This window comes from Pseudomonas sp. F007 (assembly GCF_057814275.1).
On record NZ_JBVATA010000004.1, the window covers coordinates 1 to 57,671 of the forward strand.

General features: G+C 61.9%; 48 protein-coding genes and 2 pseudogenes (1 of these 50 running past the window's edge). 16 read left to right on the forward strand and 34 right to left on the reverse strand.

Translation table 11 applies throughout. The annotated features are described in order from the left end of the window. The 6 genes and pseudogenes from ACZYR5_RS10230 to ACZYR5_RS10255 all read left to right on the forward strand — a co-directional run. Positions 1-1,148, forward strand: a pseudogene (locus ACZYR5_RS10230) (hypothetical protein); the annotation flags it as partial. Then, complete coding sequence (locus ACZYR5_RS10235) at positions 1,129-1,935, forward strand: hypothetical protein (RefSeq protein WP_489089959.1); 807 nt, start codon at positions 1,129-1,131, stop codon at positions 1,933-1,935. The pseudogene ACZYR5_RS10230 and the gene ACZYR5_RS10235, both read left to right, overlap by 20 nt. A 294-nt stretch (positions 1,936-2,229) precedes the next feature. Then, positions 2,230-3,264, forward strand: a complete 1,035-nt coding sequence (locus ACZYR5_RS10240; RefSeq protein ID WP_489107619.1) for a DUF2345 domain-containing protein — start codon at positions 2,230-2,232, stop codon at positions 3,262-3,264. Then, a complete protein-coding gene (locus tag ACZYR5_RS10245; RefSeq protein WP_489089958.1) occupies positions 3,261-5,165 on the forward strand; it encodes a phospholipase D-like domain-containing protein in 1,905 nt (634 codons plus the stop codon). The genes ACZYR5_RS10240 and ACZYR5_RS10245 overlap by 4 nt, the downstream gene beginning before the upstream one ends. Next, positions 5,165-6,451 carry an SEL1-like repeat protein gene (locus ACZYR5_RS10250; protein ID WP_489089957.1) on the forward strand — a complete coding sequence of 429 codons (1,287 nt, stop codon included), beginning with the start codon at positions 5,165-5,167 and terminating at the stop codon, positions 6,449-6,451. The genes ACZYR5_RS10245 and ACZYR5_RS10250 overlap by 1 nt, the downstream gene beginning before the upstream one ends. 60 nt (positions 6,452-6,511) lie before the next feature. Continuing rightward, on the forward strand, positions 6,512-7,438 hold the full coding sequence (locus ACZYR5_RS10255; protein WP_489089956.1) for a hypothetical protein: 927 nt from the start codon (positions 6,512-6,514) through the stop codon (positions 7,436-7,438). Between the two features lie 53 nt (positions 7,439-7,491). Here ACZYR5_RS10255 and ACZYR5_RS10260 read toward each other — a convergent pair whose 3' ends face one another. The 7 genes from ACZYR5_RS10260 to ACZYR5_RS10290 all read right to left on the reverse strand — a co-directional run bounded on the left by ACZYR5_RS10260 (position 7,492) and on the right by ACZYR5_RS10290 (position 13,829). Continuing rightward, positions 7,492-8,403, reverse strand: a complete 912-nt coding sequence (locus ACZYR5_RS10260) for a LysR family transcriptional regulator (protein WP_489089955.1) — start codon at positions 8,401-8,403, stop codon at positions 7,492-7,494. A 36-nt stretch (positions 8,404-8,439) separates the two neighbouring features. Further along, positions 8,440-9,165 (reverse strand): SDR family NAD(P)-dependent oxidoreductase, encoded by a 726-nt coding sequence (locus tag ACZYR5_RS10265; protein ID WP_489089954.1) that lies wholly within the window; start codon positions 9,163-9,165, stop codon positions 8,440-8,442. Positions 9,166-9,188: 23 nt separating this feature from the next. Then, positions 9,189-10,112, reverse strand: coding sequence for an NAD-dependent epimerase/dehydratase family protein (locus ACZYR5_RS10270; RefSeq protein ID WP_489089953.1), 924 nt, complete (start codon positions 10,110-10,112; stop codon positions 9,189-9,191). Between the two features lie 9 nt (positions 10,113-10,121). Next, positions 10,122-10,952, reverse strand: a complete 831-nt coding sequence (locus tag ACZYR5_RS10275) for a polysaccharide deacetylase family protein (protein WP_489089952.1) — start codon at positions 10,950-10,952, stop codon at positions 10,122-10,124. Between the two features lie 13 nt (positions 10,953-10,965). After that, positions 10,966-11,922, reverse strand: coding sequence for an agmatinase (speB, locus tag ACZYR5_RS10280; protein ID WP_489089951.1), 957 nt, complete (start codon positions 11,920-11,922; stop codon positions 10,966-10,968). A gap of 49 nt (positions 11,923-11,971) precedes the next feature. Further along, positions 11,972-13,396, reverse strand: coding sequence for an APC family permease (locus ACZYR5_RS10285; protein ID WP_489089950.1), 1,425 nt, complete (start codon positions 13,394-13,396; stop codon positions 11,972-11,974). A 211-nt stretch (positions 13,397-13,607) separates the two neighbouring features. After that, positions 13,608-13,829: a DUF3079 domain-containing protein gene (locus tag ACZYR5_RS10290; RefSeq protein WP_489089949.1), complete on the reverse strand. Its 222-nt coding sequence runs from the start codon at positions 13,827-13,829 to the stop codon at positions 13,608-13,610. A gap of 306 nt (positions 13,830-14,135) precedes the next feature. Between ACZYR5_RS10290 and ACZYR5_RS10295 the strand changes: the two genes are divergently transcribed. Genes ACZYR5_RS10295 through ACZYR5_RS10310 form a run of 4 tightly spaced genes read left to right on the forward strand, consistent with a single transcriptional unit; the run spans position 14,136 to position 17,237 of the window. Beyond that, positions 14,136-14,666, forward strand: a complete 531-nt coding sequence (locus ACZYR5_RS10295) for an iron transporter (RefSeq protein ID WP_489089948.1) — start codon at positions 14,136-14,138, stop codon at positions 14,664-14,666. Beyond that, positions 14,667-14,993, forward strand: coding sequence for a cupredoxin domain-containing protein (locus tag ACZYR5_RS10300; protein ID WP_489089947.1), 327 nt, complete (start codon positions 14,667-14,669; stop codon positions 14,991-14,993). Positions 14,994-15,015: 22 nt separating this feature from the next. Further along, positions 15,016-15,870, forward strand: coding sequence for an FTR1 family iron permease (locus tag ACZYR5_RS10305; protein WP_489089946.1), 855 nt, complete (start codon positions 15,016-15,018; stop codon positions 15,868-15,870). After that, entirely contained in the window at positions 15,858-17,237 is a 1,380-nt protein-coding gene (locus ACZYR5_RS10310; protein ID WP_489089945.1) for a 4Fe-4S binding protein, read from the forward strand. The genes ACZYR5_RS10305 and ACZYR5_RS10310 overlap by 13 nt, the downstream gene beginning before the upstream one ends. A gap of 14 nt (positions 17,238-17,251) precedes the next feature. On the opposite strand, the gene ACZYR5_RS10315 is transcribed toward ACZYR5_RS10310, so the two are convergent. From ACZYR5_RS10315 to ACZYR5_RS10365, 11 genes are all read right to left on the reverse strand, one after another. Beyond that, positions 17,252-17,950 (reverse strand): anaerobic ribonucleoside-triphosphate reductase activating protein, encoded by a 699-nt coding sequence (locus ACZYR5_RS10315; RefSeq protein WP_489089944.1) that lies wholly within the window; start codon positions 17,948-17,950, stop codon positions 17,252-17,254. Next, on the reverse strand, positions 17,947-18,114 hold the full coding sequence (gene nrdD, locus ACZYR5_RS10320; protein ID WP_027620414.1) for an anaerobic ribonucleoside-triphosphate reductase: 168 nt from the start codon (positions 18,112-18,114) through the stop codon (positions 17,947-17,949). The genes ACZYR5_RS10315 and nrdD overlap by 4 nt, the downstream gene beginning before the upstream one ends. 32 nt (positions 18,115-18,146) lie before the next feature. Then, positions 18,147-20,162 carry a ribonucleoside triphosphate reductase gene (locus ACZYR5_RS10325; RefSeq protein ID WP_489089943.1) on the reverse strand — a complete coding sequence of 672 codons (2,016 nt, stop codon included), beginning with the start codon at positions 20,160-20,162 and terminating at the stop codon, positions 18,147-18,149. A 1,506-nt stretch (positions 20,163-21,668) separates the two neighbouring features. Next, positions 21,669-22,661 carry a GTP 3',8-cyclase MoaA gene (moaA, locus tag ACZYR5_RS10330; RefSeq protein WP_489089942.1) on the reverse strand — a complete coding sequence of 331 codons (993 nt, stop codon included), beginning with the start codon at positions 22,659-22,661 and terminating at the stop codon, positions 21,669-21,671. Between the two features lie 17 nt (positions 22,662-22,678). Further along, a complete protein-coding gene (locus ACZYR5_RS10335) occupies positions 22,679-23,629 on the reverse strand; it encodes a peptidylprolyl isomerase (protein WP_489089941.1) in 951 nt (316 codons plus the stop codon). Positions 23,630-23,639: 10 nt separating this feature from the next. Further along, the gene (narI, locus tag ACZYR5_RS10340; protein WP_027620418.1) at positions 23,640-24,320 is read right to left on the reverse strand and encodes a respiratory nitrate reductase subunit gamma; all 681 of its coding nucleotides are present in this window, start codon (positions 24,318-24,320) and stop codon (positions 23,640-23,642) included. After that, entirely contained in the window at positions 24,313-25,068 is a 756-nt protein-coding gene (gene narJ, locus ACZYR5_RS10345) for a nitrate reductase molybdenum cofactor assembly chaperone (protein WP_027620419.1), read from the reverse strand. The genes narI and narJ overlap by 8 nt, the downstream gene beginning before the upstream one ends. Positions 25,069-25,070: 2 nt before the next feature. Then, on the reverse strand, positions 25,071-26,609 hold the full coding sequence (gene narH / locus ACZYR5_RS10350) for a nitrate reductase subunit beta (protein ID WP_027620420.1): 1,539 nt from the start codon (positions 26,607-26,609) through the stop codon (positions 25,071-25,073). 1 nt (position 26,610) lies between these two features. Then, a complete protein-coding gene (locus ACZYR5_RS10355; protein ID WP_489089940.1) occupies positions 26,611-30,372 on the reverse strand; it encodes a nitrate reductase subunit alpha in 3,762 nt (1,253 codons plus the stop codon). A 69-nt stretch (positions 30,373-30,441) separates the two neighbouring features. Beyond that, positions 30,442-31,839 carry a NarK family nitrate/nitrite MFS transporter gene (locus ACZYR5_RS10360; protein WP_489089939.1) on the reverse strand — a complete coding sequence of 466 codons (1,398 nt, stop codon included), beginning with the start codon at positions 31,837-31,839 and terminating at the stop codon, positions 30,442-30,444. Further along, positions 31,817-33,109 carry an MFS transporter gene (locus tag ACZYR5_RS10365; protein WP_489089938.1) on the reverse strand — a complete coding sequence of 431 codons (1,293 nt, stop codon included), beginning with the start codon at positions 33,107-33,109 and terminating at the stop codon, positions 31,817-31,819. The genes ACZYR5_RS10360 and ACZYR5_RS10365 overlap by 23 nt, the downstream gene beginning before the upstream one ends. 302 nt (positions 33,110-33,411) lie before the next feature. On the opposite strand from ACZYR5_RS10365, the gene ACZYR5_RS10370 reads away from it, so the two are divergent. The 3 genes from ACZYR5_RS10370 (at position 33,412) to ACZYR5_RS10380 (ending at position 36,618) form a co-directional block, all read left to right on the forward strand. Further along, on the forward strand, positions 33,412-35,214 hold the full coding sequence (locus ACZYR5_RS10370) for a HAMP domain-containing protein (RefSeq protein ID WP_489089937.1): 1,803 nt from the start codon (positions 33,412-33,414) through the stop codon (positions 35,212-35,214). Next, entirely contained in the window at positions 35,211-35,855 is a 645-nt protein-coding gene (narL, locus tag ACZYR5_RS10375) for a two-component system response regulator NarL (RefSeq protein ID WP_489089936.1), read from the forward strand. Before ACZYR5_RS10370 ends, narL begins: the two co-directional genes overlap by 4 nt. Before the next feature lie 85 nt (positions 35,856-35,940). Then, the gene (locus tag ACZYR5_RS10380; RefSeq protein WP_489089935.1) at positions 35,941-36,618 is read left to right on the forward strand and encodes a Crp/Fnr family transcriptional regulator; all 678 of its coding nucleotides are present in this window, start codon (positions 35,941-35,943) and stop codon (positions 36,616-36,618) included. Between the two features lie 169 nt (positions 36,619-36,787). On the opposite strand, the gene ACZYR5_RS10385 is transcribed toward ACZYR5_RS10380, so the two are convergent. The 16 genes and pseudogenes from ACZYR5_RS10385 to ACZYR5_RS10460 form a co-directional block, all read right to left on the reverse strand. Further along, positions 36,788-38,443 carry a BCCT family transporter gene (locus ACZYR5_RS10385; RefSeq protein WP_489089934.1) on the reverse strand — a complete coding sequence of 552 codons (1,656 nt, stop codon included), beginning with the start codon at positions 38,441-38,443 and terminating at the stop codon, positions 36,788-36,790. Positions 38,444-38,659: 216 nt separating this feature from the next. Next, positions 38,660-39,895 (reverse strand): MFS transporter, encoded by a 1,236-nt coding sequence (locus ACZYR5_RS10390; protein WP_489089933.1) that lies wholly within the window; start codon positions 39,893-39,895, stop codon positions 38,660-38,662. Between the two features lie 77 nt (positions 39,896-39,972). Further along, on the reverse strand, positions 39,973-40,344 hold the full coding sequence (locus ACZYR5_RS10395; RefSeq protein ID WP_489089932.1) for an ethanolamine utilization protein EutQ: 372 nt from the start codon (positions 40,342-40,344) through the stop codon (positions 39,973-39,975). Next, positions 40,341-41,669, reverse strand: a complete 1,329-nt coding sequence (locus ACZYR5_RS10400) for an NAD(P)/FAD-dependent oxidoreductase (protein WP_489089931.1) — start codon at positions 41,667-41,669, stop codon at positions 40,341-40,343. Before ACZYR5_RS10400 ends, ACZYR5_RS10395 begins: the two co-directional genes overlap by 4 nt. Before the next feature lie 10 nt (positions 41,670-41,679). Further along, positions 41,680-42,939, reverse strand: coding sequence for an FAD-dependent oxidoreductase (locus ACZYR5_RS10405; RefSeq protein ID WP_489089977.1), 1,260 nt, complete (start codon positions 42,937-42,939; stop codon positions 41,680-41,682). Continuing rightward, positions 42,928-43,092: pseudogene (locus tag ACZYR5_RS10410) on the reverse strand (rubredoxin); the annotation flags it as partial. The pseudogene ACZYR5_RS10410 and the gene ACZYR5_RS10405, both read right to left, overlap by 12 nt. 5 nt (positions 43,093-43,097) lie before the next feature. Then, complete coding sequence (locus ACZYR5_RS10415) at positions 43,098-44,543, reverse strand: aldehyde dehydrogenase family protein (RefSeq protein WP_489089930.1); 1,446 nt, start codon at positions 44,541-44,543, stop codon at positions 43,098-43,100. Between the two features lie 11 nt (positions 44,544-44,554). Beyond that, a complete protein-coding gene (locus ACZYR5_RS10420; protein WP_489089929.1) occupies positions 44,555-45,742 on the reverse strand; it encodes an aromatic ring-hydroxylating oxygenase subunit alpha in 1,188 nt (395 codons plus the stop codon). Between the two features lie 218 nt (positions 45,743-45,960). Continuing rightward, positions 45,961-46,878, reverse strand: coding sequence for a LysR substrate-binding domain-containing protein (locus ACZYR5_RS10425; RefSeq protein WP_489089928.1), 918 nt, complete (start codon positions 46,876-46,878; stop codon positions 45,961-45,963). A gap of 183 nt (positions 46,879-47,061) precedes the next feature. Further along, positions 47,062-47,532: a ubiquinone anaerobic biosynthesis accessory factor UbiT gene (gene ubiT, locus ACZYR5_RS10430; protein ID WP_489089927.1), complete on the reverse strand. Its 471-nt coding sequence runs from the start codon at positions 47,530-47,532 to the stop codon at positions 47,062-47,064. Next, positions 47,526-48,416, reverse strand: coding sequence for a U32 family peptidase (locus tag ACZYR5_RS10435; protein ID WP_489089926.1), 891 nt, complete (start codon positions 48,414-48,416; stop codon positions 47,526-47,528). The genes ubiT and ACZYR5_RS10435 overlap by 7 nt, the downstream gene beginning before the upstream one ends. Positions 48,417-48,426: 10 nt before the next feature. Next, a complete protein-coding gene (gene ubiU / locus ACZYR5_RS10440) occupies positions 48,427-49,422 on the reverse strand; it encodes a ubiquinone anaerobic biosynthesis protein UbiU (protein ID WP_027620436.1) in 996 nt (331 codons plus the stop codon). Positions 49,423-49,636: 214 nt separating this feature from the next. Then, positions 49,637-50,872: a molybdopterin molybdotransferase MoeA gene (locus ACZYR5_RS10445; RefSeq protein ID WP_489089976.1), complete on the reverse strand. Its 1,236-nt coding sequence runs from the start codon at positions 50,870-50,872 to the stop codon at positions 49,637-49,639. Beyond that, complete coding sequence (gene moaB, locus ACZYR5_RS10450) at positions 50,869-51,423, reverse strand: molybdenum cofactor biosynthesis protein B (protein ID WP_027620438.1); 555 nt, start codon at positions 51,421-51,423, stop codon at positions 50,869-50,871. The genes ACZYR5_RS10445 and moaB overlap by 4 nt, the downstream gene beginning before the upstream one ends. Positions 51,424-51,679: 256 nt before the next feature. Beyond that, complete coding sequence (locus ACZYR5_RS10455) at positions 51,680-52,798, reverse strand: extracellular solute-binding protein (protein WP_489089925.1); 1,119 nt, start codon at positions 52,796-52,798, stop codon at positions 51,680-51,682. Between the two features lie 47 nt (positions 52,799-52,845). Further along, the gene (locus ACZYR5_RS10460; RefSeq protein WP_489089924.1) at positions 52,846-53,763 is read right to left on the reverse strand and encodes a LysR family transcriptional regulator; all 918 of its coding nucleotides are present in this window, start codon (positions 53,761-53,763) and stop codon (positions 52,846-52,848) included. A gap of 103 nt (positions 53,764-53,866) precedes the next feature. On the opposite strand from ACZYR5_RS10460, the gene ACZYR5_RS10465 reads away from it, so the two are divergent. The 3 genes from ACZYR5_RS10465 to pcaK all read left to right on the forward strand — a co-directional run. Continuing rightward, positions 53,867-55,609, forward strand: coding sequence for an amidohydrolase (locus tag ACZYR5_RS10465; RefSeq protein ID WP_489089923.1), 1,743 nt, complete (start codon positions 53,867-53,869; stop codon positions 55,607-55,609). A 104-nt stretch (positions 55,610-55,713) separates the two neighbouring features. After that, the gene (locus tag ACZYR5_RS10470) at positions 55,714-56,466 is read left to right on the forward strand and encodes a TorF family putative porin (RefSeq protein WP_489089922.1); all 753 of its coding nucleotides are present in this window, start codon (positions 55,714-55,716) and stop codon (positions 56,464-56,466) included. A gap of 127 nt (positions 56,467-56,593) precedes the next feature. Beyond that, on the forward strand, positions 56,594-57,671 hold the 5' portion of the coding sequence (gene pcaK, locus ACZYR5_RS10475; RefSeq protein ID WP_489089921.1) for a 4-hydroxybenzoate transporter PcaK. Its footprint extends 272 nt past the window's final position; the window shows 1,078 of its 1,350 coding nt (coding positions 1-1,078); the start codon lies at positions 56,594-56,596; the stop codon falls past the right edge of the window.

Below are 57,671 nucleotides of genomic sequence, written 5' to 3' on the forward strand. Positions count from 1 at the left end.
TCTTCAGCGTCATCGGCGAATTCACCGAAGCCCAATGCCAACGCTTCAAACCCCTGGCCGACACCGACAACGCCGGCCCGATGAAACAACGCCTGTACGACATCATCGACCGCAACCGCGACGGCCACATTACGGGCAATGAACTGCAAGCCGCCCTGCAACTACCGGCCCATGCGCAGGCTATTTCACAGATGGTCCTGCGCAAGGAGAGTGAGTGGTTTTACACCCGGGAGAAGTGGGATGGGGTGGATGAACTGATGGGGCACTGCGGGTCAACGCCGGAGTTGAACTGGGTGGCGGAGAAACAGCGGATCGAGCAGCTTGGGTGGTGGAGTGAGGTGGCGGAGAGGGTGGGGTTGCCGAGTTGGGGGATTCCTTATCACTTTCATCCGATTGGGTTGGTGGGGGCCTTCTTCAAGCGCTCTTGCGCTTGCGAAAGAGATATTACGCTAGACGAACTTCGCGTGGTTTTATCTCAAGAACAAATAAGTAGCGGTCTCTTTCAGAAATCAAACCATTCCAGCATTAAATTTATGGACCCTCGGAAATTTTTGGCCGTGCTAAATCAGGCCATGAATCGATATGGCATCACCGAGTGTTTGGATAAGGCGTTCTTCCTCTCCAACGTTGCTGTCGAGTGCGATCGCTTCAAAACCACTGAAGAATACAAAAACAAAAACGGTTCGATACCGGAGCACTGGCAGAGCTATCGAGGCGGCGCTGACTATCATGGCCGAGGATTGATCCAGTTGACGCACATTGAAAACTATAAATCTTATTTTCAAGAAGAACGCATACCACTTACTACCAACTTAGATGAGATTGCAAGTAGTGCATTGCTTGCGACCCGGTCCGCGGGCTGGTTTTGGAGAAAGGGTTCTGCATGGGGAGATTTGAGTACACACTCAAAATCCAATGATCTGATCAAGGTAATAATAGGAGTGAATGGAGGATTCAACCATGCATGGGAAAGGGAGGCGTACGCGCTGGCACTGATTGACGAATTGAAGATTTCAACATGCTCAACTCATGGAGGAAAAAATTTTGGAAAGTACAAATTCTCAAAAAGCTCGTTATCCAGTAGTAGTACCGCACAAAATATTTGGAAGCGTTATTTTGGCGACAGCGATGAGATATATAAAAAATAAACTGATTTTATTCTGTGCTCTGAGCCTTTTTATGGCCGGAGCCTCAATCAATCTTGAAGCAGAAGAGAGCGTTAAACTCTTCACATCGCCACCCGACAAAACTGGGCATGCGATCGAAATAAAGCTTGATCGGAATAATTATTGGTACCGAAAAAACAATAAAGAATGGAGCTTCCTAAAACCGGGAAACATGGGAAACGGCAATGCCAAAGAAGTTCTATTCTTGGATATCACAGGGAATGCTGTTGAGGATGTATTTGTCAAATTACTTGATGCAGGGGCCAATAGCTCTTACGCCTTATTCATATCTGAATTAAAAGACAGCTCTGTAACACTCACTGAGCGAGCTGAGATATTTTGGTCTCCATACATCAACTCACGCGACGAACTTATAAGCATTCAACATGACGGACCATTCTCCATAATTGAGAAATACAGAGCTGAGCAGCAGACACTCTATCGATATGAATTGAGAGAGCCGATAAATTCCGATTTAGAGCGAGTGACCACCTTTAAAAAATCAGGAGAGTCTAGAAGCATGATCACTTTATTGGGCGGAGATTCTACCGCCGTTGCTTGCATAACTAGCAACAAAGCCTTTCTGTCAAACACACCTTCTTTATCCGGCACTACAGATAATTATCTACCGAAGGGAGAAACAGTATCGCTGATCGATATATCCAACGACAAGAAATGGATTATGGTCCGCACCCGCGGCGATACAGGTAGCGATTCATGGCTACAAATTGGCGCACTGGCATTTGATGAGCCAGAAGGGTGTAGATAAAGAATTTAATGGCGCTGAGCACTAATGATTTAGTAGCACCTAAACAGCATTCAGAGTTTCGATCCATTTGAACACCCTGCTTTAGACACAGCCCTAGCAAAACAATGATAGTAAGACAGTGAACACAAGCTGATACCAATCAACAACAAGGACAAAACCATGCAAAATATCATCCTCATGGAATACAAAAAAACTGGCAGCATTACCGCATTCTCAGGCGCTAATTAATCATGGCGATCGAACTGGAAGAATTGCCTCCCACTGCTTCGCCACCGCCCGCCCCCCGGTTCTTTCATCAGTGCCGATGCGCAGCCCAAAGCACAGGGGCAAGTGCTGGAAATGGACAGCGCCGTGGCACGCCTGCAACAGGCCGGCGAACAGCTGCAAAAACTCTCGGTCGACGCCCAGGCCGCCAGCGCCGATCCGGCGGACGTCGCAGCGCAGTTGAAGCTGCTGCGCGAGGACCTGACACAGCTGCAATCGCAAGTCCTGCTGCTCAGCGCGCCCAAGGGCATCGCCCTCACCAGCGGCCAACACCTGCAACTGGCGGCCCAGCACAACCTCATGCTCAACGCCGGCGGCCAGGCTGATCTGAGCGTGGTCAAGCGCCTGTTCATCGGCGTCGGCGAAGGCCTGAGCCTGTTCGTGCGCAAGCTCGGGATCAAGCTGATCGCCAACCAGGGCGCGGTGCAGATCCAGGCGCAAAACGACCGATTACAACTGATCGCCCGCCACGGCCTGGAGATCAGCAGCAGCGAAGACGAAATCCGCATCACCGCGAAGAAGAAAATCACCCTGAATGCTGGCGGCAGCTACATCACCCTGGATGAGTGCGGTATCGAGTCGGGGACGGTGGGGGATTATCGGGTGAAGTCGGCGAGGCAGTTCTTTTTAGGCCCGGCGAGCATCAAAGCGACCCATCCGGACTACCCGAAAAGCCTGTCCCAACAGCAGCATGTGCGGCTCAGCGTGCCGCGTGTGCCCAACTCGTCCATTCAAAGCTCGGCGGGCATGCCTTACACGCTGTTCGCCGACGGCGCGGAACTGCAACGCGGGGTTCTCGACGACAGCGGCTCGGTGCTGATCGCGCATCAGGTGGTCACCCGCAGCTACCGCATGGTCTTGAGCAATGGCGTGTCCTTCGGCCTGCCGGTGCCCACCGAGTACCGCAATCCCGCGCAAGCGCACCTGGCCAATGCCGGGCTGCAAAACCACCCCGGCCAGGCCAGCGATGACGAATACGCCGAGCCCCCCTCCCACACGGAACACCGCGATCGCTACGAAGCGCTGCTGAACCCCCTCAGCGACAAGGAAGGTAAAACCCCATGAACCAAGCTGACATCATCGTGCCCATCGCCTTGCAGCACACCCTGACCGCGACCTGCACCTTGCCGTGGTACGTGAAACACACTGAATACCACCCGCTGGAAGCCACCTATGAACCGCTGATCAATGGCGAGGAAGCCTTTCGCGCCGTGCACCTGGCCATCGCCCAGGCGAAAAAGTCGGTGGACATCATCTGCTGGGGCTTCCAGCCGTCAATGTTTTTCATCCGCGACGGCAAGGCGCCGTGTATTGGCGACTTGTTGATGGAAAAAGCCAGCAAAGGGGTTGAGGTGCGGCTGCTGGGCTGGGAGATGCCATTCAACAGCGCCGGTTATGCCGGGGAGGCCAATCTGCCCGGTAAGGGCCCTTACCGATTCTACGACCGGAAGCTGCAACCGTCCTCGGATGAGCAATACGCCTTTGACCGCCAGTGGTTTTCCCGATGTGCCCACAGCGGCCACCTGGCACCGGCGATGCTCATGGCGCGTAATGTGCCGGTGTTCGTCAGCCGTGGATTCAACCTCAGCGAAAGGACGGAAATTGCCCACCAGGCGAAGTACAAAAGCCTCGACCCGCAGTTAAGTCCCGCGACGCTGGCGATATTGACCACCACCGCGACCCACCATCAGAAGACGGTGATTGTCGACTATGAGCTGCCCGACAGCGCCATTGGCTTTGTCATGGGCCACAACATGCTCGACGAGTATTGGGACACCAACCAGCACTCGGCCCTGCGACGTTCAGGCAAAGAACAACCCGCGCCCGATGCCGGCCCCCGCGGTGCTACTCCGCGCCAGGACATCTCCTGCCAGATCAGCGGCCCGATCCTCGAACACCTGCACCACAACTTCGCCATTGCCTGGCGCAAGGAAACCGCAGAAGACCTGTTCATCCCGCGCCAGGCCAAACTCATTGGCCCGCAACTGCAGCTAAAGCCCGGCGTGACCCGCCAACTGGCGCAACTGCTGCGCACCCAGCCCCAGGAAGGCAGGCGCGACATCGAGCGGCTCTACCTGCAAACCGCGAACAACGCGACCCAGTTCATCTACATCGAAAACCAGTACTTCCGCTGGCCCCCGCTGGCCGACCTGATCAAACACAACGCCGCCAAACAAACGCTGGACGGGCGCGATCCCGGCCTGCATGGCCCCTTGCACCTGTTCGTGATCACCAACGCCACCGACGACGGAATTGGCAAGGGCACGGTCAACACCCAGCGCATGCTCGAAAGCCTGGGACGTGGCGACACCATGCCCAAGGTCACAAAACTGCGCCGCATCGAACAGTCAAAAGCCCAGGCCGCAGCAGAAGCACCCACTCTGAGTGAGTTGCTGGAGCGCAGGGCACTGATTGCCCTCACCACCTTGACCGATGCCGCCACCGACGGCGAGAGCAGCCTCAAGGCCTGGAAGGCCCGGGAGGAAGCAGCCAATAACAACCGTTGGCGGATGGCCGATCTCGAAGAAAAAATCAAGACGATCGAGAAAGAAACCTTCGAGGAAAAACCCAACATCCCGGGGCTGAAAGTCCATGTGTGCTCGCTGGTGGCGCCCGATTCGCCCGCTGGAAAACCCTGGATGCCGGTGTACATCCACTCCAAATTGATGATCGTCGACGACGTCTTCACCACCCACGGCTCAGCCAACATCAACACCCGCAGCATGCAGGTCGACAGCGAAATGAACATCGCCCATGAGTGGGCGAGTGTGACCCAGGATTTGCGCAGGCGGTTGTGGGATCTGCATACGGATGGGAAGGGGGTGCAGGATGATGCGGGGGCGGCGTTTGATGCTTGGCAGCGAATCATCAATAAGAACAAAGTTCTTCAATCCAGAGAGCAGGCTCCCTATGCCCCACTCGTCGAATTTTATTACGACGAAGCCATCCTGTCGGACCTCGACTAATGCGCTGGTTCTCACTGCTTTCTAGCCTGCTGCTTGTCGCCTGTGACTCCAGCAGTACTTCCTCGACTTCGCCCCAGGAAACGCCTTTGAACTCACTCACCGAAATCAAAGCCAAGCTCGCTTTCACTTGCGCCCATGAAAAGTTTCCAGCCGCCGCTCCCGATGCTGATGTGCTGTTCCAATACGCTCGTTGGCTGCAAAAAAACAACATCCTCAAGCAGGATAAAACTGTTGATACCGAGATTGAGCGTCTGTATCGCATTGCCGCCGAGAACGGCCATTTCAAGGCCAATATCAACCTGCAGAACGAAGCGATACGTGGGCATTTCAGTCTGCGAGGCGAGGAACACCTGCGCCTTAGCCAGCAACTGATCGATAAGAATGTGGCGACGGGTTACTACTTCGTGGGGATTTTCTTGAAACAGGGCTCGGCCGGCCTGCAACAGGATCCGGAGATGGCCTTGCGTTATTTCCGAAAAGCCGCTGATGAGGGCAATGCCCAGGCTCAGTATGACCTAGCCGAGAAGTTGGCTCCGATCAGTATTGCGCCAACAGTAGCCTTATCAATGCGCCAATGTGCCGCCACACAAGGTCACGGCATAGCAGCAAGAGTGTTGGGTGTTCACCTATCGACTGATGGACAATATCAAGAGGCAATGGAAGCCTTTCAGTTAGGAGTTGCGGCCGGTGACAGTACCTCTGCTTCCTTCCTGGGAAAAAGTTTCCGAGGTCCCAAGCCAGATGATCAGCTTCATTACCTCGCGCAAACGGAGGATCTCGAACGTGCAGAGCGTTACGAGAAGATCTGGAAAGTGCTCTATGGCTATTCCTACGCCAATCCCAAAGTCCCGGAACTCAACAACATCGTCCCCCTCCCCCCCGCCAAACTCCCCGCCTGGGACGGCAAGCTGCAATGGCTTGAAGAACGCCTCGCCAACATCCCCCCGGAAAAACCCAGCCCGGCGCTGATCCAGCAATTGGCCAAGGCCATGGTCCTCGACCCGGCCACCGGAAAACCTATGCCCGGCTCTCCGGCGTCGCGCGACGCGAGTTTTCACGGACCGACCTGTAGCGCCGACTCACCCTGCCCGGAAAGCGGTTATTGGACGGTCGATAAGTTCGACTACCAGCGCTACATACTGGATGTGTACCCCGACACTCGCTACTTCAAACAAGGCGAGATCCTGCCGCCCGTGGCCTGCTCTTACTACCGCACGCGCATGTGGCCGCTGTCACCACAGAAAACCCCCACTCTTATCTACCCGGGTTGGAAGTTGCTCGGATAAATGGGGACGAGCGCGCCTGGATTTAACTATGGAAAGACAACTGTCAAATGGAACCATCCAATGAAAATTAATGTTTGCGTGGGCCTCGTGCTTGGTGTGTTGTCAATGTGTTGTGCTGACAGTGCTTTCGCCAGTTCGCAATCACTCGAGGAGCCGATTCCGAGTAAAAATATATGCATCGAGATTACCGATGAGTCGAAAGGCAGGTGCACCAAGAATTTGCGCTATCTTTTCAGCAACTATGTAGTCAAGCGAGGAAAGGTGTATTGGATTGAAAAAACCGAGTTCAAACAGAAGCCCTGCCAATTTGGAATGGCAGCGTTTTTTCACAACTTGACATCTTGGCGTTGTTTAACGGCAGATAGAAGGGGCTATCAAGTTGATCATGTCGAACAGCGTATCCTTCGAAAAGTCGCGAAATTCTCACCAACATTCAAACCTTTAGAATTTCATGGGGGATTAAAATCTGACTGGCAAAAAAGGCATCTATCGAGTTATGCGAAAGACAATGAATTTGTCTATTTTCAAAGATACAAGCTTAATGGGGCAGATCCTAAAGATATTTCGCTTATCTTCCCCTTCGGCGAGGATCCGAGAGGGGAAAATTTCAATATTGCCCATAGCGGGGGATCATTATTTTTCCATGGGACGAAAAGTCCATATGTTGATTTAAGCGGATTCGCAGCTTTAAAACCCATCCGTTGCCCAGGGCACGAACTTACATGTACTCTTGCTAGAAACATCGAAAGATTATCAGAGCGCGATATGGCGTTTGGCGTACTGGGATGGATTGGTCAGGACGTAGTTCTCTTGAGTCCTCATCGCGGCGCGACGGTATTTCGTGGTATGGCATCACCTGACATGTTCTACTTTTCAAATAGAAGTAAAATGTACTTTTTTGCCAACGGGAATTTTTATGAGGTGAATGAGGCAAGAGACAAATTAATTCCTATGGATTTCCGGCATTACGAACAGTTTAATTATTGACGCATCCGGCGCTTGCTCATCAACCAGGCCCCCGCCCTCAGTAACGCACCTCTTCACAAATCACACCGCCCCGCATGATCCACCAACACCTGCAAAAACCGACTGACCGTGCCCTTCTGCTCCAACCCCTGGCGGGTGATGCAGTGGAACGCCGAGCGGTAGGCCAGTTGCTCGGGCATGATCGAGCGCAGGCGGCCGCGTTCGACCCAGTGGGCGGCGTAGTGGGTGGGCAGGTAGCCGATGTAGGTGTCGGAGAAGATCAGCAGCGCGATCGCCTCCATGGAGAAGGCGCTGACGGCGCTGGCGAATCTGAGCTCGCAGGGGCGTTTGTTTTCGGCGACGTAACCGCGATCGACATAGTCGGCCGCGCTCAATTCTTCGAAGGTCAGGTCCTGGTCGGCGCGTTGGAAAAATCGGTGGCCGCTGCCGCAGAACAGGTGTTGTTCTTCTTCAAACAGCGCCTGGTATTGCAGTCCGGACAAGCGATGGTGGAAGGCGCCGATGGCGACCTGGATGCGTTCTTCGAGTACTGCCTGTTCCAGTTCATCGGGACGCATGACATGCAGGTCGATGTGCACCCCGGGCAGTTCGGCGCGCAAGCGGGCGATCGCGGCCGGAATTGGACTGTGGTCGAGGGTCAGCAGGCTGTCGACCGTGCCGACGCGCAGTAATTCGCGATGGCGGCCGCTGAGCACGGCGGTGCGCTGGCGGAAATGGCCGATATTGGAGAACAGTTCCTGGGCGGCGGCGTAGGTTTCCTCGCCTTCTTCAGTCAACTGGAAACCGCTTTTGCCGCGCTTGCACAGCGAGTAGCCGAGCCTGACTTCAAGGTCGCGCACCAGCACACTGAGCCGCGACAGACTGGTGTTCAACGGCACCTGGGCCGCGGTAAAGCCGCCGGCATCCACGATGGCGCAGAATATCCGCAGCATGCGCAGATCCACGTCCGTCAAATTCACCAGCATGTCCACCTCGCCTCAGTAAATTTCATCCGGCTGCCATCAGCCGATCATGACCCCGCCACCGTTGACGCCGAGGATCTGCCCGGTCATGAAGCTGGCCTGCGCCGAGGCCAGGAAGGCCACCGCCGCCGCCACTTCATCGGCGGTCCCCAGGCGCTGCATCGGGTAGCGCAGCGCCTCCTCGCGAATATAGTCCTCGCCCAGGCGTTCGACCATCGGCGTCAGCGTCCCCCCCGGGGCCACGCCATTGACCCGTACCCCCTGCGCCGCCAGTTCGCGGGCCAGGGATTTGGTCAGGGCAATGATCGCGCCCTTGGCTGCCGAGTAATGGCAGAGATTGGCGCAACCCAATTGGCCGAGGTCCGAGGCGATATTGACAATCGCCCCGCTGCCCTGGCGCGCCATCAGTGCCGCCGCTGGTTTGCAGAACAGAAACGCGCCATAAAGATGCACGCGGATCATCCGGTCCCAGGCCTCGAAACTCAGATCCACCAGCGGCGCCTCGTGCAGAAACCCGGCGTTGTTGACCAGTACATCCAGGCGCTGCAGCCCGGCGAAGGCACGTTCTGCGGTGGCAGGATCGGCGACATCGCCGAGGGCCAGACGCACCTGCAGCCCCTGCCCTTGCAATTGCTCGGCCAGGCCCAGCAACGCCGGGCTTTCCTGCAAATCATTGAGCACCGCCAGGGCGCCAGGCTCAGCCAGCGCCAGGGCCACTGCACGGCCAATCCCCTGGGCCGCGCCGGTTACCAGATAGGTTTTCATCGACAATCTCCCGCTTCAGGCCATCAGTAAGGGTGCTGTTCCAGCCATTGCGCATACATGGCAATGCCTTCCTGCAACACGTATTGCGGGCAATAACCCAGTTGCTCGGTGGCGGCGCGGATGTCGAAGCGCGCGTTCTCGTCGAGCACGTTCAAGGTGCCCGGGCCGATGCTGAACTGAGCATCCGGATAGAAGCTGCGCACCTGGGCGGCGACGGCGCGGTAGCTGTCCTGCTCGCCGGCGGTGACGTTGAACACCCGCTGGCGCAAGCGTTCTTCCTCGACCTGGGCGGCCAGCACGCAAGCGTGAGCGACATCAATCACATGCACGTACTGGAAGCAGTAGTCGCCGCCCTCCTCTTCGTGCCACGGCTGCTGGTCGATAGCGCTGCGCAGCAGGCTCTTGAGGTAGCACTGCATGAACTGTCCCGGCCCGTAGATCCAGCCCGGACGCAGGGACACCACGCTGACCTGATACAGATCGCTGTAGACCTGGCCGAGTTTTTCGGTGAACACCTTGGTGCAGCCGTAAGGCGTGGTCGGCGCGAGCGGCGCCTGCTCATCGATCAGTTGCATCTCCCGGTTCGGCCCGTAGGCGCACTCGGAACTGAGGTTGACCACCCGCGTGATCCCGCACAGCCGCGCGCACTCGAACACGTGGGTGGTGCCGAGGGCGTTGGTCAATACGGTTTGCAGGGGGATGCGCCGCGAATCCACCGGATGGGAAATCGCCGCCGTATGGATGATCGCGTCGACCGGCCGGCCCTGGCAGCTTTCGATCAGGCTCGCCAGATCCGCCAGATCGCCCTGCACATAGCGGTAGGCGGCGTGTTCGATGGCGCACACCAGGCTGCGGTCATAACCCACCACCTGATGGCCCTGGCGCAACAGCTGATGCACCACTTCCTGGCCAAGAAATCCGTTGGCCCCGGTTACCAGAATATTCATGAGCGATCCTCAATAGGGCTGCAGCGGCAGGCTCAGATCCCCGGCCTGCCAGCGTTGATAGATATCTTCCGGGGTGCAGATCCACGCGTCGTCATAGGCCAGGATCTGCTGGATCAGTTGCTCCAGCATGGCCAGGCGCGAGGCGCGGCCGATCAATTGCGGGTGCATGGTCAGGATGAAATGACTGCCGTAGCGGCGCATGCCTTCCAGCTCCGCCGACCACAGTCGATAGACCTTGTCCGGGTCCTCGATGACGCTGCCCACCGCCGGCTCCGCCGAGTAGGCGAACTGCTCCCAGTCGTCGAGCAGCCAGCTCACCGGCAACTCCAGCAGGCTGTGGTTGGCGCCACCGATGCGGTACGGGCGGTCATCGCCCATCAGGCTGCTGTCACTGTGAAAACCCAGGGCAAGCAGCGACTCGACCACGTCCGGGGTCAGCTCCCACAGTGGCGCGCGGTAATGCCGGACCGGGCGCTGGATGGTCGCTTCGAGCAGGGCCTTGGAGTCCTTGAGGATTTGCAGATTGTGCTCCGGCGTCTGCTCGTCGACCCGCTCGTGGAAGTAGCCGTGGCAACCGATGTCGTGCCCGGCGTCGGCGATGCTGCGCACCACCTCGGGGTCGATTTCGGCGACCCGCGCCGGCACGTAGAACTGTGCGCGGATGCCGTAGCGAGCGAGCAATTCCAGCAGGCGCGGTACGCCGACCCGACGCCCGTAGGCGCCCATCGACAGCAGCGAGAGTCGGCGCCCGGACAGGCTGACCGGCTCCCAGGCGGTTTCCGCGTCGAGGTCGAAGCTCAGGGTCACGGCAAAACGTTTGTGTTCAGGCCATTGAGTCATCGGGCAGGTCCTTTTACGAGCGGCGCTTGATCGAGTCGGCGAGGATGCACAGCAGCTCGAACATCATGGTCGCGCCCACCAGCGAGGTGGCGCCGCCGACGTCGAACGGTGGCGAGACCTCGACCACATCGGCGCCAATCAGGTTCAGGCCCTGCAGGCCACGGATCAGTTGCTGCGCCTGCAAGGTGGTGATGCCACCGATTTCCGGGGTGCCGGTGCCGGGGGCGAAGGCCGGGTCGAGGACATCGACGTCGAAGGTGACGTAGGTCGGCTGGTCGCCGACGATCCGCCGCGCCTCGGCAATGGTCGCGGCTACGCCAATGTCGGCGAACTCTTCCATGTGGATCACGCGAATCCCGCAGTCCCTGGCAAAGTCTTCGTCTTCGGCCGAATAGATCGAGCCGCGAATGCCGATCTGCACCGTGCGCCTGGGGTCCAGCAGGCCCTCTTCGATGGCCCGGCGAAACGGCGTGCCGTGGGTGTAGGGGTTGTCGCCGAAATAGCGGTCATTGGTGTCGGAGTGGGCATCGAAATGCACCATGCCGATCGGCCGGTCGCGGGCAATGGCGCGAAAGATCGGCAGGGTCACCAGGTGATCGCCTCCGACCGACAGCGGCACGGTGCCGACTTCGTGGACCTGGCGGTAGAACGCTTCGATGCGCTTGAGCGAATCCACCAGGTCAATCGGGTTGACCGGCGCGTCGCCGAGGTCGCCGACCCGCACCAGATCGTACGGGGCGATATGGCTGACGTGGTGCACCTTGCGCATCATGCTCGACTGATTGCGCACCTCCCGCGGCCCATGCCGGGCCCCCGCGCGGTTGGTGGTGCCGCCGTCCCAGGGCACGCCAAGCAAGGCGATCTGCACGTCGGCCGGGTCGGTGAACACCGGCAGGCGCATGAAGCTCGGCAGGCCGGCAAAACGTGGGATCAGCGCGGCATCCAAGGGTTGTGGAAAGTCATTGGCCATTAAAGGGACTCCTAGCGGTACACGAATGAATGAATGGAGGGGAAACGGCTCAAGCCTTGGCCACGATGGCCGCGCCAGCCCGGCGCCGGCGTTTGCCCGAGAGGACGATGAGCGCCCCACTGACCAGCGCGGCGGCGCCGAGGTACCAGGCGGTGTAGAGATCTTCCGGGGACACCGGATTGGCACCGGCGGTGTAGCCGATGTAGCCAAGGACCAGCAGCGCCAGCGCCGCCGGGATCGACATCAGGGTGGCGGTGAACGTCTTGTGCTGCTTCCAGGTCATGACCATGAACGCCACGAGCGCGGAGATGTACGACATGACCAGGGTGATGGTGATCACGTCGTAGTACCAGACGATCTTGCTCAGCGGCTTCCACCACAGCAGGCCAATGCCGGCCAGCGACACCAGGCCCAGGGTCAACCACGGCGCCTTGAACCGGTTGACCGCACGCAGCGCCTGCGGCAGATGGCCCTCCTCGCTCATGCGGTACAGGGTCCGCGCCGAGGAGTTGGACGAAATCTGCAGGCCGGCACAGGCCGAGGTGATCACCACGAACAACGCGAGCCAGGCCATGGCCGGTGGCAGGTAAACATTGGCCACCGCGGCAATCGGCCCACCGTTGCCGTTCTCGACAATCGCCGCCAACTGCTCCACCGGTACCGCGTACTGCCAGCCAATCGCGGCCAGGCTATAGATGACGAACGCCGAACTGAGCACGATCAACAACGAGCGCTGCACGGTGCGCACCGGCACCCGGGCCTCTTCGATGTAATTGATTGCCGAATCGAAATTCGCCAGCATCCACACGCCGAACAGCACCCCCGGGCCAATCGCCGCGAGACCGCTCGCCCCTTGCAGCGAATACATCGAGGTCAGCGACAGCCCCTCGACCTGTGGCGACAGCAAGCCCATGCAACCGAGGCCGGCCACCACCGCGATCTCGAAGACCAGGAAAGTACTGGCGAGCTTCGCCGTGACCCCGACCCCGCGCACCGACACCGCGAAGAAGGTCATGATCAACAGGGTGCCGATGATTTTCGCGTTGAACTCGCCGGCCAGGGACGGAAACAGTGCCTGGATGTATTCGGAGCCGATCAACGCGCACATCGGCGTCACCGCGATGCAGGCAATGGCATAGGTCCAGCCGAGGATGCAGCCGATGTCCGGGTGCAGGAAGCGCGAGCAGAAGGTAAAGATCCCGCCGGCCGACGGTGCGCGGCGGGTCAGTGCGACCATGCACACCGCCAGTACCAGCATCGGGAAGAAGAACGCGATCAGGATCGCCAGGGGCGCCTGATGGCCGGATATCGAATAGAGGATCGACATCGACGAGGCCGCTACCCAGGCCGGTGCGTTGAAGCCCAGCGCGGAAAAACTGACATCCTTGGTGCTGAGCGTTCCTTTGTTTAGCGCAGTGTCGAGTTCACCGACCACGCCATGACGGTCGTAACCGAACAGTTCGTAGAGTTTCATGTGGGTTCCCAGGCTCGTTTTTTATCGGCAGGTAGCAAACGCTTGTTGTAAGAGCACTTGAGCAACACCCGTAAGGCTTCGGGCATTGACGTCGGGTCACGATAGGGGAAGGGTCGGCGGCGACCAATTACCAAAGGCAAAAGCTGACTTGCGCAAAAGCGCATGGATGGGCAGTGGCGGTGTTGGGGGGGACAGACGGGGGCGGCGACGCTCAGGGTTTGACGAACAACGAGTCTGCTGCCGGCTGATCGGCGGTGGTCGCGGCCAAGCCCCAGTCATTCGGTGCATTCCAATCCTCGCCAAAGACTTCCACCGGATGCATGGTCCGGTCAGCACCGTTGCCGCAGGCAAGGGACTTGGCCGGGCAATAGCGGTCACAGCCCCAGCAGATGCGCTCGGGGTGGTTGGGGTTATCGGGGAAGTGCTTGGCCATGCCGGTCTCCGGTGCGTGAGGGGCGCAGGTTTAATCTAATCCTCTCGCTTGCTGCCGGCCTTGATGCAAATCAAGAATCTCTAGGAGCTGGCTTGTCGGGACGCCGCATCGCAGCGAAGAGGCCTCCAGCCACACCGCAACAACTTCTTCGCTGGCAAGCCAGCTCCTACAAAGTTTTCGGTGACCGCAGAGGTGAGAATCGGTCGCAACCGTCGCTGAATTTTTCAAAACTTGATCACAATCATTATTGTTTACAACAAAGCTTCCTAGACTCGGCTTCCCACCCCAACGTCTCAGGAACTCACCATGCGTACCGCGTTTTCGCTGTCTCTCGCCCTGCTCCTGCTCAGCTCGCTGGCGCAGGCCAAGGAATACCCGATCGGGGCGCCGCAGGTGTGCCCGGGGCTGGAAGTCGGGGCGGTGTATTTGCAGCCGATTGAAATGGAACCGGCGGGGATGATGCGTGCCACCGCCGATTCCGATGTCCACCTGGAAGCCGACATCCGCGCCACCGCCGACAATCGCCAGGGCTTTCAGGAAGGCAGTTTCGTGCCTTACCTCAACGTCTCGTTCAGCCTGAAAAAACAGGGCAGCGATGAACAGATCAAGGGCGATTTCCACGCCATGGTCGCCAACGACGGGCCGCACTACGGTGACAACGTCAAGCTGCTCGGCCCGGGTAAATACCAACTGACCTTCACCCTGCTGCCACCTGGCGGCCATGGCTCGCTGGGCCGTCACACCGACAAGGAAACCGGCGTCGCGCCCTGGTTTGAACGCTGCGAACTGCACTACGAATTCGTCTACGCCGGCATCGGTAAAAAAGGCGGCTATTAAATGAAACGCCTGCGGATCGCCTGGCTGCTGGCCGCCGCCCTGCCGCTGCCGGCGTTGGCCGAATTGCCCAGCTATGAACTGAGCCTGAACGACGGCCACTTCTCCCCCGCCGTGCTCGAAGTGCCGGCGGGGCAGCGCTTCAAGATCGTCCTGAAAAACATCGGCCAAGGCCCGGCCGAATTCGAAAGCACGCCGTTGCGGGTGGAAAAAGTTCTCTCGCCCGGAGTCACCACCTTCGTCGTCATCCATCCCCTCAAACCCGGTCACTACCCCTTCTTCGACGAGTTCAACCCGCAGCTGCCCGAGGGCGGCATCCTCGCCCAGTGAGCCGTTGACCTACGGAGCTTGCATGAATCAATCAATGTTCATCGTCTGGCGCGAAAGCGTCGAGGCGCTGCTGGTCATCGGTATTCTCCAGGCCTGGATCAGCCAGCAGAGCCAAAGCCAGCGGCTGAGTAAATTCCTCTGGAGCGGTGTACTGCTGGGGCTGTTGCTCTCGGGCCTGCTGGCGCTGCTGATCATGTTTGCCGGCGACGCCATGAGCGGCGCGCTGAACGAATGGTTCCAGGCCGGCATGGCGCTTATCGCCAGCCTGTTGATGGTGCAGATGGTCGGCTGGATGCACCGTCACGGCCGCAGCCTCAAGCAGGATCTGCAGCGCCACGCCGACCAACATCTGGCCCGCCAGGGTGGCCTGGGCCTGATGCTGCTCGCACTGCTCGCGGTGAGTCGCGAAGGCAGTGAAACCGTGGTCTTCCTGTATGGCGCTGGCGCCCGATTGCGCGGGCCGGAGCTGGGGCTGTTCGCCGTTGGCGGGCTGTTGGGTCTGGTGCTGTCGGCGCTGACCATTGTCTTGCTGCACAGCAGCCGGCGGCTGATTTCCTGGCGGCGCTTCTTCGCCCTCAGCGAAGCCGTGTTGCTGATGCTCGGCGCGGTATTGCTGGTCAGCGCCAGCGAACGCATCGGCGGTCAGCTGCTGGCCATGGACCTGCCGGAATGGGTCTATGCCAGCGTCGGCGACGCGCTGTGGGACAGCAGCCATTGGCTCAGCGACAGCCATGGCCTCGGCGGCTTCCTCGCTGGATTCGCCGGCTACCGGGCGACTCCCAGTGCCATGACCCTGGTGGTGTGGCTGGGTTACTGGCTGCTGATCGCCGGCTGGCTGCGCCAACGCCGCGAGGAGCCGCTGCCATGCCTGGGCTGAGTGCACACAATCGCTGGCTGCAACGCCTGGGCGACGGCATGCGCCGGCACGCGCGAGTGATTCGTGGTTTGCAATGGCTGGTGGTGCTGTTCTACGCCGTGCTGTTGTTGATCCCGGCGATGCTGCCGCTGCCCGACAGCCAGGCGCGGATCCTCGATAACCTGACCCTGCTCGCGCAGTTTCTGTTCTGGGGCATCTGGTGGCCGTTCGTGCTGCTGTCGATTGTGCTGTTCGGCCGGCTCTGGTGCGGGGTGTTGTGCCCCGAAGGCTCACTCAGCGAGTGGGCCAGCCAGCATGGCAAAGGCCTGCGGGTGCCGCGCTGGTTGCGCTGGGGCGGCTGGCCGACGTTGGCGTTCTGCCTGACCACCCTCTATGGCCAACTGATCAGCGTCTACGACTACGCCCAGGCGGCGCTGCTGATTCTCGGCGGATCGACCGTGGCGGCGGTGCTGGTGGGGTTCCTGTTCGCCCGCGGCAAACGCATCTGGTGCCGCTACCTGTGCCCGGTCAGCGGCGTGTTCGGCCTGCTGGCACGGTTGGCGCCGGTGCATTTTCGGGTCGATGAACAGCGCTGGCTGGAAAACTCCGCAGCACACCTGCCGCCACCCAATTGCGCGCCGCTGCTGGATATCCGGCGCATGCGCGGCGCCAGCGATTGCCACGCCTGCGGACGCTGCAGCGGGCAACGCGGGGCGGTGCAATTGATCGCCCGTTCGAGCAATCAGGAAATCGTCCAGGCCACCGCACAGAACCTTTCACCCTGGGACGCGCGCCTGCTGCTGTTCGGGGTGATCGGACTGGCCATGGGCGCCTTCCAGTGGACGGTCAGCCCGTGGTTCATCACCCTCAAACAGACCCTCGCGCAGTGGCTGGTGGAGCACGACCAACTCTGGGCCCTGGCCGATAACGCGCCCTGGTGGCTGCTCACTCACTACCCGCAACTCAACGACAGTTTCAGTTGGCTCGACGGCTTCAGCATCGTCGCCTACCTGGGGCTGAGTTCACTGCTGCTCGGCGGCGCGCTCATGCTGGTGCTGCGTTTGGCGGCACGATTGGCGGGAGATCGAACACTCTATTGGCCGCTGGCCCTGACCCTCACACCCCTGGGCGGTGCCGGACTGTTTCTCGGTCTGTCGGCGACCACGGTGAAGTTGCTGCGCTACGAAGGGTTGATCCTGGACTGGGTGCAGCCCGCCCGAGCGGCGTTGCTGCTGGCGGCAATGGCCTGGAGTCTGCTGCTGGGCTGGCAACGCCTGAACAGCGCGCGTCTGTCTTTGCAACGGCAACTCGCGGCCAGCGCCTGTCTGCTGCTGGCCGTTGGTATGATCGGTGTGGGTTGGTGGCTGCAGTTCTGGGGCTGGGCCTGAATCGCCCTGCCCCATCATCCGCGCAAGACAAACACCGGGAACAACTCACGCAGCGCCTGCCACAGCTCCGGCAGCGCTGCTCCATGGGCCGAAAGGCTTGGCAGCAACGGATCGAACATCTGCTCGGTGCGCACCAGTTGCACCGCGTAGCGCTTGACCCCGCGCTCGCTCAAACGCCGAGCCAGGGTCAGCAGCCGCGGCGGATCGATCAGGTGCCAGTGCACGGTGGTGCGACACTCATAGTCGACCCCGCTGGCCAGCAGATAATCGAGGCTGCACCAGTTGGCCGCGCCGCTGCCGCCGACCCGGGTGATCAGCCGGGTATCTTCGGGCAACGCCTTGACGTCGAAGCCCACCCAATCCGCCCCCTCCACCGCCTTGGCAAACGCCTGCGGCTTGATCCCGGCGCTGTGCAGGCCGATGCGAAAACCCATCTCCCGCACTTCATCCATGGCGCCCCGCAGGCCGTGCTGCAAGGTCGGCTCGCCACCACTGAACACCACCGCATCGAGCAGATCCTGACGGCGCTGCAGAAACGCCAGAACCCGCAGCCAATCCACTTCCTCGGTACCCCGAGGCGGGATCAGTTGCGGGTTATGGCAGTACCGGCAACGCCAGGCGCACCCCTGGCAAAACAGCACACAGGCGAGCAGCCCCGGATAGTCGATGGTGGTCAGGGGCAGCATGCCCCCGACCCTGAGCATTCGGCTCATTGGCGCCCGGCCAGCGCCGCGCTTTCAGTGAAATGTACGCGCTCGCGGTGTTCCGATTGCTTGCCCGGGTTGAAGGCCGAGACCGGACGGTGATAGCCCATCACCCGGGTCCAGACTTCACAGCGTTGACGTTGCGCCTGGGGCAGTGTGGTCGATGCAGTCATGGTGTAGCTCCTTGCGTTTGAGTGAATTGAAATCAGTGAACGCTGGCGGTTTTCTGCGCCTGCAACAGCAGGGCTTCGTCGCATTTCGGGCAGAACTCGTGCTCGCCGGCGAGGTAGCCGTGGACCGGGCAGATAGAGAAGGTCGGGGTCACCGTCAGGTACGGCAGACGGAAGCGCCCGAGGGCCTTGCGCACCAGTTGCTTGCAGGCCTGGGTCGAGGAAATCCGCTCGGCCATGTACAGGTGCAGGACGGTGCCGCCGGTGTATTTGCACTGCAGTTCGTCCTGCAGTTCCAGGGCCTCGAACGGGTCCTGGGTGTAGCCAACCGGCAACTGCGAAGAGTTGGTGTAGTACGGCGCCTCGCGGCAGCCGGCCTGGAGAATGTCCGGGTAGCGCTTCAGATCTTCCTTGGCGAAACGGTAGGTTGTGCCCTCGGCCGGGGTGGCTTCGAGGTTGTAGAGGTGGCCGGTTTCCTCCTGGAAACGCACGAGGGTCGCGCGCACATGGTCCAGCAACTGCACGGCGAATTGCCGGCCTTGCTCGGTGTGCATGCCCTCCTCGTCGCCGCTGAAATTGCGCAGCATTTCATGCAGGCCGTTGAGGCCGATGGTCGAGAAGTGATTGCGCAGCGTGCCCAGGTAACGCTTGGTGTAGGGGTACAGGCCGGCGTCCATGTGGTGCTGGATCACCTTGCGCTTGACCTCCAGGCTCTCCATCGCCAGCGCCATCAGCTCATCCAGGCGCTGCAGCAGACCGCTGCTGTCGCCCTTGAACAGATAGCCCAGGAGCGCACAGTTGATCGTCACCACCCCCAGCGAACCGGTCTGTTCCGCCGAGCCGAACAGCCCGCCACCGCGCTTGAGCAATTCGCGCACATCCAGCTGCAGGCGGCAGCACATCGAGCGCACCTGGTTGGGCTGCATGTCCGAGTTGAGGAAGTTCTGGAAGTACGGCAGGCCATAGCGCGCGGTCATTTCGAACAGGCGGTCGGCGTTTTCGCTGTCCCACGGGAAGTCGTGGGTGATGTTGTAGGTCGGGATCGGAAAGGTGAACACCCGGCCCTTGGCATCGCCGGCCTGCATCACTTCGATGTAGGCACGGTTGAGCAGGTCCATTTCGACTTGCAGCTCGCCATAGGCAAAGGGCATTTCTTCACCGCCGATTACCGGGATCTGTTCGCGCAGATCCTGGGGGCAGACCCAGTCGAAGGTCAGGTTGGTGAAGGGTGTCTGGGTGCCCCAGCGCGAGGGCACGTTGAGGTTGTAGATGAACTCCTGGATGGCCTGGCGCACTTCGTCATAGGGCAACTGATCCTTGCGTACATAGGGCGCCAGGTATGTGTCGAATGAGCTGAAGGCCTGGGCCCCGGCCCATTCGTTTTGCAGGGTGCCGAGGAAGTTGACCATCTGCCCCAGGGCGCTGCTCAGGTGCTTTGGCGGACCGGCCTCGACCCGTCCCGGCACGCCGTTGAGGCCTTCGTGCAACAGGGTGCGCAGCGACCAGCCGGCGCAGTAGCCGGCGAGCATGTCGAGGTCGTGCACATGCAGATCCGCCTCGCGGTGGGCCTGGCCGATGGCCTCGCTGTAGACCTCGTCGAGCCAATAATTGGCGGTGACCTTGCCCGAGACATTGAGCACCAGGCCGCCGAGGGAATAACCCTGGTTGGCGTTGGCCTGGACCCGCCAGTCTTCGCGGTCGAGGTACTCGTTCATCGAGGTCGCGACCTCGACCATGGTCCGCCGATCGCGGCGCATGCGCCCGTGTTGTTCGCGGTAGACGATGTAGGCACGCAGCGCGTTGAAGTAACCGGCGTCCATCAGCACCCGCTCGACCCGGTCCTGGACCTGTTCGACATGCAGCCGGCTCATACCCTCCAGGCGCGCCAGCACCGCCAGCAGCAAGCCCTCGACTTCCACCTCGGTGTAGTCGCCGGTGGCCTTGCCGGCGGCGATCAACGCCTGGCGGATCTTGTCGGCATCAAAGGCAACCACGTCGCCATTGCGCTTGTGCAAACGGTTGCATCCGGTTGAGATCAACGTACTGTGCATTCAGCCCCCAAACACTACATATAGGTTTTTAATCTTTTAAAAACACAACATGCGGTGCAGGGTACGGAGAAAGCGCGGGGTTGGAATTGATGGATGTCAAGATTGGGTGGGGGAAGTCTTGCTAAATTCTGCAGCCACCGTAGATACCCTGTAGGAGCTGGCTTGCCGGCGATGGCTATTTGTCGGTGTACATATCCATTCCTGCGATAACGGCCACCTATGGTTTCGCTCTTACAGCGAGTCCCTTTGGCAAACGCCGGAATGCCGGCCCAGCCCAAAGGAACCAAAGGTCTTTGCCCCAACATCCGGCCCCCTCGCCTAGGCTCGGCGTACCTTCGCTCTGGCATCCATCCGCGGGTCATCGCCTCCGGTTGGCTTCGCTGGCACCTCCTCTCGATGACTGCGGCTACGCCGCAGCGCGCTACGCGCTCCCCTCGGATGAATGCCTCCACTCAGCCTTCTGTAACGGGGCCGGTCAATCAAGATCACAAGCAACCGAGGCGGCCTATCGGCCGGCCTGACGGGGGACGCAGTTCACCCCCCTGTAGGAGCTGGCTTGCCAGCGAAGATAGTCAACGATGACGCAGCTGTCCTGGTTGTACGCGGCGGCCACAGATTTTTCGCTGGCAAGCCAGCTCCTACAGAAATTTGCGGTGGATGCATATCTTGCGAACGACCAGGACATTGTAGGAGCGAGCCTGCTGGCGATGGTCGTCAACGATGACGCAGCTGTCCTGGATGTACGCGGCGGCCACAGATTTTTCGCTGGCAAGCCAGCTCCTACAGAAATTTGCGGTGGATGCATATCTTGCGAACGACCAGGGCATTGTAGGAGCCAGCCTGCTGGCGATGGTCGTTAACGATGACGCAGCTGTCCTGAATGTACGCGGCGGCCACAGATTTTTCGCTGGCAAGCCAGCTCCTACAGAAATTTGCGGTAGATGCATATCTTGCGAACGACCAGGACATTGTAGGAGCCAGCCTGCTGGCGATGGTCGTTAACGATGACGCAGCTGTCCTGAATGTACGAGGCGGTCTCAGGTTCCTCGCGAGCAGGCTCGCTCCTACAGGGGGGGATACGACACCCAGAAAAACCAGGTCGGCCGGTAGGCCGCCTCGTTGGCCGTGACCACTCAACAGGCCGAACGTTAGCTCGCCTGCCGCTTTTGATCTTGATTCACCGGCCCCGTCGGAAGGCTGAGTGGAGGTATTCATCCGGGGGGAGCGCGGTGCGCGCTGCGGCGCAGCCGCAGTCATCGAGAGGAGGTGCCAGCGAAGCCAACCGGAGGCGATGACCCACGGATGGAGACCGGAGCGAAGGTACCCCGAGCCTAAGCGAGGGGCCGGACGTTGGGGCAAGCGTTTTTTGCTTATTTTTTTGCTGGGCCGGCACACCGGCGTTTGAAAAAAGTGAGTCGCCGTCAGGCGAAACCATAGGTGGCCGTTACTGCAGGAATGGATATGTACACCGGGAAAACGCCTTCGCTGGCAAGCCAGCTCCTACACTCACCCCCCACTCATATTCATGAACCGCACCACCTGCACCTCCCCCTGCGGGTTGAAATCATGCCGCAGCGGCTTACCACGCAAGGCCTTATGGATCGCCTTGATCACCGGCTGATCATCCAGCGGATAGCGCCGCAACAGCCCACGCAAGTCGAGGGCATTATCCTGGCCGAGGCACAGCAGCAACTTGCCTTCGACCGTCATCCGCACCCGATTGCAGCTGGCGCAGAAGTTGTGGCTGTTGGGTGAGATGAAGCCAATGCGAGTCTCGGGGTGTTGTGCCAGGCGCACGTAGCGCGCCGGGCCGCCGCTGTTTTCGGTGCTGTCGAGCAGGCTGTGACGGGTGGCGATCAGCGCCCGGACTTCGTCGCTGGAACAGAAGGATTCGCCCCGGGAACGACCTACATCGCCCAAGGGCATCTCCTCGATAAAGCTGATATCGATGCCCTGGTCGATGGCGTACTGCACCAGCGCCGGCACTTCATCGAAGTTGCGGCCCTTCATCACCACACAGTTGAGCTTGATCCGCTCGAACCCGGCCTCCCGCGCCGCTTCGATGCCGCAGAGCACCTGGGCCAGATCACCGTTGCGGGTGATCGCGCGAAATTTCTCCGGATCGAGACTGTCGAGGCTGATGTTCATGCGCTTGACCCCGGCCTGCGCCAGGGGCCGCGCCAGGCGCCCCAGTTGCGAGCCGTTGCTGGTCATCACCAGTTCGCGCAGGCCCGGCAAGGCTGCGATGTTGCGACACAGGTCGACGATGCCCGGACGGATCAGCGGCTCGCCGCCGGTGAGGCGGATCTTGCGCACGCCCATGCCGACAAACAGCGCCGCCAGGCGCTGCAACTCTTCCAGGGTGAGCACCTGCTGACGGGGCAGGAAGGTCATGTTTTTCGCCATGCAATACACACAGCGAAAATCACAACGATCCGTCACCGACATCCGCAGATAATCGATTTGCCGCCCAATTCCATCCAGCATCACAGCGTCCATCACAGCTCCCGGTTTTCTTACTGCACCAGCGGTGAGTCGGCGCCCTGCAGGCGAATGCCGCGAATATCGGCCGCGCCAATCAGGGTTTGCAGGTACTGCACCAGGGCTTTTTGCCAGACGCCCTGCTGCAACTGCGTACGGATCGCCGTCGCCACCGCTTCATACGGCAACGGCTGGCCGTCGATGCGCTGGTCGACACTGATCACGTGCCAGCCATAACGACTTTCCAGCGGTTTGGCCGCCAGCCCTGCCTGCAAGGTAAACAGCTGACGCTCCAGCTCGGGCACGGTCTGGCCCTTGCTGATCTGCCCCAGCGAGCCGCCCTGGGCCTTCGACGGACAGGCCGAATACTGCTCGGCCAGCTCGGCGAAGCTGCCGGGGAAATCCGCCAGCCGTTGCAGCAGCACTTCCGCCTGATCGTGGGCCATGCCCCGCGCCTCGGCATCATCCGGCGCGCATTCGAGCAGGATGTGTCGCACCGCCAGCAACGGTGCGCTATGGAAACGCGCACGGTTGTTTTCGAAGAAGCGCAGGCAGGTTGGCTCGTCGCATTCCGGCACTTGCACTTCACGTTCAAGCAGCAAGCGGGTCGCCGCCTCCTCCTCGTTCTCGCCAGCGCCAATCTCCAGGGCCAAGCCGAGCTCGGCCACCCGCTGCTGCAACAGCTCGCGGATCACCAGCGCGCTGGCGGCCTGGTACACCGCCTCCTCGCGGCTGTCGGCCGGGTGATATTGCAGCTCCTGGGCCATGGCCTCGGGGCTGATCGCCACCTCGTTGACGCTGATGATCGGCCATTCCTGCTCACTGCTGGCGATCAACTGGGCGGGTGCCTCGGGTTCGACCGCCAAGGCTTCGAACTGCGCCGCAACCACCGGCTCAACGACCGGTGCAAGCGCCTCGGCCTTGGCCGAAGAACCGCAACCACCGCTGCCGCCGTTACCGCCGCCACATCCACATCCACCTGACATGATGTTCTCCTCAGAATTTCTGCCGAACGATTTGATAACGACGTCCCAGGTACCAGATCGGCGCGCTGACGATGTGCACCAAGCGGGTGAACGGGAACAGCACGAACAGGGTCAAGCCGAGAAACACGTGGAGCTTGTAGACCAGGCCGACCTCGGCGATCGATTGCGCCGCCTCGATCGGCCGCAGCAGCACCACGTTCTGCGCCCAGTCGGCAAGCATCACCATCACCGAACCGTCCATGTGCGAGGTGGAGGCGACGATGGTCAGCAGGCCGAGCACCAACTGCGCCAGCAGCACCAGCAGGATCAGGATGTCCGAGGTGCTGGACGTGGCCCGTACCCGTGGGTCGCTGAGACGGCGGTTGACCAGCATCAGCAAGCCGATCAGGCACAGCAGGCCGAAGAAACCGCCGGACACCATCGCCAGCAACTGCTTGTGCTCGGTGCTGATCACGTGGTGATAGACCGAGGCCGGGGTCAGCAGGCCGACAAAGTGCCCGGCCAGCACGAACAGCACGCCGATGTGGAAGAAGTTGCTTGCCACACGCATCCCGCGACCGCTGAGCATCTGGCTGGAACCGGCCTTCCAGGTGTACTGCGACAGGTCGAACCGGGCCCAGCTGCCGATCAGGCAAATCGCCAGGGCGACATAGGGATAGATCCCGAACGCCAACAGATTCCACTTAGACATTGCGTGCCTCCTTGGCCGGCGCGGCGGCCAGCCCTTCATGCTGAAAATCCACCCAGTGCAACGGCACCGCGCTTTCTTCCCGGGCCTTGCCCGGGGCGCTTGGCAGCGAACTGCAACGGTCCTGCTGCTCGGCCTTGAGGAAATCCACGGCCTCCTCTTCCCAGATCTTGTCGAGGGCTTCGAGGGAGTCGTCGCGCACCTCGGCGGCCACTTGCTCGCGCAAATCGGCCACTGCCTGATGGGGCTCGGCACCGGCAATCTGCAGGAGCGCGCGGAAGCAGCTGGCGTAGGCGCTTTCACGCTCCTCCAGACGCGCCGCGAGCAAGGCCAGCAAGTGCGAAATGTCCGCCAGGCCCTCGCGGGCATCGAGGTCGTCGCAGGTCGAGAGGTACTCCAGGTACAGCGGGATGTAGTCCGGCAGCTCCTTGACGCCGATGGCAAAACCGGCGGCGTCGTACTGGGCCATCATGTCGACCATGGCCTGGCCACGGTCGCGGGACTCACCGTGCACGTGTTCGAACAGCAGCAACGACAGCGCGCGGCCACGGCCGAACAGCGCACCGTAGTGCTCCTGGCCATCCATCAGGTCGTTGCCGCAGATCAGCTCGAGCAACTCGAACAACGCACCGCGCTGTTTCGGGCTGATTTCCCGCGACTGCAGAATCGCCTGCTCCAGTTCGTCGCGGCCAGTGACCAGGTGTTCGGTCGGGTAATCGAGCAACAGCGAAATCACTTTAAGAATTTGCATGCTCAGTCCTCCCACAACTGTACGGTTTTCAGAACGTCGCGGCGGTTGGCTTTCTTCGCCCCGAACATGTTGGTGTCGGAGGCGCCGCTGCAACCACTGCCGAAGCTGAAGCCACAACCGGAGCGTTCGGCGAAGGCATCGCTCATGGCGTCTTCACGGTGGGCACTCGGCACCACGAAGCGGTCTTCGTAGTTGGCGATGGCCAGGTAGCGGTACATCTCCTCGACCTGTTCCACGCTCAAGCCGACATCCTTGAGCACTTGCAGGTCCTGCAGGCCATCGACCTGCTCGGAGCGTTTGTAGGCACGCATCGCCAGCAGGCGTTTCAGCGCGCGCTTGACCGGTTTTTCATCGCCGGCGGTCAGCAGGTTGGCCAGGTAGCGCAGCGGAATCCGCAGGCTGTCGACGTCCGGGATCACCCCGTTCATGCCGACGGTGCCGGCCTCGGCAGCGTTCTGGATCGGCGACAGTGGCGGCACGTACCAGACCATTGGCAAGGTGCGGTATTCCGGGTGCAGCGGCAGTGCGAGTTTCCAGTCGACGGCCATTTTGTACACCGGCGAACGCTGGGCGGAGTCGATGACCGACTGCGGTACGCCGTCTTTCAGGGCCTGGCGAATCACCGCTGGGTCGTTCGGGTCGAGGAAGATCTCCAGTTGCTTCTCATAGAGATCGTGCTCGTTGGCCGTGCTCGCCACTTCGCTGATGCGGTCGGCGTCGTAGAGCAATACGCCGAGGTAGCGAATACGTCCGACGCAGGTTTCCGAGCAGACGGTGGGCATGCCGGCTTCGATCCGTGGGTAGCAGAAGATGCACTTCTCGGATTTGCCGCTCTTCCAGTTGAAGTAGATCTTCTTGTACGGGCAGCCGCTGATGCACATCCGCCAGCCGCGGCATTTCTCCTGGTCGATCAGGACAATGCCGTCCTCTTCACGCTTGTAGATCGCGCCGCTCGGGCAGGACGCCGCGCACGCCGGGTTGAGGCAGTGCTCGCAGAGGCGTGGCAGGTACATCATGAAAGTGTTTTCGTACTCGCCGTAAATGTCCGCCTGGATCTTGTCGAAGTTCTTGTCCTTGCGACGCTTGGCGAACTCGGTGCCGAGGATTTCTTCCCAGTTCGGGCCCCACTCGATCTTCTGCATGCGCTTGCCGGAGATCACCGAACGTGGCCGCGCGGTCGGCTGGTGCTCGCCCAGCGGTGCGGTGTGCAGGTGCTGGTAGTCGAAGTCGAACGGCTCATAGTAGTCGTCGATGCTTGGCAGGTCGGGGTTGGCGAAGATGTTCGCCAGCACCCGGAACTTGCCGCCGATGCGCGGGTTTATGCTGCCGTTGGCATTGCGCACCCAACCGCCCTTCCACTTGTCCTGGTTTTCCCATTCTTTCGGGTAACCGATGCCGGGCTTGCTTTCAACGTTGTTGAACCAGGCGTATTCCATGCCTTCGCGGCTGGTCCAGACGTTTTTGCAGGTGATCGAGCAGGTGTGGCAGCCGATGCATTTGTCCAGGTTCAGGACCATGCCGATTTGTGAGCGAATCTTCATCTCAGTTCTCCTCGATATCGGTCGGCAACGGACGCGGCAGGTCATCGCCGGTTGAGCCATCGAGCCAGTCGATTTTCGACATTTTGCGCACTACGACGAACTCGTCGCGGTTGCAGCCGACGGTGCCGTAGTAGTTGAAACCGTAGGCCTGCTGGGCATAGCCGCCGATCATGTGGGTCGGCTTGAGCACCACGCGGGTCACCGAGTTGTGGTGGCCGCCACGGGTCTTGGTGGTCTCCGAGCCCGGCACGTTCACGATCCGCTCCTGGGCGTGGTACATCATCACCATGCCGTCCTTGACCCGCTGGCTGACCACCGCCCGGGCGGTCAGTGCGCCGTTGGCGTTGAAGCATTCGATCCAGTCGTTGTCCTCGATGTTGGCGCGCTTGGCGTCGTTCTCCGAGAGCCAGACAATCGGTCCGCCACGGCTCAGGGTGAGCATCAGCAGGTTGTCGCTGTAGGTGCTGTGGATGCCCCATTTCTGGTGCGGGGTGATCCAGTTCAGGACGATTTCGGTCTCGCCATTGCTGCGCTTGCCTTTGACGCCCTCGATGGTCCGGGTGTTGACCGGTGGCCGGTAGCTCATCAATTGCTCGCCGAAGGCCTGCATCCACGGGTGATCCTGGTAGAACTGCTGGCGGCCGGTGATGGTGCGCCACGGGATGTTCTCGTGAACGTTGGTGTAGCCGGCGTTGTAGCTGACGTGATCATCTTCGAGCCCCGACCAGGTCGGGCTGGAGATGATCTTGCGCGGCTGCGCCTGGATATCGCGGAAGCGAATCGCCTCGTGGGCCTTGGACAGCGCCAGGTGGCTGTGGTCGATGCCGGTGAATTCCGACAGTGCTGCCCACGCCTTGACTGCAACCTGACCGTTGGTTTCCGGGGCCAGGGAGAGAATCACTTCGGCGGCGTCGATGGCGCTGTCGATTTTTGGCCGACCCTTGCTGATCCCGGCGGCGGTTTCGTGGTGGTTGAGTTCGCCGAGGAATTTCACTTCATCCTCGGTGTTCCAGTTGATGCCCTTGCCGCCGTTGCCTTGTTTCTCAAGGATCGGGCCGAGCGAGGTGAACTGCTTGTAGATGTTCGGGTAGTCGCGCTCGACCACTTGCAGGTTCGGTGCGTTCTTGCCCGGTTGCGGGGCCACACCGGCGCTTTTCCAGTCGGTGCCGCCGAACGGTTGCGCCAGTTCGCCGACGCTGTCGTGCATCAGCGGAACGGTGAGCAGGTCTTTCTCGACACCCAGGTGCCCCTCGGACATGGCCGAGAAAGCCTTGGCGATGCCTTTGTAGATTTCCCAGTCGGAACGCGATTCCCACGCCGGGTCGATGGCCGCCGACAGCGGGTGGATGAACGGGTGCATGTCCGAGGTGTTCATGTCGTCCTTTTCGTACCAGGTGGCGGTCGGCAGGACGATGTCGGAGTACATGCAGGTCGAGGACATGCGGAAGTCCAGGGTGGTGACCAGGTCGAGCTTGCCGATGGCGCCTTCGTCGACCCATTCGGCCTCTTGCGGCTTGCAGTCGCCGGTCTTGCCGAGGTCTTCGTTCATCACCCCGTTCTTGGTGCCGAGCAGGTACTTGAGCATGTACTCGTGGCCCTTGCCCGAAGAACCCAGCAGGTTGGAACGCCAGATGAACATGTTGCGCGGGAAGTTCACCGGGCTGTCCGGCTGTTCGCAGGCGAAACGCAGCGAGCCGTCCTGCAGCGCCTTGACCACATAGTCCTTGGGCTCCATGCCGGCCGCCGTTGCGTCGCGGCAGATGTGCAGCGGGTTGGTGTTGAGTTGCGGCGCACTCGGCAACCAGCCGGCGCGTTCGGCGCGGATGTTGTAGTCCAGGGCGTGCTCGGGGAACTGCGACTTGTCGGCCAACGGCGAGAGAACATCGTGCATGTTCATTTTCTCGTGGCGCCATTGCGAGCTGTGGGCATAGAAGAAGCTGGTGCCGTTCATTTGCCGGGAAGGACGGTTCCAGTCCAGGCCGAACGCCAGCGGCAGCCAGCCGCACTGCGGACGCAGCTTTTCCTGGCCAACGTAGTGCGCCCAGCCGCCACCGGTCTGGCCGACGCAACCGCAGAGCATGAGCATGTTGATCAGCCCGCGGTAGTTCATGTCCATGTGGTACCAGTGGTTCATCGCCGCGCCGACGATGATCATCGAGCGACCACGGGTCTTGTCGGCGTTGTCGGCGAACTCACGGGCAATCTGGATGGCTTTTTCACGGCTGACGCCGGTGATTTTTTCCTGCCAGGCCGGGGTGCCGGGCACCGAGGCGTCGTTGTAGTCCTTGGCAACGTTGGCGCCACCCAGGCCACGGTCGATCGCCAGGTTGGCGGCGGACAGGTCGAACACAGTCGCCACCTTGGCCACGCTGCCATCGGCCAGGGTCAGGCTGTGCACCGGCACCCGGCGAAATTGCACGGCATCGCCGGCGACGTGCTGGAAGTAATCGTGGGCTTCGCCGGCGAAATACGGGAAGGCCACTTCGGCGACGTCTTCACCGATCAGGCTGAGCTTGAGGTCGATCTCGCGGCCTTCGCCGCCTTCACGGGGCAGGATGTTCCACTTGCCCTTCTCGCCCCAGCGATAACCGATCGAACCTTGCGGCGACACCAGTTCGCCGTAGGCATCGAGGGCGATGGTTTTCCATTCCGGGTTGTTGTCCTGGCCAAGGTTGTCGGTCAGGTCGCTGGCGCGCAGGAAGCGGTCCGGCTGGTAGCCGGCATCGCCCATTGGCTTGAGCAGCACCAGCACCGGCAAGTCGGTGTAGCGCTTGGCGTAGTCGGTGAAATAGGCGCTCGGCTTGTCGAGGTGGAATTCCTTGAAGATCACATGGTTGAAGGCCTGGGCCAGTGCGGCGTCGGTGCCCTGTTTCGGGTTGAGCCAGAGGTCGGTGAGCTTGGCGACTTCCGAGTAGTCCGGGGTGATCGATACCGTCTTGGTGCCCTTGTAGCGGACTTCGGTGAAGAAGTGCGCGTCCGGGGTCCGGGTCTGCGGGACGTTGGAGCCCCAGGCAATGATGTAGTTGGAGTTGTACCAGTCGGCCGATTCCGGCACGTCGGTCTGCTCGCCCCAGACCATCGGCGAGGCCGGTGGCAGGTCGCAGTACCAGTCGTAGAAGCTCAGGCAGGCGCCGCCGATCAGCGACAGGTAACGGGCGCCGGCGGCGTAGCTGACCATCGACATGGCCGGGATCGGCGAGAAGCCGACGATGCGGTCCGGGCCATACTGCTTGATGGTGTAGACGTTGGACGCGGCGATGATTTCGTTGGCTTCGTCCCAGCTCGAACGGATGAAACCACCCATGCCGCGCTTGCTTTTATACGAGTCGGCCTTGGCCTTGTTCTCGACAATGCTCGCCCAGGCCTCGACCGGCGCCAGAGTACGGCGGGCTTCGCGCCACAATTTGAGCAGCGGCTTGCGGATTTTCGGGTACTTGAGGCGGTTGGCGCTGTAGATGTACCAGCTATAGCTGGCGCCACGCGGGCAGCCACGGGGCTCGTGGTTGGGCAGGTCGTTGCGGGTGCGCGGGTAGTCGGTCTGCTGGGTTTCCCAGGTGATCAGGCCGTTCTTCACGTAGATTTTCCACGAGCACGAACCGGTGCAGTTCACCCCGTGTGTGGAGCGCACGATCTTGTCGTACTGCCAGCGCGAACGGTAGACGTTCTCCCAGTCGCGGGACTCTTTGCGAGTCTCGCCATGGCCTTCGGAAAACTCGTTTTGCTTGCGGTTGAAAAACCGCAGTTGATCCAGTAAATGACTCACGGTGTAGTCCTCTCAGGCTTGCTGCGGGGTTCTGCGCCCCGCCCACGCAATGGTTGGATTCAGGTCGTCTCAGCAGGGTGTCGCGGCGCCTTTGCGCGCGTACCACCACCAGGTCACGAGGATGCAGCTCAGGTAAAAGCCGACGAACATGTAGAAGGCCATCGCCGGGCTGCCGGTCAGCGCCATCGACGAGCCGAAGGTCTTGGGAATGAAGAACGCACCGAAGGCACCCATGGCCGAACTGAAACCGAGCACGGCGGCCGATTCTTTACCGGCATCCTTCAGCGCCTGTTCGCGCACCGCGGCGGATTTGCCGGCGGCGGCTTTTTCATGCTGGCTGCGGAAGATCACCGGGATCATGCGGAAGGTGGAGCCGTTGCCTATGCCGGTGGTGATGAACAGCAGCATGAACATGCCGAGGAAGCCGTAGAAGTTGCCGCCCTTGCCGTCCTGCGGCAGGAAGTGCATGACCGCGAAGACCATCACGATCATCGCCACGAAGTTCCACAGGGTCACTCGCGCACCACCGAGCTTGTCCGCCAGCCAGCCGCCCAATGGGCGTACCAGGGCGCCCACCAGTGGGCCGAGGAAGGCGAATTTCAGGGCGATGACGTCCGGAAACGAGGTCTTGATCAGCATCGGGAAGGCAGCAGAGAAGCCGATGAACGAGCCGAAGGTCGCCAGGTACAGCCAGCACATCAGCCAGTTATGCTTGCGCTTGAAGATCACCGCCTGCTCGCTGAACGAGGCACGGGCGCTGGACAGGTCATTCATGCCGAACCAGGCCAGCAGGGTCACCAGGATGATGAACGGGACCCAGATGAAGCCGGCGTTCTGCAGCCAGAGTTGAGTGCCGTCCGGCAGCACCTGGGCATTGCCACCGAGGAAGCCGAACACGCCGAAGGTGATCACCAGCGGCACGCAGAACTGCATCACCGAGACCCCGAGGTTGCCCAGGCCGGCGTTCAACCCGAGCGCCGTGCCCTGCTGCGACTTCGGATAGAAGAAGCTGATGTTGGACATGCTCGAGGCAAAGTTGCCGCCGCCGAAACCGCAGAGCAAGGCGATGATCACGAACACGCTGTAGGAGGTGCTGGTGTCCTGCACCGCGAAGCCCATCCAGATCGACGGGATCAACAGCGATGCGGTGCTCAGGGCGGTCCAGCGGCGGCCACCGAAGATCGGCACCATGAACGAGTAGAACACTCGCAAGGTGGCGCCGGACAACCCCGGCAGCGCTGCCAGCCAGAACAACTGGTCGGTGCTGAAGCTGAAACCGATGGCGTTCAGGCGCACGATCACCGTGCTCCAGACCATCCACACGGCGAAGGCCAACAGCAGCGCCGGGATCGAAATCCACAGGTTACGGGTGGCGGTCTGTTTGCCGCTTTTGCCCCAGAACGCTGGGTCCTCGGGGCGCCAGTCATGAATGACCGGGCCTTTGTCAGGCTTTTGCAGAACGGACATGGTTGTCTCCTTGGGCAATGCTGGAATTCGGGGCCGACGCTTTACCGAGCAGCGGGCTTTTGCGCACTTCGCTGAGGTACATCCAGATCAGGGACACCCAGACCACGCCGTACAGCAACATGAAGCAGGACGAGCGCACGCCGGTGAGGTCGACCAGGGCGCCGAACATGATCGGCAGCACGAACCCGCCAAGGCCGCCGGCCAGGCCGACGATGCCGGACACTGCGCCCATGTTGGTCGGGTAGTCGTTGGCGATGTATTTGAAGACCGAGGCCTTGCCGAACGCGAAGGCGATGCCCATGACGAACAGCAGCACGGTGAACAGCACGGGGTTGAGGCCGATGTGGAAATCCACCGGGCCATTGATGGTCTGCACTTGCAGTTGGGTCTGTGGGTAGGAGAGCAGGAACAGGCAGATCCAGCTGACCCACAGCACCCACCAGGTCACGCTCTGCGCGCCCCAGCGATCCGACATCCAGCCACCCACCGCGCGCAGCACGCCGCCGGGCAAGGAGAAACAGGCCGCCAGCAGCGCCGCGCTCTGCAGGCTGAAGCCGTATTCCTGGACGTAGTACTTGGTCATCCACAACGCCAGGGCGACATAGCCACCGAAGACAATCGAGTAGTACTGGCAGTAGCGCCACACCGCCGGATCCTTGAGCGAGCTCAACTGCTCACGCAGGCTGGCGCCCGAGGCGCTGCGGTGGGCCTTGTTGTCGGCGGTGAGGAACCAGAACAGCAGCGCGGTGATGAACAGGATCGCGCTGAAGACTTTCGGCACCAGCTGCCAGCTGCCGGCGGCAATCAGTGCCGGGGCGAGGAATTTGGTGACTGCCGAACCGGCGTTGCCGGCACCGAAGACGCCCATGGCAAAACCCTGGTTGTCCTTGTCGAACCACTTGGCGACGTAGGCGATGCCCACCGAGAACGAACCACCGGCGAGGCCGACGAACAGGCCCAGCACCAGGAATTGCCAGTAGGCGGTGGCGTGGCTGATCAGGTACAGCGGTGCGACGCAGGACAGCATCAGCAGGAAGAACACCGTGCGCCCGCCGAAGCGGTCGGTCAGCAGGCCCAGCGGCAAACGCACCAGCGAGCCGGTGAGGACCGGAGTGGCGGCCAGCAGGCCGAATTGGGTTTCGTTGAGCTGGAGCAGGTCCTTGATCGGCACGCCGAGCACGGCGAACATCATCCAGACCATGAAGCAGACGGTGAAGGCCAGCGTGCTCATGCCCAGCACCAAGCCTTGTTGTACACGGGGTCGGATCACAATGCGCTCCAGTCGGTTAGCGATGCCGGCAGAGTAGAGAGCGAGACCCCGGAAAAACTTGATCCACATCAACGTCCGCCAAAGCCATCCAGGGCTATGCTTGTGCTGTCTACCTCCAAGGAGGTAGAGCGCAAATAGCGGCAAAGCCTTTGTTTATCAGCAACTTGACCTTTCAGGTGGGGGTTTCTGTCGACCACGGCACCTCGACAACTCTTTAGAGGTAGCGCCCGCCAATCGCCGCCCTTCCCCACCCTGGAGCTGCCCATGCGCTGCTTTTTCATCTTCAATCGAGACCTGCGCTGATGCTTCGCTGGCTGCGCAGCTCCCTGCCCGCTCGCGCCGGGCTGGCGGTGATCCTGATCGCCATGCTGGCGTTGGCCAGCTCCCTGAGCGCCGGGCTGATCGCCTGGTTCAGCCAGGGCGACGCGGCGGCCATCAACACCGCCGGCTCGGTGCGCATGGAGACTTACCACCTGAGCTGGAAGCTCGCCGCCGGCGCCGACCGTGAACAACTCAATGCCGTGCGCGACAGCCTGCAACGGCGCCTCGACAGTCAGCCACTCAAGGCGGTGCTGGAAGACGGCCCGAGTACCGCACTGCAAACCAGCTACCGGCAGATCCTCGCGCAGTGGAACGAGGTGCTGCTTCCGGCCCTCGAGCGTGGCGATGCGACGGCGTTCCAGGCCCATACCCAGCCCTTCGTCGAGCAACTGAATCAGTTCGTCAACCTGCTGCAGCGCCACAGCGAGCAGAAGCAGAGCTGGCAACAGGTGATCCAGGGCCTGGCGCTGTTCACCACCATGATTGTCCTGCTGGTCGGTCTGTATGAGTTGCAGTACGGCGTGGTCGCGCCGCTCAAGGAATTGGTCGAGGCCACCCAGCGCTTTCGGCGCGGCGACTATCGGGCGCGGGTCAATCACCAGTCCGAGGACGAACTGGGTCAGTTGGCGACCAGCTTCAATGCCATGGCCGAGACCATCGAAGAATCCCACCGCACCCTGGAAAGCCAGGTCCGGCAAAAGACCCTGAACCTGCAACAGGCGAACGCCGCCCTCGAATTGCTCTATCAAAGCAGCGGCAGCCTGGCCACACGCCTGGCCAATGCCGAAGGCCTCGATGAGTTGATCCGACGTTTCCAGCAACGCCTGCCAGGCCTGCGCCTGACCCTGTGCCTGCAAGGCCAGCAGCAGGCACCGGCCCAGCAGTTGCTGGCCCTGCACGGCGCCAGCACCCGCGATGTGTGCGCCAGCAGCGATTGCGCCGGCTGCCAGAAGCACCACAGCAGCAGCCTGCAGACCTTCAGCATCAGCAATCAGGGCAGCGAACTGGGGGAACTCAAGGCGCATTTTGTCGACGGCCACACCGCACAGGCCTGGGAAACCCAATTGATCCAGGCCCTGGCCAACCTGATCGGCACCTCGCTTTCACTCAAGCGCCAACGCGAGCAGGATCACCGCCTGTTGCTGCTCGACGAGCGCACCATCATCGCCCGCGAACTCCACGACTCCCTGGCCCAGGCGCTGTCCTACATGAAGCTGCAGGTCAGCCGCATGCAGACCCTGATGCGCCGTGGCGAGCCGGTGCAGACCCTGGAACAGGTTACCGGCGAGTTGCGCGAAGGCCTGAACAATGCCTATCGCCAGTTGCGCGAATTGCTCACCACCTTCCGCCTGCAGATCGACGACGCCGGCCTGGTGCAGGAGCTCAAGGACACCGCCGCCGAGTTCTCCCGCCGTGGCGAATTCGCCGTGCACCTGCACCTCGACACCCTGGCCTTCGAGCTGTCGGCCAGCGAACAGATCCACATCCTGCAGATCACCCGCGAAGCCCTGTCCAACTGCCTGCGCCACGCCCACGCGCAGAACGCCTGGCTGGAACTGCGCCAGGACGGCGAGACGGTGCGCCTGCTGGTGGAAGACGACGGCCGCGGCTTCAGCGGCAACGTCGACCAGCGCGAACACCACGGCTTGAACATCATGGATGAGCGGGCGCGCAGCTTGCGCGGGCAGCTGAAAATATTCTCCCGGGAGCCCCAGGGCACTCTGGTCCAGCTTGAATTCCTGCCGGAGTTTCTTGGCCGGCACACAGAAGGTAGCGTCACATGAGCCCCACCCCACAGCACCGCATCCTGCTGGTCGACGATCATCCGATGATGCGCCGCGGCATCCGCCAGATGCTCGAGCTCGAAGAGGATTTCCTGATCGTCGGCGAAGCCAACCATGGCGAGGAGGCGCTGACCCTGATCGAGCCGCTGCAGCCGGACCTGATCCTGCTGGACAACAACATGCCGCAGTTGAACGGCATCGAGACCCTGCGCCGCCTGCGGGCCATGGACTACGCCGGCAAGGTGCTGCTGTTCACCGTGTCGGACGCCGAAGACGACATTCGCGACGCCCTGCGCCTGGATGCCGACGGCTATCTGCTCAAGGACATGGAGCCGGAGCTGCTGATCCAGTACATCCGCGATGCCCTCGACGGCAACCTGGTGGTCAGTCCCGGCCTGACCCGGGTCATGGCCCAGGCCCTGCGCTCGCCGCCACGCCAGGCGGTGGTGGAGCTGACCGAACGCGAACGCCAGGTACTGAAGACCATCGCCGCCGGCTTCAGCAACAAGGTGATCGGGCACAAGCTGGGGATCACCGAGGGCACGGTCAAGGTGCATGTGAAGAACCTGCTGCACAAGCTCGGCCTGCGCTCGCGGGTCGAGGCCGCCGTGTGGGCCATGGAGCATTTGCGCAACCACTGAAGCAACTGCCTCCTTCGAGGTAGGCCGGCAGAGGCATAGGTGTGGCGGGCCGCGCGCTCTAAAATGCGCGGCAGCGGAGGTATCCATGCTGACCCACCCTTCTACTGTTCAAACGTTGCGCCGTCATCACCTGTTCAGCCAACTGCCGGAGCAGGTGTTCAAGGAAGTCTGCGCCCTGGCTACGCTCAGGCGCCTGGACTGCCACGGTACGCTGGTGCATCAGGGCGACCCGGCCAAGCGCTTTTTCCTGCTGGTCAGTGGCCAGATCAAGCTGTATCGACTGACCGGTGAAGGCCAGGAAAACCTGGTGGAAATCATCCAGCCCGGGCAGACCTTTGCCGAAGCCCTGCTGTTCAGCCAGGCCCGCTGCTACCCGGTGAGCGCCACCGCGCTCAAGGACAGCATGCTGGTAAGCATCGAGGGCCAGCACTACCGCAACGCCCTGGAAGACGCGCCGCAAGTCTGCCTGGCGATCCTCGCCAGCATGAGCATGCACTTGCACCTGCGCCTGCGTGACATCGACACCCTGACCATCGCCAGCGCCAGCCGGCGGGTGATCAATTTCCTGCTGCAGGAGCGCCACCCGGACACCGGGGAGATCGTGCTGCAAGTCTCCAAGCGCCTGGTGGCGTCGAAACTGGGGATCCAGCCGGAGACCTTTTCGCGGATCCTGCATCGCCTGGTGGAGAGCGACATGATCGCCATGGACCGGCGCACCATCCACCTGCTCGCCGCAGAAGACGCGCTGGCGACATTCCACTAGGCAGAATTGATTGCCATCAATTGCCCGGCGCCAGTGGCCTTGCACACTGGTCCGGCCCATTCATGGATATCGTCAATGCCCCTGTAGGAGCTGGCTTGCTAGCGAAGCGGACGGCACATCCGACAGAGGTGTCGGCTGACCCACCGCCATCGCGAGCAGGTCCGAACGATCAGGCGGCGGCCAGGGACTCCGGCTGCCGGTCACGGCGCTCGGCCTCGTGCTGCGGCACAGCCGCCGGGGTCCAGGCCGGGGTGCTTGGCATTTCCTTGCGCAGGCTGTGAATCAGGGTGTACGACATCACCAGCAACAGCATGGCGATCGGCAGGCCGGCGACGATGCTTGCCATCTGGATCGCCTTCAGCCCACCGGCCAGCAGCAGCCCCGCAGCAATCGCCCCTTCCAGCAGGCACCAGAGCACTCTGATCCAGTTCGGCGGATTGGTGCTGCCCAGGGCGCACAAGGTACAGAGCACCTGGGTTCCGGCGTCCGCGGTGGTCACGAAGTGCACCCCGAGCAACACACAGACCAGGATCGACAACGCCGCGCCAATGGTCGGGCCATCAAGGGACTGCAACAGGGTGAACATCGCCGCGGTGGTTTCTTTCTTGGTGGCCTGCAGAATCGTCCCGCCTTCGAACTTCGCCGGCTCCGTGCCGACCTGCTGCGCAGCAACAGAGGCCTGGTAGGCCTGGCGGTCCTGCTGTTCATTCTTCAGCGCAGCACCACCGAACACCGACATCCACAGAATGGTGACCATGGTCGGCACCACCAGCGCACCGATCACCAGTTCGCGAATGGTCCGGCCCTTGGAGATACGCGCAATGAACAGGCCCACGAACGGCCCCCAGGTCATCCACCACGGCCAGTAGAACGCCGTCCACCAGTTCTGCCATTCGCTGTCTTTCTGGGTGTCCATCCAGAAACTCAGGCCGACAATGTTCTGCACATAATCCCCGGTGGACTCAAACATCAGGTTGAGAATGTAACGGGTCGGCCCGATCGCCAATACCGCCAACATCAGGACGAACGACAAATACATATTAAGCGTGGAGATACGCTTCATGCCTTTGGACAAACCGGCCAACAGCGAAATACAGGCAACAACACTGACAAACAAAATAATCGATAACTGCAGCCCCACACTGATAGGCAAACCAAATACGTCATGCATGCCGGTATTGATCTGCACGACGCCAAGGCCCAGCGACTGGGAAACACCAAAGGCGGTAATGATCACGCCCATGATGTCGACCACATGCCCGATCCAACCATAAATGCGCTCGCCGATCAGCGGATACAGCAGCGAGCGCAAGGCCAGTGGCAAGCCCTTGCGGTAGGCAAAGTAGGCCAGGCCCAGGCCGATCATGGAAAAGATCGCCCAAGGGTGAAGGCCCCAGTGGAATAGGGTAATGCGCATCGCCAGGGTCGCCGATTCATCGGTCAGGCCCTTGGAGAACGGGTTGTCGGCGTAGTGCAGCATGGGTTCTGCCACCGACCAGAAAATCAGCCCGATGCCCATCCCGGCGCTGAACAGCATGGCGATCCAGGAGGCAAAACTGAACTCGGGGCGGTCATGTTCGGTGCCCAGTTTCAGATTGCCGAAACGGCTCATGGAGATATACAGCAGCAAACCCAGGACACCGGTGATCAGCGCCAGGTAATACCACTTGAAGTTATGCAGGATAAAGGTGGAAGCCGCTTCAAAAGCTTTGGCTGCCTGTTGATCTTTAAAGGCACAGAATAAAACGAACAAGATAACGCCCACTATCGAGAGCACTGTCACAGTCGGATTAAGGCCCTTCAACATGCCGGATTGCGCACGCATTGTTATTCCCCTTTTGTTTTTGTTTAAGGGTGTAGTTGCTGTCCGCAGGGTGCTTATTGCCTGATATCGAGCGATACCAGGGCAGTGTTCATCTGCAGGTTAATTCAGGTCCATCTCGGTTTTGGCAGCCGTGCCAATTTGCTTGAAGCCCTACCACCGTTCAAACCATATTTAGTCACCGACTCATGAGAAAACCGCATCAATAAAACCATGGCGCTAGGGCCGGTCAGTGCCCTCCTCTGCCGTCATCAGGTTGCAGCTGGCAATCCCGTTGGGGGTCACCGGGTGCTGCAACGGCGCATCGCTGCGCAAGTGCTCACCGGTGACTTTTGCCTGGCCCACACAGAGGGCGAGCAACAGCGCACTGGCGGTGTAGAAGTAGTAAAAGCTCGCTGTGCCGAGGTGTTCCATCAACGCGCCGGCAACCAAAGGGCCGATGCAGGCGCCGATGCCGAAGGTGATCAGCAGCATGCCGGAGAGCGACACCCGTAACGCCGGTTCCATATTGTCGTTGGCCAGCGCCACACCCAACGGATACAGGCAGAACTGCAGGAAGCCGATGCCTGCGCCAAACCACAGCAAAGTAGCAAACCCGGGCGCCTGGTTGAGCGCCAGCGGCAGACTGATGACGATCAGCAGCAGCGCCACCGCGCGGATCAGGCTCGCCCGTGGCAAGCGGTCCGAGAGCCAGCCCAGGGGCAACTGGGCCAACAATCCGGCAGCAATGGACAGCGCCATGAACTGGCCGACCTGGGCGGTCGTCAGCCCCTGCTTGCTGGCGTAGATCGCCGCCAGGCCGTAGAAGCTGCCGTTGAGCACGCCGGACACCAGCACCGTGACCAACGACTGCGGGATCCGCCGCAGGAACAAGCGCAGGTCAATCGACGCCGCCGGTATCGCCGTGGGATGCATGCTGCGGGTCAGCGCCACCGGCACCGAACCAAGGGCGAAGACCATCGCCACGCCAAGCAGCGCGCGGATGCCCAAGCCGTCATCCAGGCTCAGGGCCAGGTTACCCAGCATCATGCCGACGTAACTGGCGACCATGTACAGCGCCAGGACCTTGCCGCGCTGCTCGGTCCTGGCCTGGTCGTTGAGCCAACTTTCCACCACCATCAACTGACACATCATCGCCAGCCCCACTAGCGCCCGCAGCACCAGCCAGAACGGCAGCGACGAGCTAAATTCGTGCCCCAGCACCGCCGCGCAAATGATCCCGGCACAGGCCGCGTAAGTGCGAATATGCCCGACCTGCGCAATCAGGCTGCGCCCCACCCAGCCGCCCAGCACCATGCCCAGGGCATTGGCGGCCATCAACGCCCCCCCAGCAGTTTCGCTGGCTCCCGAATCGTTCAGGCGCAACGCCAGGTAGGTCATCAACATCATCGATCCCAGCTGCATCATCGAGCTGGCCAAATACAGCGCGCCGAAGGTCTTCGTCAGTCCAAACACGGTGCCGATTCCAGAAAAAAGTGCGGATGCAAAACCCCTGGCGCGCAGCCATCGGCCAAGCGCCACGGGTCAATGGCTCAGCTCAAACCGTGCAGCTCTTTCCAGTTGCCCGGGTGTACAACGTAGCCGAACAAGGCGTGCCCGCCGTAAACCAGCTCGGTGCCCTCGGGAATCCACAGCAACTGGCCCGGAGTGACCTGGAACAGCTTCTCGCCCACCTGCAGTTCGAAACAGCCTTCGATGACGAAAATCACCTCGTCATACAGCACCGTCCAGGCCACCTGGGCACCCTCCCAGCGAGCAAAGCCGACGCCGATATTCGGCGAGACTTCATTGCTCAGGGCCCTGGCCACGAAGGCCCCACCGGGTGGACCGCCGCGCACGCTGAAGTCGAGGTCGCGGTGATCGACTTGCAGCACCCGCACCGAGGGTTTCACGCCGGCAGTCATAGTTCGCTCCGACTGTTCCAGGCCGCCAGGTGAATGCGCGAACGCACACCCAGGCCAAGGAAGGGTTCCGGCGGGTTGAGCGACGGCATGCCGGTCACCGCACGAATGTCGTTCAACTGCGCCGAATCGGCGCCCACCACCTGATCCGCAAGCATCGTCCCGGAGATCGTGCCCCATGCCGCGCCGACGCCGTTGTCGCAGGCCGAGGCATGCACGCCCGGTTCCAGTTCGCCGAAGAAGTTGGTGAAGTTGCGCGAGATCGCATAGACACCGCCCCAGGTGTGGCTGAACGGCACCTCGGCCAACTGTGGGAAGCGCGCCTTGAACGCCTTGCGATGGGACTCGCGAATCTTCAGGCGCATGCCATCGCTGGTGCTGCGCCCATACTTGGGCACGTGCCTGTAGGTGTTGCGGATGATCAGCCGGCGGTCCTGGGTCATGCGCACCGTGGTCCCGGCGTGGTCCGCCGGGGTCAGGCCCCAATCCAACTGGCCGCCATAGGTGGCCAGCTCGGCATCGGTCAGCGGACGGGTCCAGCTGGCGAAGGTCATCACCGGCAACAGGCGGTTGCGCAGGTAACCGAACTCCTGGGTGAAGATGCTGGTGCCCAGCAGCAGTTGCGGGGTGCGGATCAGCCCGTTGCTGCCCTGCAGGATCCAGCCGCCGCGACCGTCACGCTCCAGACGCTGGATCGGTGACTCCTCCAGCAGCTCGACGTTATCCGGCAGCGTGCGCGCCAGGCCAGAGACCAACGCCGCCGGCTGCATCAGGTAGCAACCCGGGGTGTAGATCGCACCGCTGTAATGTTGCGTGCCAAGGACCTTGGCCAGTTCGGCAGAATCAGCCCGGCGGAACGGCTCGCCAAGATCGCTCATCAAGCGCTCGAAGTGATCCAGGTAGGCCAACCCACGGGCACCGACGGCGCCCTGATACTTGCCGGCATGGGACCACTGGCACTCGATGCCCCGGCTCTGCACCAGCCCTTGCAACTGGGCAATGGCCGCGCGGTTGAGCGACAGCAGGCGTTGCTTGTGCGCCGGGTCCGGATGTTCCAGGGCAAATTTGTGCGGCAGGTCGATGACGAAACCCGAGTTGCGCCCGGAGGCGCCATGGGCGACGCGCTGGGCGTCCACCAGGATAATCCGCGCCTGCGGATGATGTTCGGCCAGGCGCCGGGCCGCCGCCAGACCGGCGAAGCCCGCACCGATCACCGCGTAATCCGCCCGTTGCTCACCCGCCAGGCGCTTGACCGCCGGCTGTTCAGGCAGCGCGGCGTACCAGCCGCAACTGTTATCGTCGTAAGGCAGCTTGATTGAAGTGTTCATGTGTACCGCCTCAGGCGACCGCCTGCTGAGAGTTCTGACAGGACTGCAGCAATGCGCTGCGCTGTGTTTGTGCCTGGCGACCCAACAGCACAAAGCCGTTGAGTCGGCCTTCGGCGTCGTAAAAACCGCCGCTCAAGCCGTCCGGGGTTGGCGTGCAACGCCACTCCCCGGTTCCCGTCGGAGCCAGCAGGCACAGGGGTGCGGCCGGAGTTTTCACGGTGACCGGCATCAGCGGGTAAGCGACGGCGGTCGGTTGTCCGAGCAGGGTCTTGCTGAGTGCCTGGATACCCTGGTTGATCGGCGCCAGGTACGGCAGCAACTGGCCGTCGATCTCGATGCAATCGCCCAGGGCATAAATGCCCGGTACCGAGGTTTGCAGTTGATCATTGACTTGAATCCCGCGACCTACTGCCAGGCCGGCACTGTGTGCCAGGCTCAGGTCCGGGCGCAGGCCGACCGCCGACAACACCAGGTCAGCCTCGAGGGTCTGGCCGCCGGCGAGTTTCAGCCGGTAGCCCGGCCCGCTCGACTCGATGGCCTCGACGGTGTTTTGCAGGTACCACTTGACCCCCAGATCACACAGCGCCGCTTGCAACAGCTGCCCCGCCTCGACGGGCAACAGCCGCTCCATGGGCCAGCGGCCGAGGCCGATCACGTCGACATCGAAACCGTTGTGCGCCAGGTCATTGGCAAACTCGCAGCCGATCAGGCCATCACCGAGGATCGCCACGCGCCGCATGCCGCTCAGGCGCTGGCGGAAGCCGTGGTAATCCTGCAGGTTGTTGACGCTGACCATCGCCCCGTCACCTTCGATCGGCAGACGGATCGGTTGCGCGCCGCTGGCGATCACCAGTTGCCCGTACGTCATGTCGCCGAAACGGGTGCGCAATACCCGCGCCAAGCTGTCAATGGATTGCACGGTGCAGTGCGGATAGACGCGGATGTTCAGGCGCTGCTCAATCGCCAGGGGCGACTCGCCGGACAGCGCTTCGGCACTTTTGCCCTGGGACAAGCCGATCGACAGCGCCGGCTTGGAATACAGATGACCGGATTCCTGGGTCAGCACCCGGATCTCGACCTCAGGGTCGGCCTTGCGCAACGCCTGGGCCAAGCCGTAACCGGCGTAACCACTGCCGATGATCACGATCGGCTGGCGTGGCGCAGTCGCGATAACCGGCGCGGTGACCGGCGCTACAACAGGGACCGCGACCACTGCCGGCGGCGTGCCGACAGCGGTCACCGCCTGGGTATGCTCACTGATATCGAGCATCTCGAAATCGGCCTTGCCGACGTGACACTCCGGGCAGATCCAGTCTTCGGGCACGTCTTCCCAGCGCGTGCCGGCGAGGATCCCATCCTCGGGCCAGCCCAGCGCCTCGTCGTAGATCAACCCGCAAACGATGCACAACCAAGTCTTGAACATGCGGCTCACTCCCCGGCGATCCGAATCGCCACGTTTTTCGTGCGCACGTAGCTGTACAGCGCTTCCTGGCCCTTCTCGCGACCAAAGCCCGACAAGCCGACCCCGCCGAACGGCGTTTCGATGCCGCCGGCGTACCACTCGTTGACGAACACCTGGCCGGATTTCAGGCGGCGGGTGCAGCGCATGGCGCGGCTGATGTCCTGGGTGAAGACCCCGGCCACCAGGCCGAAATCGGTGCCGTTGGCGATGGCAATCGCCTGCTCTTCAGTGTCGAAGGGCACGATTGCCAACACCGGCCCGAACACTTCCTCCTGGGCAATACACATGTCGGGCGTGACGTCGCGGAACACCGTCGGGCGCATGAAATGCCCGGCGCGGTCGGCAAAGGCTTCGCCCCCGGTGACGGCTACCGCGCCCTCCTCGATGGCCCGGCGGCACAAGGCTTCGATGCCCGCCAGCTGCCCGGCGCTGACCACCGGCGTCAGGTCGGCGTTGTCCTGGCCCAGCCCCACGCTGAGGCCTTCGGCCATGGCCACCACGGCCTCGACCACCTGCTCGTAGATTTCGCGCTGCACCAGCAGCCGCGACATCGCCGAACAGACCTGGCCGGCATTGAAGAAAATCCCCGACTGCACGCTGGCCAGCAGTTGCTGCAAATTGGCATCGGCGAAGGCAATCGCTGCCGACTTGCCACCCAGCTCCATCACGCTGGGAATTGCATGCTGCGCCGCATCGCGAAGAATCGTCTGGCCGGTGGGCACCGAGCCGGTGAAGACGATCTGGTCGACGCCGCGATGGCCGACCAGGTGCGAGCCGACCTCACGACCACGGCCGCAGATCAGATTCACCGCGCCGTCTGGCAGGCCGGCCTTGGCAATCGCGCGCATCAACACGCACATGCCCAGTGGCGACAGTTCCGGCGACTTGATCACCACCGCGTTACCGGCCGCCAGCGCTGGCGCCAGGGACCGGGCGCAGATCGACACCGGAAAGTTCCACGGCACGATCTGCGCCGAAACCCCCATCGGGTCATATAGGGTGAAGTCCATGTAGCCGTTGCCCAGCGGGATCGAGGTGCCCTCGATCTTGTCCGCCATGCCGGCGTAGTACTCGAAGTAGCGCGCCGCTTCGGTGAACTCGTCCTTGGCGTCGACCAGGCGCTTGCCGTTCTCCTGGCACAGCACCCAGGCGCCCTCATCCGCCACTGCGCGAATTTCTTCGGCAATGCGCAGCAGCCAGGTGACCCGCTGCGCTGGACGGGCGCGGGTCAACTCGCCGCTGTCGGCGCAGCGTCGGGCCGCCTGCACTGCACGCTCGGCATCGGCCACGCTGGCCTGGGCGATGCTCGCCAATGGCTCGCCGGTGCCGGGATTGTTGACCGTCAGGCGCTGGGTACTGTCGACCCATTGCCCATCGATATAGTTGAGCCAGTGGGAGGCTATCGGATACATGGCAACGCTCCTCAGGCCGACTCGGTGGTAGCCAGCAGTTGGCGCGCGGCCCACTGGTGGAAGAAGTGCGTCGGGATGTCCATTTCCGGGGAGAACGCGCCGCCCTTGTAGCCAGGGGAATAACGGCCTTTCTGCATGCCTTCGACCGAGCTGATGTCTTCGGCGAACACCACTTTCCAGGACTCCAGAATCGCTTCGCGGCAGGCGCTGAACGCTTCGCTGCTGGCGGCTTCGTCGCCGACGTAGAACAGGCGCAGGTGCTCGATGGTGCGGCCCGGCGACACTGGCTCAAGCTGCATGGCGAAGGCGTGGTCGGCCTGGATGCCGAGCAGCACGTTGGGGAAGAACGCCACGTATTCGGCGTTGCGCAGGCGGTCCAGCGGCCAGGCCGGGAACTTCGGCAAGTGCGTGCCGGCGACGTCGGACAGGTTGTAGGCGTAGCTGCCCTGACCCGAGAAGTGCTCGCCGACGATGATGTTGTAGTGGTCTTCCAGGCGCGAGTAGGAGTTCAGGCTCGGGTGGACCCACGGCAAATGGTAGGCCTCGCAATAATTCTCCACCGCCAGCTTCCAGTTGCAGTTGATGTCCAGCACCGTGGCGTCATGGCCTGGACGACGGCTCAGCAGGCTCATGCCGTCTTCGCCGAGGAACTGGCTCCAGCGTGCAGTCAGGGGTGCAAGCATCTCTTCCAGCGGCTGGGCTTTGCCGGACAGGTTGATGAACACCATGTCCATCCAGATCGCGCTGCGGATCGCCTTCAGGCCGTGTTTTTCACAGGCGAAGCGTTCGTCCTTGTGCTTGTCGATGCCGCCGACGTGCGGCGTGCCACGCAGGCCGCCATTCAGATCGTAGGTCCAGGAGTGGTAAGGGCAGCGAATCACCCCTTGCACCTCGCCGGCCTCCTCCACCAGCTTCATGCCGCGGTGGCTGCAGACGTTATGGAACACCTGCACCAGGTTTTCGCGGTTGCGCATCAGCAGCAGCGGCAGGCCCATGAAGTCGATGGGCTTGACCGAGCCGGCCTTGACCAGGTCGCTGGCGAAACCGACGCAGGCCCAGGTCTTGCCCAGCACCTGATCACGCTCGAGCTCGAAGTAACGTTGATCGGTGTAGAACTCGTTGCTCAGGCCGGTCGCTTCATGGATCGGGTTGAGCACGGTTTCGAGGTTCTGTACGGGAATCTGTTGGAGGGTGGTCATTATTGTTTTCCCCTGCTGGGCACGGTTCGGAAAGGTCGGCAGGGCGCGTTGGCCCGGTCCGTTGGCGGCAATTCTGGAAAAACCGGGGTGGGATCGACAAACGATATTTCGGGCAGGATTCATGACTTTTGATCATGAATATAGGCGCTGTGTGCCCCCCCCTGCGGGAGCGCGCGCTCCCACAGGGGGGTGTTTGTGCAGGGAGGGGGGGGGTTGACCTAAGGGGTATCGGAAGCAGCCGGCAGCTGGTTCAGCAACCAGCTGCGAAAGCGCTTGACGCTTTGCCGCATGCCGCCACGGGACAGCGGTTCCAGCAGGCAGAACTGCGCGTCAGTACGCAAAACGGCCTCGAGCGGACGGACCAGGGCACCGCTGTGCAGGTGATCGTCGACCAGTCTCGACCAGGCCAGCGCCACGCCCTGCCCGCCCATGGCCGACTGGATCACCATCGAGTAGCTGTTGATATTGATCCGGCGCTTGGGCTCGACATTCTTCAGGCCCTGGCTGTTGAACCATTCGGACCAGCCCAGCCAGTCCCGCTGCGGGTCGTCGAGCACCAGCCAGGTACAGGCCGCAAGGTCTTCAGGCTTGTTCAACGCCGGATGTTTTTGCAGGTATTGCGGGCTGCATACCGGGAACACCTCCTCGGAAAACAGCGGCGTGACCTGCATGTCCCTGGGTGGTGTACTGCAGTAATACAACGCCAGGTCGCAATCGAGGCGGGAGAAATCCTTGACGTGGTCATGAGCGATGATCCGCAGGTCGATCTCTTCATTCTCGCGCTGAAACTCGGAGACTTTCGGCAGCAACCACAACGAGGCCATTGCCGTGCTGGTGGCCACCGTGACCTGTTCGGCGCCCTGCCAATGGCGAATTTCCCCGGTGGCCTGGGCCACTTGCAGCAGTGAAGCGCGGACGATTTCGTAGTAGGCAGTGGCCGCCGGGGTCAGGTGAATGGTGCGCGTGGTGCGTTCGAACAACACCTTGCCCAGGTAGTCTTCCAGCAGCCTCACCTGGCGACTGATTGCGCCCTGAGTCACGTTCAGTTCGTGGGCGGCCAGGGTAAAACTCAAATGCCGCGCGGCGGCTTCGAAGGCGACCAGACTGTTGAGTGGCGGTAAGGGGTGGATTTTCATCAGGCAAGGTCACGTCGATATTTTGGTTTTATCCCGTGAGTCTAGCGGGTGGCGCAGGGGCTGGACAATGCGGGCCGCCACCTGTAGGAGCTGGCTTGCCAGCGAAGGCGGCAGATCTGATGGATCGCGTCGTTCCATTCGCTGGCAAGCCAGCGCCTACAGACCGCGACTGCACCGGGATGATCAAAGCGCCGCCAAGCCCTTCCCCGCCCGCTCCAGGTTGCGCCACAGCCATACCGGCAACACGTCTGGATCAAGGCTGTCGATCAGGTTTTTCAGGGTCAACCCCAGTTCGGTATCACCCTCAATCACCAGCCGACGGCGGAAGAACAGGGTGTCGGGGTCTTCCTGGCGGCTGGCGAGCAACAGGAACTCGCGCCAGTTGCCGCTGATGGTCACGTCGGCCGGAGCCTCGCGGGCGATCTGCAAGCCGTCGCGGCTGCGGGTGATGAACCAGGACAGGCCGAGGTCGTTGATGCGCAAGCACAGCCAGCGCCCGCGCAGCACCTCGAATTCGCCGTCGCGCAACGGCTCGGCCAGGCAGCGATTGAGGGTCTGTTGCAACGCCAGGCGCTGCACCACGAACGGCACGCGGCGCACCAGCGGCAGCACGCGGTCGGCGCCTTTGAGCAACCATTGTTTGCGCTTCAGCACAGGCCCACCTCCTCGACCCGCAACATGCCGGCCTGGCCGTGCCAGTAGCCGTTGCAGCCTTCGACGAACAGCGGCGGGGTCGCCCCCTCGCGCACCCGCTGCCAGGCTTCGACCACCTGCGCCATGCCCTCGGCACGTGGGCTGAGGCGCACCAGATCGGCGCCACAGGCCTGCAGCCCAGCGTAATCGGCCAGCAGATTGGTGACCTCGGCGGACATGGTCTGGATGCCATTGAGGGTGAACAACGCCTGCCCTTCCTGACTGGTCAGGGCCAGGCCGTCGGGGTAGTTGAGGCAACAGAACTGGCAGTCATCCTTGGGCCGGTTTTCCGCCCGCGCGGTAAAGCAGCGCGCCGAATAGGCCAACGGCAGATGCCCGTAGGCGAAGATTTCCACCTCCGGCAGCGCGTGCCCGAGTTCACCGACCTGCTCGATCACATCGCGGATCAGCGCCGCCGAACACTCCACCGGCGGCACCCAACGGACCATGCCGCTGTCCAGCAGTTGCGCCAGCGAGTGACCGTTGTACAAATTCAGCGCCGGCCCGCCAACGAACGGCAGCTTGCGCTCGGCGAGGAACTGCACCGCGCCCAGGTCGTTGGCTTCCACCAGTAACTGGCCGTTGTCACACAGGCGGCGCAGGCTCGACAGTTCGGACGCAGCTTCAATCAGGGTCAGGCTGGAAATCACCAACTGCGCCTGACTGCATTGCTGCAGCTCACGACCCAGGCCCAGCCATTGATCGAGGGAAAACGCCCGGCGTTTCGAGCACACGGTTTCTCCCAGGTAAATCACGTCCAGGGGCAACGCCGACATCTCGGCGTAGAAGTTGCTGAGCTGCTCTTTGTCCCAGTAGAACAGGACCGGTCCAAGGCTTAACTTCATGCTCTCTCCCTCACTGCCACGATCGATGATAAGCACCCAGGGTGGTCTGGTTGCCTTCGGACAAACCGGCCAGCACCTGGCGCCATTCGTCCTTGACCCGGAACCCGCCCGGCGCACTGCGATGGGCATCCAGCGCCGCGCGCCAGACCCGGGTGACCTGTTCGACATAGGCCGGGCTGCGTTGCCGGCCCTCGATTTTCACGGCTTCGACACCGATGGCGGTGAGCTCCGGGAGCAGGTCCAGGGTGTCGAGGCTGGTGGGTTCTTCGAGGGCGTGGAAGCGCTTGCCATTGACCAGGAAACGGCCCTTGCACAGGGTCGGATAACCGGCCGGCTCGTCGGCGCCGTAGCGGTCGATCAGCACTTCGCTGAGGCGCGCACTCAAGCCCTCGGCATCCTCGCTCCAGCGCACCGCCTTGGCCGGCGAGCAGACGCCACAGAGGTTCGGCGACTCACCGGTGATGTAGGAAGACAGGTGGCAGCGCCCTTCGGCCATGATGCACAGGCTGCCGAAACCGAAGACTTCGATCGGCACCGAACTGCTCGCCGCGACCTGGCGCACCTGGGCCAACGACAGCACGCGCGGCAGCACGGCGCGGCGGATGCCATAACGCTGGGCATAGAATTCCAGCGCCGCGGCCTGGGTCGCCGAGCCCTGGACCGACAGGTGCAGGGCCAGTTGCGGATGGCGCTGACTGGCGTAATTGAGCACCCCGGGATCGGCGGCGATCAGCGCGTCGACGCCAAAGTCGGCGGCGCGATCCACCGCCCGCTGCCAACGCTCCCAGCCCTTGGGCTGCGGGTAGGTGTTGACCGCAACATAGAGTTTGCGTTGGTGCTGGCGGATGTGGGCGACGGCGGCGTCGAACTGCTTGTCGTCCATGTTCAGGCCGGCGAAATGCCGGGCGTTGGTGTCATCGCGAAAGCCGACATATACGGCATCCGCGCCTTGGCGCACCGCCGCTTTCAGCGCAGGCAGATTCCCTGCGGGGCAGACCAGTTGCATGGGTGATCCTCATGTGAAACGAAGACGCAGATCACCTGTAGGAGCGAGCTCGCTCGCGATGGTCGTTAACGAAAACGCAGCGCTGCTTGGGTAAACGCGGTGCACTTGAGTTTTTCGCGAGCAGCGGAACGCCGCCCGAGCTGCTCCTACAGAGGAATTCAAAGGCCAGTTTATGCAGCCCGAAATTAACGGCCTTGACCGCAATCAATTGCCGTCACTGCATCAACCCGGCAAACGGCAGGAACATCACTTGATCGTGTTTGTGCACCAGTTGCTCGCGTTCAATCACCGCCAGCCCGTCAGCCCAGCACGCAGCAGTCAACATCGCCGAGCTTTGCTGCGGGTGCAGTTGCACCTGCAACGCGCCACCGGCCTCGGCGGTCAACCGGGCGCGCAAGTACTGGCGGCGCTTGTTCGGCTGCAGCCAGTCGAATCCGGCCGGCACGGCCACAGGCGTTGGCAACACGTCGGTCATGCCTTGCGCCCGCAGCAGGAACGGTCGCACCACCACCAGCGCGGTGATCAGCGCCGCCGACGGATTGCCCGGCATGCCGATCCACGGCTTGCCACCCACTTCGCCAAAGGCCAGGGGCTTGCCGGGCTGGATCGCCAGGCGCCAGAAATCGACGCTGCCCAGCTCCTTGATCGCCTGCTTGAGATGGTCTTCCTCGCCCACCGACACGCCACCGGAACTCAGCAGCAGGTCGCACTCCGAAGACGCCAGGCTCAGGGCGTGGCGGCTGGCTGCCAGCTCGTCGACCATCACTCCATAGTCGTGCACTTCCACGCCCCAACCCTTCAACAATGCGGCGAGGCAATAGCGATTGCTGTTGTAGATCTGCCCCGGCGCCAAGGCTTCGCCCGGCTCGCGCAGCTCATTGCCGCTGCTCAGCAGACACACCCGCAGCGGCCGATAGACCTCGACCCGAGCCACGCCGGCGCCGGCCAATAAACCGATTTCCTGAGCACGCAGCCGCTTGCCCGCGCTGAACAACAGATCACCGCGCCGCACCTCTTCGCCCTCCTTGCGCACGTGATCGCCCACGGTGACGGGAGGGAACCACACCCGCTGGCCCTCGACCTTGCAGCGCTCCTGCGCGACCACCGTATCGGCGCCCGGCGGCAACGGCGCACCGGTAAAAATCTGCACCGCCTGCCCTGCCGGCAACGGCGTTGTGCCCTGATCACCTGCGGCAATGCGCCCGGCCACCGGCAGGTATCCACCGTCTGCGGGCAGGTCGGCAGCCCTCAGGGCATAACCGTCCATGGCGCTGTTGTCCCAGGCCGGCAGGTTCAGCGGCGAGTGAATGTCCGCCGCCAGCACCCGGCCCATGGCCTGTTCCAAGGCAATCACCTGCGCCGTCGGCGGTGGCGGTACCTGGTCAAGCAGATGAGCGATGGCGTCATCCACCGGCATCAGGTGGCCATGGTCACACACCCGACCGCTCATGAACGCGACTCGCACGCTGCAATCTCTCGCTGCGCCTGCGGTTTCAAATGCGGAGCGAAATTGCACGGGCCGGTGCGACTGTCGAGCTGGCCGAGGAGGATCTTGTTCCAGGCGGTGCGACAGGCGCCGGGCGAACCGGGCACACAGCACACCAGCACGCCGTTACTCATCCCGGCCAGCGCCCGCGATTGCAGGCTGGACATGCCGATCTCTTCCAGCGACACCTGGCGAAACAGCTCACCGAAGCCTTCGACATGCTTGTCCAGCAACGGCAGCACCGCCTGCGGCGTGTTGTCCCGCGCGGTAAAACCGGTGCCGCCGGTCATCAGCACCACCTGCACCTGGGGGTCGGCGATCCAGCGCGAAACGATGGCGCGGATCTGGTAGATGTCGTCCTTGACCAGCCCGCGGTCGATCAGCTGGTGCCCGGCGGTTTGCAGCAAATCCGCCAAGGTCTGCCCCGAGGTGTCGGTGTCGAAGGTGCGGGTATCGCTGATGGTCAGCACGGCAATGTTCAAGGGTTCGAAGGTGCGTTGCGCCAGATGGGACATGTTCAAGCCTTCCCGTAGATGAGGATGGCGCAAGCCTGAACCGGAATGAGGGTGGGGACTATTCCTCTGTGGAGGTATCTCGGTTGGGTGGGGTGGTAGTGGTAAACCAGCGCTGATCAGGCCGTTGCATTCGGCCCATTAACCGGTTTACTCGGCGCGGGCGAATCCACACCACCCCGACCAGCAGCCAGCGAAAGATCATCCCGACGCCGCGCCTCATGCCCTGCCCTCCGTTGACAGTCATCGCCCAGGGCAGTCATTTGCCATTACGCAGCCCCATCCACAATCGAGTGATGAGCCGTTCGATATCAGGCGGCATGGGCTGCTGCAAGAACAAACCTCGCCGCTCGTGTGCAGAGATGAGCAGGCCCTTCTGCGAAATCACTCGCGGATCGACATACTGGGAAAAGTCGGCATTGAGATTCGGATAGCCAATCTCTGTCGATACGTTGGCAATCACCCTGGGCTCCAGGATGTAGTTGATGAACTCTTCTGCTTCCGGCCTGTTCCTTGCTCCCTGCGCGATGGCCATGTTGTCCGCCCACATCAGCGCGCCCTCACGGGGTGATGCCAACTCGATCTGCACGCCGTTATGCGCAGCGTCCGCGGTCGCCCTGGCTAACATGAGCCCTCCCGAATACCCGACAGCCACACAGATATCAGCGGAAGCGAGGTCGGTCACATAGCGCGAGGAGTGGAAGTATTTGATGCTCGGGCGCAGTCGCATCAATAACTGTTGCGCCTTCAGGTAGTCATCCGCCGTGGTGCTGGCGGGGTTCAACCCCAGGTAGTTGAGTGCCAGCGCATAAACCTCGGCCCCCGAGTCCGGAAAGGCCACGCCACAGGCGCTCAGTCGCGAAAGGTTTTCCTGTTTGAAGACCCAATCCCAGGACTCGGTCGCGGCAAAATCAGGGCCCAATATCTTCTGCACCGCGTTGACGTTGTAGCCGATCGTGGTAGTGCCCCACAGATAGGGGGCGGCATATTGATTGCCGGGGTCCAGCCGGGCCAGCTCCGCGAGGAACGACTGATCCAGGTGTGACCAGTTCGGCAGCCTGCTCTTGTCGAGTGGTTCCAGGGCTCCCGCCTGAATCAGCCTGGGAAGCTGATTGTGGGAAGGGAAAACCACATCGTAGCCCGAGTTCCCCGCCAGCAACTTGGCCTCGAGTATCTCGCCGGTATCGTAGACGTCATAGGTGACCCTGATACCGGTACGAAGCTGAAAATCCTCCAGTACGGACTTCGGCAGGTAATCCACCCAGTTGTAGACACGCAACTCTCTGCCACTGTTCGCGGCAAGACAGTCGCCGTCAAACGACGCCCACAGCACCAGCGAGCACAGCAGCGTGCTGGCGCAGCGAACAGTCACGGACATGGCTTTCATCGTGCGTGTGTCATAACGACTTCCTGCCGCTCCCCGGGTCAGACACTATTGAGTTTCGCCAAGTGGTTCTCCAGATATTCGACAAAGGCGAGTACCTTGCGGTTGGCGCGATGATGGCTGGGATAGACCGCCAGAATGTCATCACCGAACGCCTCCGGTTCGATCGTGTAGTCCTCCATCAGGCGCACCAGCCGTCCATCGCGCAAATACCTTTCCACACTCCATTGCGGCGTGTGCAGGATGCCTCGTCCGGCCAACGCATTCTGCAGCAGCAGGTCATAGCTGTCGCTTTCCAGGCGAGACCTCGGTGGATAGGCCAATCGGAAACGCTCCGTCTGCGACCGGGCCCACCAGAATTTCACATCCAGCGCCGAATGCACGTACTTGAGCCAGTCGTGCTGATCGATGGTGTGCGGTGACAGGGGCAGCGGATTGCGCTCGACATAGTGCGCACTGGCGCAGAGAAAAATACGGTTCTTGCCGATGACCCGCCCGATCAACCCCGGCAGGTCGCTGCGCCCCTGACGTAAACCCAGGTCATAGCCGGCGGCGATCAGATCGACGAAGTCATCGGACAGTTCGACTCGCAACTGGATATCCGGGAATTGCTCCAGAAAACCGGCGCACACTTCACTCAGGAAAGCCCGTTCGAACGCCAGCGGAGCGGTCAGCCGTAACGTGCCAGACAGCCCCTGGTGCAGTTGGCTGATCTGCTCCCCTGCCTCATGCAGACTGCGCAAGACCTGCCGCGCCGTCTCCAGATAAAGCCGACCCGACTCGGTGAGCGCGATGCGCCGGGTGCTGCGCTCGAACAACAAGGTGCCCAGTTGCTTCTCCAGCATGCTGACAGACTTGGTCAGGGCCGAAGGCGTTTTGCCGAGCATTTCTGCCGCCCGGCTGAAACTGCCCTGGTCAGCCGTGGCAACAAACATCGATATCGCACCGAGGGTGTCCATATTTTTTCCAAACCAGCAAAACGCTTTTTAGCAAAGTGGCCATTCTGGAAACAGCATGACACATATAGTCTCGCCATCGCCAACAACTACAAGAGGGCAGCACATGATTCGGTTCGTTCCGACGCTAATGGCACTGGCAGTCACTTTTTCCTCATCGGCATCTATGGCGGCGGCAGATCTGATACTGGTCAACGGCAAAATCTTCACCGCCGACCCTGCCCAACCCCAGGTTCAGGCCATCGCCATCGATGAGGGCAAGATCGTTGCCGTGGGCAGTGATTCCGAGGTGCGCGGCCTCGCCGATAGCACCACTCAAGTGATCGATCTGGCAGGCAAGCGCGTCACGCCCGGCCTGATCGACTCCCACTCGCACTCGGTGTTCGGCGGCCTGGAGCTTGCGGCCGCCAACATGGAAGGGCAATCGGTCAGCGTCGACGAACTGGAAAAGCGGCTGCGCAATTGGCGCACCGATGGCCGCGCGAAACTCGGCGATTTTCTCCAGGTGGTGGGCATGAACTCCAGCGACTGGTCCAACGCCGAAGCCTTTGGCAAGCGCTTCAACCACGGCGAGTGGGCGAATACGCCGATCGTTTTCGTGGGCGGCGACCACCACACCGCCTGGGCCAACGACGCCATGCTCAAACGCGCCGGGATCGACAAGGCACTGGTCGCCAGCCTGAGCACCGCGGAGCGCTCGACCATTGGCACGCTGAAGAATGGCCAGCCTAGCGGCTTTCTCGTCGATGCCGGCTGGGACCGTGTCGCCGCAGTGCTGCCGCCGGTCGATGCCGCCGGCCTGCAGCGCGCAGCCGAAGCCGCGGTGCGCTTCAACAACAGCTTCGGCATCACCGCCTGGATGGACCCGGCCGCCAATGGCGCGCCCGGCGAAGCGATGTTCGCCATCAAACCCACGGAGAAAACCGTTGGCGTGTTACCGGCCTACAAGGCGCTGGCAGAAAAGGGTGAGCTGACTGCGCACGTGGCCGCGCTGCTGGTGGTCAACCCGAAAAGTCGCCCGGCCGACCTGGAGGTCATCGACAAGGTACGCCAGCAATTTACCGGCGTTCCCAATCTGACGTTGCCCGGAATCAAGGTATTTGCCGACGGCGTGCTGGAATTCCCGGCGCAGAGCGCGGCCTTGCTCGAGCACTACAGCAACAGCCACAAGAGCGGCGAACTGCTGTTGGACCCGCAGCACTTCGGCGAGCTGGTGACGGCCGCCGACAAGCGCGGCTGGCTTGTGCACGTGCATGCCATCGGTGACCGCGCCGTACGGGAGTCGCTCAATGGCATCGAGCAGGCGCGCAAGGCTGGCGACAGTGGTATCACCCACTCGATCACTCACCTGCAGTTGGTCAATCCGACGGAGTTCGCCCGCTTCAAGCCGCTCAACGTGATCGCGTCCATGCAATTGCTATGGGCCGCCGGCGACGAATACACCCAGGACATGGTCAAGCCCTACGTCGACTCGGCCGCCTATCGGTACCAGTACCCCGCGCGCTCGCTGCTGAAAAACGGTGCGACCATTGCCGGTGCCAGCGACTGGCCGGTGTCCAGCCCCAACCCATGGCTGGCCATCGCTCAGGCCGCGACCCGCGAAGGTCCAAAGGGCGTGCTGAACGCCGACGAAAGCCTGGATCGCGAAACCATGCTGTACGCCTACACGATCAACGCGGCCAAGACCATTGGCCTGGAACAGCAGATCGGCTCCCTGAGCAGAGGCAAGCAGGCTGACTTCGTCATCCTTGATCGCGACGTGCTGGCCGTCAGCGACAAGGACGTGAGCGAAACCCAGGTCCTGGCCACCTACTTCGGCGGAAAGCCGGTCTACACCCCCGGCAAATAATCCCCCCTGCGATACGCCACGCCGTGCCCCCACCGGGGCGCGCTGCGGCCCCCCTGTGCCCAGCGTATTGCCAACAACAACTACAACAACAAGACCAATCGACCATGAATAACAAGCACCTTGCAGCGAGCATCGCCCTGATGGCCGGTCTGACGACCATCGCCCCACCGAGCCAGGCCCTGGCGCTGAACGACGACTTCATGCTGAAACTCGACGTGACCGCCGCCAGCGACTATCGCACCCGCGGCATCTCGCAGACCCAGAACGACCCGGCGCTCCAGGCCGGTGCCGTGCTGGCCCATTCGAGCGGCCTGTATGCCGGCGCCTGGACCTCCAACGTCGACTTCGGCTTCGACATCGCCACCCGTCAGGAAGTGGATTACTTCGCTGGCTGGTACTGGCAGGCGACTGACGCGGTATCCCTGGACCTCGGGTACATCAAGTACTCCTACCCCAAAACCAACAGTTTCAATCAATCCGAAACCTACGCGGTGCTGAGCGCCTACGGTTTCAAGGCAGCCGCCTACTACTCCAGTGACGCGCCGACCGTGTTTGGGGAAGACCAGGACACCCTCTACAGCTGGGTCGGCTACGAAACCCGGCTGACACTGGACGTTGGCCTGGAGCTGCGGTACGGGCGGATGGACTTCAAGGATCCGATGTACTGGTCGGCGAGCGGTGGCTCGCGGGATGCCTACCACGAGTGGGAAGCCAAATTCAGCCGCGACTTCGTCGGTCTGACCTGGGGCCTGAGCTACATCGACACCGATTTGTCGAAAGCTGAGTGCAGCAGCTTCTACGGCTTCGACGATGTGTGCACCGCCACCGTAGTCGCGAGCGTGCGCAAGCAATTCTGAGCCCTTCAGGGAGCAGGGCCTGGTCGTGCCGGGTCCGCTTTGCCCTGCTCTTTTTCGCGGCAACCGGATCCAGGCGACGCGTTTGCACCCAGGCCCGGCAATACAACAGGAATCACAGGAATACCCCATGAACAACCCTTCCCTGCCCGCAGGCACTTCCAGTCTGGATGTGCAGTCCTTCATCAACAGCCAACCCTTATCGCGCTATCAATGGCGGATTGTCCTGCTGTGCTTTCTCATTGTCTTTCTCGATGGCATGGACACCGCCGCCATGGGCTTCATCGCGCCGGCGCTAAGCCAGGACTGGGGCATCGATCGGTCCAGCCTCGGACCGGTGATGAGCTCCGCGCTGATCGGCATGGTGTTCGGCGCCCTCGGCTCCGGACCACTCGCCGACCGTTTTGGGCGCAAGCTGGTGCTGGTGACGGCGGTTCTGCTGTTCGGCTTTTTCAGTCTGCTCTCGGCCTTCAGCAGCTCGGTCGAACAACTCTGGGTCCTGCGCTTGCTCACCGGCGTCGGTCTGGGAGCGGCCATGCCCAATGCAACCACACTGCTCTGCGAGTACACCCCCGAACGCCTCAAGTCTCTGTTGGTCACCAGCATGTTCTGCGGTTTCAATCTGGGCATGGCCAGCGGTGGATTGCTCTCGGCCAAATTGATTCCAGCCTATGGCTGGCAAAGCCTGCTGCTGATCGGTGGCGTGTTGCCCTTGCTGCTGGCTGGGGTCCTGCTGTTTCGCCTGCCTGAATCTGCGCGCTTTCTGGTGGTACGCAACCGCGGAGTCGACAAGGTGCGCAAGGTCCTGGCACCGATCTGCCCGGCGCAGGTCGCTAAAGCACTGGACTTCAGCCTGCCGGAGCAACAGACAGTGCAGAACCGCAACGTGCTGCACCTGTTGCTGACCGGACGGTTCGGCGCGGGCACCCTGCTGCTCTGGCTGACGTATTTCATGGGGCTGGTCATTGTCTACCTGCTGACCAGTTGGTTACCGACCCTGATGCGCGACGGCGGCGCCAGCCTGGAACAGGCGGCCTTCATCGGTGCGCTGTTCCAGTTCGGTGGCGTGCTCAGCGCGGTGGCCGTGGGTTGGGCCATGGATCGCTGGAATCCGCACAAGGTGATTGGCGCCTTCTACCTGCTGGCCGGAGTCTTGGCGTACTGCGTCGGCCAGAGCCTGGGCCAGGTCACGCTGCTTGCCACCCTGG

Coding starts and splice junctions, on each gene's coding strand:
- ACZYR5_RS10235 (WP_489089959.1), top strand. CDS start 1,129: ATGAGATATATAAAAAATAAACTGATTTTATTCTGTGCTCTGAGCCTT.
- ACZYR5_RS10245 (WP_489089958.1), top strand. CDS start 3,261: ATGAACCAAGCTGACATCATCGTGCCCATCGCCTTGCAGCACACCCTG.
- ACZYR5_RS10250 (WP_489089957.1), top strand. CDS start 5,165: ATGCGCTGGTTCTCACTGCTTTCTAGCCTGCTGCTTGTCGCCTGTGAC.
- ACZYR5_RS10255 (WP_489089956.1), top strand. CDS start 6,512: ATGAAAATTAATGTTTGCGTGGGCCTCGTGCTTGGTGTGTTGTCAATG.
- ACZYR5_RS10260 (WP_489089955.1), bottom strand. CDS start 8,403: ATGCTGGTGAATTTGACGGACGTGGATCTGCGCATGCTGCGGATATTC.
- ACZYR5_RS10265 (WP_489089954.1), bottom strand. CDS start 9,165: ATGAAAACCTATCTGGTAACCGGCGCGGCCCAGGGGATTGGCCGTGCA.
- ACZYR5_RS10270 (WP_489089953.1), bottom strand. CDS start 10,112: ATGAATATTCTGGTAACCGGGGCCAACGGATTTCTTGGCCAGGAAGTG.
- ACZYR5_RS10275 (WP_489089952.1), bottom strand. CDS start 10,952: ATGACTCAATGGCCTGAACACAAACGTTTTGCCGTGACCCTGAGCTTC.
- speB (WP_489089951.1), bottom strand. CDS start 11,922: ATGGCCAATGACTTTCCACAACCCTTGGATGCCGCGCTGATCCCACGT.
- ACZYR5_RS10285 (WP_489089950.1), bottom strand. CDS start 13,396: ATGAAACTCTACGAACTGTTCGGTTACGACCGTCATGGCGTGGTCGGT.
- ACZYR5_RS10290 (WP_489089949.1), bottom strand. CDS start 13,829: ATGGCCAAGCACTTCCCCGATAACCCCAACCACCCCGAGCGCATCTGC.
- ACZYR5_RS10295 (WP_489089948.1), top strand. CDS start 14,136: ATGCGTACCGCGTTTTCGCTGTCTCTCGCCCTGCTCCTGCTCAGCTCG.
- ACZYR5_RS10300 (WP_489089947.1), top strand. CDS start 14,667: ATGAAACGCCTGCGGATCGCCTGGCTGCTGGCCGCCGCCCTGCCGCTG.
- ACZYR5_RS10305 (WP_489089946.1), top strand. CDS start 15,016: ATGAATCAATCAATGTTCATCGTCTGGCGCGAAAGCGTCGAGGCGCTG.
- ACZYR5_RS10310 (WP_489089945.1), top strand. CDS start 15,858: ATGCCTGGGCTGAGTGCACACAATCGCTGGCTGCAACGCCTGGGCGAC.
- ACZYR5_RS10315 (WP_489089944.1), bottom strand. CDS start 17,950: ATGAGCCGAATGCTCAGGGTCGGGGGCATGCTGCCCCTGACCACCATC.
- nrdD (WP_027620414.1), bottom strand. CDS start 18,114: ATGACTGCATCGACCACACTGCCCCAGGCGCAACGTCAACGCTGTGAA.
- ACZYR5_RS10325 (WP_489089943.1), bottom strand. CDS start 20,162: ATGCACAGTACGTTGATCTCAACCGGATGCAACCGTTTGCACAAGCGC.
- moaA (WP_489089942.1), bottom strand. CDS start 22,661: ATGGACGCTGTGATGCTGGATGGAATTGGGCGGCAAATCGATTATCTG.
- ACZYR5_RS10335 (WP_489089941.1), bottom strand. CDS start 23,629: ATGTCAGGTGGATGTGGATGTGGCGGCGGTAACGGCGGCAGCGGTGGT.
- narI (WP_027620418.1), bottom strand. CDS start 24,320: ATGTCTAAGTGGAATCTGTTGGCGTTCGGGATCTATCCCTATGTCGCC.
- narJ (WP_027620419.1), bottom strand. CDS start 25,068: ATGCAAATTCTTAAAGTGATTTCGCTGTTGCTCGATTACCCGACCGAA.
- narH (WP_027620420.1), bottom strand. CDS start 26,609: ATGAAGATTCGCTCACAAATCGGCATGGTCCTGAACCTGGACAAATGC.
- ACZYR5_RS10360 (WP_489089939.1), bottom strand. CDS start 31,839: ATGTCCGTTCTGCAAAAGCCTGACAAAGGCCCGGTCATTCATGACTGG.
- ACZYR5_RS10370 (WP_489089937.1), top strand. CDS start 33,412: ATGCTTCGCTGGCTGCGCAGCTCCCTGCCCGCTCGCGCCGGGCTGGCG.
- narL (WP_489089936.1), top strand. CDS start 35,211: ATGAGCCCCACCCCACAGCACCGCATCCTGCTGGTCGACGATCATCCG.
- ACZYR5_RS10380 (WP_489089935.1), top strand. CDS start 35,941: ATGCTGACCCACCCTTCTACTGTTCAAACGTTGCGCCGTCATCACCTG.
- ACZYR5_RS10385 (WP_489089934.1), bottom strand. CDS start 38,443: ATGCGTGCGCAATCCGGCATGTTGAAGGGCCTTAATCCGACTGTGACA.
- ACZYR5_RS10395 (WP_489089932.1), bottom strand. CDS start 40,344: ATGACTGCCGGCGTGAAACCCTCGGTGCGGGTGCTGCAAGTCGATCAC.
- ACZYR5_RS10400 (WP_489089931.1), bottom strand. CDS start 41,669: ATGAACACTTCAATCAAGCTGCCTTACGACGATAACAGTTGCGGCTGG.
- ACZYR5_RS10405 (WP_489089977.1), bottom strand. CDS start 42,939: ATGCTCGATATCAGTGAGCATACCCAGGCGGTGACCGCTGTCGGCACG.
- ACZYR5_RS10415 (WP_489089930.1), bottom strand. CDS start 44,543: ATGTATCCGATAGCCTCCCACTGGCTCAACTATATCGATGGGCAATGG.
- ACZYR5_RS10420 (WP_489089929.1), bottom strand. CDS start 45,742: ATGACCACCCTCCAACAGATTCCCGTACAGAACCTCGAAACCGTGCTC.
- ACZYR5_RS10425 (WP_489089928.1), bottom strand. CDS start 46,878: ATGAAAATCCACCCCTTACCGCCACTCAACAGTCTGGTCGCCTTCGAA.
- ACZYR5_RS10435 (WP_489089926.1), bottom strand. CDS start 48,416: ATGAAGTTAAGCCTTGGACCGGTCCTGTTCTACTGGGACAAAGAGCAG.
- ubiU (WP_027620436.1), bottom strand. CDS start 49,422: ATGCAACTGGTCTGCCCCGCAGGGAATCTGCCTGCGCTGAAAGCGGCG.
- ACZYR5_RS10445 (WP_489089976.1), bottom strand. CDS start 50,872: ATGAGCGGTCGGGTGTGTGACCATGGCCACCTGATGCCGGTGGATGAC.
- moaB (WP_027620438.1), bottom strand. CDS start 51,423: ATGTCCCATCTGGCGCAACGCACCTTCGAACCCTTGAACATTGCCGTG.
- ACZYR5_RS10455 (WP_489089925.1), bottom strand. CDS start 52,798: ATGTCCGTGACTGTTCGCTGCGCCAGCACGCTGCTGTGCTCGCTGGTG.
- ACZYR5_RS10460 (WP_489089924.1), bottom strand. CDS start 53,763: ATGGACACCCTCGGTGCGATATCGATGTTTGTTGCCACGGCTGACCAG.
- ACZYR5_RS10465 (WP_489089923.1), top strand. CDS start 53,867: ATGATTCGGTTCGTTCCGACGCTAATGGCACTGGCAGTCACTTTTTCC.
- ACZYR5_RS10470 (WP_489089922.1), top strand. CDS start 55,714: ATGAATAACAAGCACCTTGCAGCGAGCATCGCCCTGATGGCCGGTCTG.